At 65.0% G+C, this 57,671-nt stretch carries 51 protein-coding genes and 1 pseudogene (2 of these 52 running past the window's edge); 28 read left to right on the forward strand and 24 right to left on the reverse strand.

What is annotated here, in order from left to right:
* Positions 1-714: the 3' end of an AMP-binding protein gene (locus F4Y45_05340; GenBank protein ID MXY23930.1), read on the forward strand. The gene continues 2,118 nt to the left of window position 1, outside the view; 714 of the gene's 2,832 nt are visible here — the last part of the coding sequence; its start codon lies beyond the left edge, outside the window; it ends in the stop codon at positions 712-714.
* A 108-nt stretch (positions 715-822) separates the two neighbouring features.
* Here F4Y45_05340 and F4Y45_05345 read toward each other — a convergent pair whose 3' ends face one another.
* Entirely contained in the window at positions 823-1,239 is a 417-nt protein-coding gene (locus tag F4Y45_05345) for a hypothetical protein (GenBank protein MXY23931.1), read from the reverse strand.
* 96 nt (positions 1,240-1,335) lie between these two features.
* Between F4Y45_05345 and F4Y45_05350 the strand changes: the two genes are divergently transcribed.
* From F4Y45_05350 to F4Y45_05360, 3 genes are all read left to right on the forward strand, one after another.
* A complete protein-coding gene (locus F4Y45_05350) occupies positions 1,336-1,905 on the forward strand; it encodes a porin family protein (protein MXY23932.1) in 570 nt (189 codons plus the stop codon).
* A 28-nt stretch (positions 1,906-1,933) separates the two neighbouring features.
* Positions 1,934-2,464: a hypothetical protein gene (locus F4Y45_05355; protein ID MXY23933.1), complete on the forward strand. Its 531-nt coding sequence runs from the start codon at positions 1,934-1,936 to the stop codon at positions 2,462-2,464.
* Between the two features lie 115 nt (positions 2,465-2,579).
* Entirely contained in the window at positions 2,580-5,825 is a 3,246-nt protein-coding gene (locus F4Y45_05360) for an autotransporter domain-containing protein (GenBank protein MXY23934.1), read from the forward strand.
* 7 nt (positions 5,826-5,832) lie between these two features.
* Here F4Y45_05360 and F4Y45_05365 read toward each other — a convergent pair whose 3' ends face one another.
* Complete coding sequence (locus tag F4Y45_05365) at positions 5,833-6,345, reverse strand: DUF1579 domain-containing protein (protein ID MXY23935.1); 513 nt, start codon at positions 6,343-6,345, stop codon at positions 5,833-5,835.
* Between the two features lie 98 nt (positions 6,346-6,443).
* On the opposite strand from F4Y45_05365, the gene F4Y45_05370 reads away from it, so the two are divergent.
* From F4Y45_05370 to F4Y45_05380, 3 genes are all read left to right on the forward strand, one after another.
* Entirely contained in the window at positions 6,444-6,896 is a 453-nt protein-coding gene (locus F4Y45_05370; protein MXY23936.1) for a type II toxin-antitoxin system HicB family antitoxin, read from the forward strand.
* 46 nt (positions 6,897-6,942) lie between these two features.
* Positions 6,943-7,899 carry a porin family protein gene (locus tag F4Y45_05375; protein MXY23937.1) on the forward strand — a complete coding sequence of 319 codons (957 nt, stop codon included), beginning with the start codon at positions 6,943-6,945 and terminating at the stop codon, positions 7,897-7,899.
* A 138-nt stretch (positions 7,900-8,037) separates the two neighbouring features.
* Positions 8,038-8,319, forward strand: a complete 282-nt coding sequence (locus tag F4Y45_05380) for a HigA family addiction module antidote protein (protein MXY23938.1) — start codon at positions 8,038-8,040, stop codon at positions 8,317-8,319.
* Between the two features lie 64 nt (positions 8,320-8,383).
* Here F4Y45_05380 and F4Y45_05385 read toward each other — a convergent pair whose 3' ends face one another.
* The 3 genes and pseudogenes from F4Y45_05385 to F4Y45_05395 all read right to left on the reverse strand — a co-directional run bounded on the left by F4Y45_05385 (position 8,384) and on the right by F4Y45_05395 (position 13,525).
* On the reverse strand, positions 8,384-10,339 hold the full coding sequence (locus F4Y45_05385) for a type IIA DNA topoisomerase subunit B (GenBank protein MXY23939.1): 1,956 nt from the start codon (positions 10,337-10,339) through the stop codon (positions 8,384-8,386).
* Positions 10,340-10,347: 8 nt separating this feature from the next.
* Positions 10,348-12,772 (reverse strand): annotated as a pseudogene (locus F4Y45_05390) (DNA topoisomerase 4 subunit A).
* 96 nt (positions 12,773-12,868) lie between these two features.
* On the reverse strand, positions 12,869-13,525 hold the full coding sequence (locus F4Y45_05395; GenBank protein ID MXY23940.1) for a CoA pyrophosphatase: 657 nt from the start codon (positions 13,523-13,525) through the stop codon (positions 12,869-12,871).
* Positions 13,526-13,572: 47 nt separating this feature from the next.
* Here F4Y45_05395 and F4Y45_05400 point away from each other — a divergent pair, with 47 nt between their 5' ends.
* The 5 genes from F4Y45_05400 (at position 13,573) to F4Y45_05420 (ending at position 21,087) form a co-directional block, all read left to right on the forward strand.
* Positions 13,573-14,994 carry an MATE family efflux transporter gene (locus tag F4Y45_05400; protein ID MXY23941.1) on the forward strand — a complete coding sequence of 474 codons (1,422 nt, stop codon included), beginning with the start codon at positions 13,573-13,575 and terminating at the stop codon, positions 14,992-14,994.
* Between the two features lie 77 nt (positions 14,995-15,071).
* Positions 15,072-16,229 (forward strand): cystathionine gamma-synthase, encoded by a 1,158-nt coding sequence (locus F4Y45_05405; GenBank protein ID MXY23942.1) that lies wholly within the window; start codon positions 15,072-15,074, stop codon positions 16,227-16,229.
* Between the two features lie 14 nt (positions 16,230-16,243).
* On the forward strand, positions 16,244-16,744 hold the full coding sequence (locus tag F4Y45_05410; protein ID MXY23943.1) for a GNAT family N-acetyltransferase: 501 nt from the start codon (positions 16,244-16,246) through the stop codon (positions 16,742-16,744).
* Between the two features lie 240 nt (positions 16,745-16,984).
* Entirely contained in the window at positions 16,985-17,785 is an 801-nt protein-coding gene (locus F4Y45_05415; protein ID MXY23944.1) for a hypothetical protein, read from the forward strand.
* Positions 17,782-21,087: a DEAD/DEAH box helicase gene (locus F4Y45_05420; GenBank protein MXY23945.1), complete on the forward strand. Its 3,306-nt coding sequence runs from the start codon at positions 17,782-17,784 to the stop codon at positions 21,085-21,087. The genes F4Y45_05415 and F4Y45_05420 overlap by 4 nt, the downstream gene beginning before the upstream one ends.
* A gap of 435 nt (positions 21,088-21,522) precedes the next feature.
* Here F4Y45_05420 and F4Y45_05425 read toward each other — a convergent pair whose 3' ends face one another.
* Genes F4Y45_05425 through F4Y45_05440 form a run of 4 tightly spaced genes read right to left on the reverse strand, consistent with a single transcriptional unit; the run spans position 21,523 to position 23,938 of the window.
* Positions 21,523-22,020: a hypothetical protein gene (locus tag F4Y45_05425; protein MXY23946.1), complete on the reverse strand. Its 498-nt coding sequence runs from the start codon at positions 22,018-22,020 to the stop codon at positions 21,523-21,525.
* Positions 22,021-22,077: 57 nt separating this feature from the next.
* Positions 22,078-23,226 carry an AAA family ATPase gene (locus F4Y45_05430; protein MXY23947.1) on the reverse strand — a complete coding sequence of 383 codons (1,149 nt, stop codon included), beginning with the start codon at positions 23,224-23,226 and terminating at the stop codon, positions 22,078-22,080.
* Between the two features lie 20 nt (positions 23,227-23,246).
* The gene (locus F4Y45_05435; GenBank protein ID MXY23948.1) at positions 23,247-23,660 is read right to left on the reverse strand and encodes a type II toxin-antitoxin system VapC family toxin; all 414 of its coding nucleotides are present in this window, start codon (positions 23,658-23,660) and stop codon (positions 23,247-23,249) included.
* Positions 23,657-23,938, reverse strand: coding sequence for a hypothetical protein (locus F4Y45_05440; protein MXY23949.1), 282 nt, complete (start codon positions 23,936-23,938; stop codon positions 23,657-23,659). The genes F4Y45_05435 and F4Y45_05440 overlap by 4 nt, the downstream gene beginning before the upstream one ends.
* 201 nt (positions 23,939-24,139) lie before the next feature.
* Here F4Y45_05440 and F4Y45_05445 point away from each other — a divergent pair, with 201 nt between their 5' ends.
* Positions 24,140-24,448 carry a toxin-antitoxin system HicB family antitoxin gene (locus tag F4Y45_05445; protein MXY23950.1) on the forward strand — a complete coding sequence of 103 codons (309 nt, stop codon included), beginning with the start codon at positions 24,140-24,142 and terminating at the stop codon, positions 24,446-24,448.
* Positions 24,445-24,936, forward strand: coding sequence for a GNAT family N-acetyltransferase (locus tag F4Y45_05450; GenBank protein ID MXY23951.1), 492 nt, complete (start codon positions 24,445-24,447; stop codon positions 24,934-24,936). The genes F4Y45_05445 and F4Y45_05450 overlap by 4 nt, the downstream gene beginning before the upstream one ends.
* A gap of 106 nt (positions 24,937-25,042) precedes the next feature.
* Here the strand turns inward: F4Y45_05450 and F4Y45_05455 are convergent, their stop codons facing one another.
* The 3 genes from F4Y45_05455 to F4Y45_05465 all read right to left on the reverse strand — a co-directional run bounded on the left by F4Y45_05455 (position 25,043) and on the right by F4Y45_05465 (position 25,950).
* Positions 25,043-25,282, reverse strand: coding sequence for a DUF433 domain-containing protein (locus tag F4Y45_05455; protein MXY23952.1), 240 nt, complete (start codon positions 25,280-25,282; stop codon positions 25,043-25,045).
* Positions 25,283-25,405: 123 nt separating this feature from the next.
* On the reverse strand, positions 25,406-25,696 hold the full coding sequence (locus F4Y45_05460; protein ID MXY23953.1) for a hypothetical protein: 291 nt from the start codon (positions 25,694-25,696) through the stop codon (positions 25,406-25,408).
* Positions 25,693-25,950 carry a hypothetical protein gene (locus tag F4Y45_05465; GenBank protein ID MXY23954.1) on the reverse strand — a complete coding sequence of 86 codons (258 nt, stop codon included), beginning with the start codon at positions 25,948-25,950 and terminating at the stop codon, positions 25,693-25,695. Before F4Y45_05465 ends, F4Y45_05460 begins: the two co-directional genes overlap by 4 nt.
* Before the next feature lie 95 nt (positions 25,951-26,045).
* Here F4Y45_05465 and F4Y45_05470 point away from each other — a divergent pair, with 95 nt between their 5' ends.
* The gene (locus F4Y45_05470; GenBank protein MXY23955.1) at positions 26,046-26,207 is read left to right on the forward strand and encodes a hypothetical protein; all 162 of its coding nucleotides are present in this window, start codon (positions 26,046-26,048) and stop codon (positions 26,205-26,207) included.
* 14 nt (positions 26,208-26,221) lie between these two features.
* Complete coding sequence (locus tag F4Y45_05475) at positions 26,222-26,950, forward strand: alpha-ketoglutarate-dependent dioxygenase AlkB (GenBank protein MXY23956.1); 729 nt, start codon at positions 26,222-26,224, stop codon at positions 26,948-26,950.
* A gap of 148 nt (positions 26,951-27,098) precedes the next feature.
* Here the strand turns inward: F4Y45_05475 and F4Y45_05480 are convergent, their stop codons facing one another.
* Positions 27,099-27,320 (reverse strand): hypothetical protein, encoded by a 222-nt coding sequence (locus F4Y45_05480; GenBank protein MXY23957.1) that lies wholly within the window; start codon positions 27,318-27,320, stop codon positions 27,099-27,101.
* A gap of 196 nt (positions 27,321-27,516) precedes the next feature.
* Here F4Y45_05480 and F4Y45_05485 point away from each other — a divergent pair, with 196 nt between their 5' ends.
* A complete protein-coding gene (locus F4Y45_05485; GenBank protein MXY23958.1) occupies positions 27,517-27,795 on the forward strand; it encodes a DUF433 domain-containing protein in 279 nt (92 codons plus the stop codon).
* Positions 27,796-27,801: 6 nt separating this feature from the next.
* Positions 27,802-28,038 carry a DUF433 domain-containing protein gene (locus F4Y45_05490; GenBank protein MXY23959.1) on the forward strand — a complete coding sequence of 79 codons (237 nt, stop codon included), beginning with the start codon at positions 27,802-27,804 and terminating at the stop codon, positions 28,036-28,038.
* A 373-nt stretch (positions 28,039-28,411) separates the two neighbouring features.
* Here the strand turns inward: F4Y45_05490 and dgt are convergent, their stop codons facing one another.
* The 9 genes from dgt to F4Y45_05535 form a co-directional block, all read right to left on the reverse strand.
* Positions 28,412-29,779 (reverse strand): dNTP triphosphohydrolase, encoded by a 1,368-nt coding sequence (gene dgt, locus F4Y45_05495; GenBank protein MXY23960.1) that lies wholly within the window; start codon positions 29,777-29,779, stop codon positions 28,412-28,414.
* A gap of 517 nt (positions 29,780-30,296) precedes the next feature.
* Entirely contained in the window at positions 30,297-33,545 is a 3,249-nt protein-coding gene (locus tag F4Y45_05500) for an ATP-binding protein (protein MXY23961.1), read from the reverse strand.
* An 873-nt stretch (positions 33,546-34,418) separates the two neighbouring features.
* Positions 34,419-34,649 (reverse strand): hypothetical protein, encoded by a 231-nt coding sequence (locus F4Y45_05505; GenBank protein MXY23962.1) that lies wholly within the window; start codon positions 34,647-34,649, stop codon positions 34,419-34,421.
* A gap of 158 nt (positions 34,650-34,807) precedes the next feature.
* On the reverse strand, positions 34,808-37,846 hold the full coding sequence (locus F4Y45_05510; protein ID MXY23963.1) for a type I restriction endonuclease subunit R: 3,039 nt from the start codon (positions 37,844-37,846) through the stop codon (positions 34,808-34,810).
* Positions 37,847-38,378: 532 nt separating this feature from the next.
* The gene (locus tag F4Y45_05515) at positions 38,379-40,148 is read right to left on the reverse strand and encodes an AAA family ATPase (protein ID MXY23964.1); all 1,770 of its coding nucleotides are present in this window, start codon (positions 40,146-40,148) and stop codon (positions 38,379-38,381) included.
* A 445-nt stretch (positions 40,149-40,593) separates the two neighbouring features.
* Complete coding sequence (locus F4Y45_05520) at positions 40,594-42,207, reverse strand: hypothetical protein (protein ID MXY23965.1); 1,614 nt, start codon at positions 42,205-42,207, stop codon at positions 40,594-40,596.
* The gene (locus F4Y45_05525) at positions 42,149-42,397 is read right to left on the reverse strand and encodes a type II toxin-antitoxin system HicA family toxin (GenBank protein MXY23966.1); all 249 of its coding nucleotides are present in this window, start codon (positions 42,395-42,397) and stop codon (positions 42,149-42,151) included. Before F4Y45_05525 ends, F4Y45_05520 begins: the two co-directional genes overlap by 59 nt.
* The gene (locus F4Y45_05530; GenBank protein ID MXY23967.1) at positions 42,394-42,636 is read right to left on the reverse strand and encodes a 2-oxoisovalerate dehydrogenase; all 243 of its coding nucleotides are present in this window, start codon (positions 42,634-42,636) and stop codon (positions 42,394-42,396) included. Before F4Y45_05530 ends, F4Y45_05525 begins: the two co-directional genes overlap by 4 nt.
* A gap of 20 nt (positions 42,637-42,656) precedes the next feature.
* Positions 42,657-44,651, reverse strand: coding sequence for an SAM-dependent DNA methyltransferase (locus tag F4Y45_05535; GenBank protein ID MXY23968.1), 1,995 nt, complete (start codon positions 44,649-44,651; stop codon positions 42,657-42,659).
* Between the two features lie 907 nt (positions 44,652-45,558).
* On the opposite strand from F4Y45_05535, the gene F4Y45_05540 reads away from it, so the two are divergent.
* Together F4Y45_05540 and F4Y45_05545 are read left to right on the forward strand one after the other, a co-directional pair.
* A complete protein-coding gene (locus F4Y45_05540; GenBank protein ID MXY23969.1) occupies positions 45,559-46,380 on the forward strand; it encodes a hypothetical protein in 822 nt (273 codons plus the stop codon).
* Positions 46,377-47,774, forward strand: a complete 1,398-nt coding sequence (locus F4Y45_05545; GenBank protein ID MXY23970.1) for a ThiF family adenylyltransferase — start codon at positions 46,377-46,379, stop codon at positions 47,772-47,774. Before F4Y45_05540 ends, F4Y45_05545 begins: the two co-directional genes overlap by 4 nt.
* Before the next feature lie 519 nt (positions 47,775-48,293).
* On the opposite strand, the gene F4Y45_05550 is transcribed toward F4Y45_05545, so the two are convergent.
* The gene (locus F4Y45_05550; protein MXY23971.1) at positions 48,294-48,512 is read right to left on the reverse strand and encodes a hypothetical protein; all 219 of its coding nucleotides are present in this window, start codon (positions 48,510-48,512) and stop codon (positions 48,294-48,296) included.
* 483 nt (positions 48,513-48,995) lie between these two features.
* On the opposite strand from F4Y45_05550, the gene F4Y45_05555 reads away from it, so the two are divergent.
* On the forward strand, positions 48,996-49,541 hold the full coding sequence (locus F4Y45_05555) for a hypothetical protein (protein MXY23972.1): 546 nt from the start codon (positions 48,996-48,998) through the stop codon (positions 49,539-49,541).
* Between the two features lie 498 nt (positions 49,542-50,039).
* Here F4Y45_05555 and F4Y45_05560 read toward each other — a convergent pair whose 3' ends face one another.
* Complete coding sequence (locus F4Y45_05560; GenBank protein ID MXY23973.1) at positions 50,040-50,711, reverse strand: lipoate--protein ligase family protein; 672 nt, start codon at positions 50,709-50,711, stop codon at positions 50,040-50,042.
* A 32-nt stretch (positions 50,712-50,743) separates the two neighbouring features.
* Between F4Y45_05560 and F4Y45_05565 the strand changes: the two genes are divergently transcribed.
* From F4Y45_05565 to F4Y45_05595, 7 genes are all read left to right on the forward strand, one after another.
* Positions 50,744-51,982 (forward strand): aminotransferase class V-fold PLP-dependent enzyme, encoded by a 1,239-nt coding sequence (locus tag F4Y45_05565; protein MXY23974.1) that lies wholly within the window; start codon positions 50,744-50,746, stop codon positions 51,980-51,982.
* The gene (locus F4Y45_05570; GenBank protein MXY23975.1) at positions 51,979-52,464 is read left to right on the forward strand and encodes a glycine cleavage system protein H; all 486 of its coding nucleotides are present in this window, start codon (positions 51,979-51,981) and stop codon (positions 52,462-52,464) included. Before F4Y45_05565 ends, F4Y45_05570 begins: the two co-directional genes overlap by 4 nt.
* 34 nt (positions 52,465-52,498) lie before the next feature.
* Complete coding sequence (locus tag F4Y45_05575) at positions 52,499-53,590, forward strand: cobalamin biosynthesis protein P47K (GenBank protein ID MXY23976.1); 1,092 nt, start codon at positions 52,499-52,501, stop codon at positions 53,588-53,590.
* An 89-nt stretch (positions 53,591-53,679) separates the two neighbouring features.
* Complete coding sequence (locus tag F4Y45_05580; protein ID MXY23977.1) at positions 53,680-54,021, forward strand: hypothetical protein; 342 nt, start codon at positions 53,680-53,682, stop codon at positions 54,019-54,021.
* Positions 54,018-54,926 (forward strand): ferredoxin family protein, encoded by a 909-nt coding sequence (locus tag F4Y45_05585; protein ID MXY23978.1) that lies wholly within the window; start codon positions 54,018-54,020, stop codon positions 54,924-54,926. Before F4Y45_05580 ends, F4Y45_05585 begins: the two co-directional genes overlap by 4 nt.
* Positions 54,927-54,931: 5 nt before the next feature.
* Positions 54,932-56,125, forward strand: coding sequence for a radical SAM protein (locus tag F4Y45_05590; protein MXY23979.1), 1,194 nt, complete (start codon positions 54,932-54,934; stop codon positions 56,123-56,125).
* 20 nt (positions 56,126-56,145) lie between these two features.
* On the forward strand, positions 56,146-57,671 hold the 5' portion of the coding sequence (locus F4Y45_05595; GenBank protein MXY23980.1) for a DUF116 domain-containing protein. Its footprint extends 238 nt past the window's final position; only the first 1,526 of its 1,764 coding nucleotides appear in the window; its start codon is at positions 56,146-56,148; the stop codon falls past the right edge of the window.

The following is a 57,671-nucleotide window of genomic DNA, read 5'->3' on the forward strand; positions in this document are numbered from 1 at the left end:
CAGACCGCCCGGGCCGCGCGCCTGCTCTTCAGCGTCTACGCCTACACCGTCGTCTTCGGCACCGCCATCCCCGCCTCCGTTCTCCTGCGGTTCTGGCCGCAGGGCGGGCAATCAGACGCGCTCGTCGGCCGCTGGACGCGCCTGGTCATGGCGCTCGGACGGTGCCCCATCGAGGTCGTGATGCCGGAGCGCGGGTCCATCGAGCCGCCCGTCGTCTTCGTCGCCAATCACGCCAGCTTCCTCGATCCGCCGGTGATGATGGCGACTCTGCCGTTCGGCGCCCGCTTCGCGGCCAAGGCGAAGCTGGCGCGCTATCCGCTCGTCGGCCTCGCGATTCGCAAGGGCAGCCACATCCGCCTGCACAAGACGGATCAGGCCCAGCGCATCGAGGAGGCGTCCAGCATGGGCGCGCCGCTCGACGCCGGCGAGGCGCTCTTCATCTTCCCCGAGGGAACCTTCGACCGGGCCCCACGTCTACTCCCGTTCCGGCTCGGCGCCTTCCGCGCCGCCGTCGACGCCGGCTGCCCCATCGTCCCCGTCGCCATCCGCGGCACCCGGCACATCTGGCCCGCCGACACGCTGCTGCTCCGTCCCGGCCCGATCACCGTCACCTTCGGCGAACCCATCCACCCGAAGGGAACCGACTGGTCGGAAATCGTGCGCCTGCGCGACGAGGCGCGAGCCTTCATCTCCACGCACTGCGGCGAGCCCTAGCCGGTGCGCCGGCGTCCACGCCGGCACTAGCCGAGCTACCAGGAGTCCGCGGGCACGCTCCGGCCCCGGAACGCCTCCGCCAACGTGATCCGCCGCCGACGCCTGCGATCAAGGAACCCACTCATGCCGTTCTCCACCCCGGCTGTCCAGATCCCTTGGGTCTGGCAGTGCCCCGTGCCGAAGGAACGCGCCCGGCGCGAATACCAACGCATTCATCCGAATCGGACGGATAGGTGACAGGACCCAGGTCCTGTCGAGGAATCGTTCTGGCTCGTCCACCCACGCCGGCGGTTCGTGCCCGTGAAGTCGTGCCACGTGCTCCACCACCGCAGCCAGGAGCGCGTCCCACTTCGTGTGCGTCAATGGCACGCGCTCCGCCAGCGCTTCCCGTTGCTCCGCCTCGCTGCAGGCATGGAATCCCCGCGGCAAGCCGTGCACGACCATCCGATAGATGTCCGTTTCCGGCCAGCCCTCCGCGACTCCCTTGATGTAGTTCGACAACGAGAAACGCAGTGTTCCGCTCATCGTTAACAGAGTACCCCGAGCACCCTTGAGGAGCGCGGCGGCGTGAGCCGAATTCTCCCCCGATTGCGCACCACCAGACAGAGGGAGGAAACACCGATGCGGAGCTCACCGATCGCCCTGTCTGCCGTCGCCGCCACCCTGGCGCTTGCCGTCCTCGCCCCGTGGCCGGCCAACGGTCAAGCCCGGACCGCCGACGTCCGGGTCGCGTGGGGCTACAACTACGGCCTGGACGACACGCCACCTCACGGCCTGGTCGGCGGTCTCTCGGCCACCGTCCCGGTCACGGATCACCTTCGTGTCGGCGGCGAAGTCCAGAAGGTAAACCAGTTCGGCCCCTACAACGACTACCAGAGCCGCGCGCTGCTCGCGCGTGCCCTCGTCGAGTACGAACTGCTCCCGGGCCGGCGGTTCAACCCCTACTGGATGGTCGGCGCCGGCCCCACGCAATACCGCACGCGCTATCCGGTCGGTTACGTCTACGACGAGGCCCTCGGCGACTACATCCCGACGGACGCCTTCGAATGGGACGTGCAACACCGCTTCCATTTCACCGGGGGCATCGGCCTCCGCGCCTACGTCAGCGACCACGTCTTCGTGAATCCCGAGCTCCGTTTCGGTGTCCTTCCGCTCGTTCAGGGAACCGTCGCCCTTGGCGTCTCGTTCTGAGAGCGCCGCCCGACAGGAGAGCAGAACCATGAGACCTGCACGCATTCCGATACGCATTGCCGTCCTGCTGGCACTGATCACGACGCTGACCGGCTGCGCGACGCTGCGGCCGGCGACACTGCCGCAACCCGCTCCCGACAACGCCCCCGACCTGACCCGCTGGGAACGCGTGCTGGTGCTGACTCCGGGTTCCCGCATCCGCGTCGAACTGGACACGGGCGGGTGGATGCGGGCCCGCTACCGCGATGCGGACGCCGAGACGCTGACCGTGATCGACGGGACGCGGTCGACCGTGCTGCAGCGGGCGGGCGTGAAGCGCGTGCGGCTGGTCGCCACCCGCGCCGGCGAGTTCAGCATGTGGGGTCTGGGCGTGGGCAGCGCGGCCGGCGCCGTCCTGGGCATGCTTGTCGACGAGCGCGGCGCTGACACGGTGGCGTTCACCACTCCGTGGTTCGGAGGCGTCGGCGCCGCGGCAGGCGCGCTTCTGGGACTGACGCCATTGGAGACGACCGTCTACGAGGCGCGAGCCTTCATCTCGACGCACTGCGGCGGGCCCTAGTTGCCAGCCCGCTACCGGTTTTTCCTTCTACTACCACCGTGACGGCATTGTCGATGCGGTGCGATACTTCCCGCGCGATTCTCTCGCATTGTTCGGTCTCGGTTGATTCTCCCACTTGCAGAGGCGTACTGATGCTCCTGTATCGGGGCATGAACACGAACGGTTGCCGGCGGCGCGACCCTGTCGCCGGCAGCGGGACGCACCGGCGGGTTCTCTGGCGTCCGCCGGAGTCCTCTGCGCCGCGCTGTGCGTCGCGGTGCTCGGCAGCGGAGGCGCCGCGTTTGCGCAAACCACCACCGACATCTGGACGGCGACTCTGACCGTCGGATCCTCGACTACGGACCCGGCCCTTCTCGGTTGGTCCTACTATGCGGATGAGTTCGATAACGACAACCTCACCGACCGGGATTTCCGGTATGCCGGTGATGACTGGCGGTTGTCGGACTTGACGCTATCGTCGACAGATTCGAAGCTCCTGTTGGACTTCATTCGACCCGGCACCAGTCCTGGCGTTCTGACCTCGCTGGTCTTGCACATCGGCAGAGACACCTTCGACCTGGGCCGGGTGGACAAGGACAATTATCCGGACGCCAGATTTCATTGGTTCAACACGGGCTTGAGCTGGTCCGCCGGCGACACCTACGTGGTGAAGTTGACCGAGACAACGGACTCCCACCCTGAACCGCCGACGCTGTCGATCGACGATGCCGCACCCGTGACCGAAGGCCAGCCGGCGGAGTTCACCGTACGACTGAGCGCACCGAGCGGGACGGCGGTGACGGTGTCGTACGCGACGGTGGACGGCACCGCCGCGGCCGGCTCGGACTACGCCGCTACGTCGGGGACGCTGCGCTTCGAACCGGGAGAGACGTCGCAGACGATCACGGTGACGACGCTCGACGATAGCGACTCAGAGGTGGATGAGACGTTCACGTTGACGCTGAGCGCCGCCTCGGGCGCGACAATTGCGGACGGGACCGGCGTGGGGACGATCGCCGACAACGAGCCGCCCACGCTGTCGATCGACGATGCCGCGCCGGTGACCGAAGGCGAGCCGGCGGAGTTCACCGTACGGCTGAGCAGAACGAACGGGGCGGCGGTCTCGTTGACGTACACGACAGTGGACGGCACGGCCGCGGCCGGCTGGGACTACACCGCTACGTCGGGGACGCTGCGCTTCGAACCGGGAGAGACGTCGCAGACCATCACGGTGACGACGCTCGACGATGGCGATCCGGAGGCGGATGAGACGTTCACGTTGACGCTCAGCGCCGCCTCGGGCGCGACGATTGCGGGCGGGACCGGCATGGGGACGATCACCGACAACGAGCCACCGACGCTGTCGATCGACGATGCCGCGCCGGTGACCGAAGGTGAGCCGGCGGAGTTCGCCGTACGGCTGAACAGAACGAACGGGGCCGCGGTCTCGGTGTCGTACGCGACGATGGACGACACGGCTGCGGCCGGCGCGGACTACACCGCCGCGTCGGGGATGCTCCGCTTCGAACCGGGGGAAACGTCGCAGACGATCACGGTCACGACGCTCGACGACGACGAGTCGGAGGTGGATGAGACGTTCACGTTGGCCCTGAGCGCGGCCTCGGGCGCGACGATTGCGGGCGGGACCGGCGTGGGGACGATCATCGACAACGAGCCGCCTACCCTGTCGATCGACGATGCCGCGCCGGTGACCGAGGGCGAGCCGGCGGAGTTCACGGTACGACTGAGCAAGACGAGTGAGGCTGCGGTCTCGGTGTCGTACGCGACGGTGGACGGCACGGCCGCGGCGGGCGCGGACTACACCGCCGCGTCGGGGATGCTCCGCTTCGAGCCGGGGGAAACGACCCGCGCGGTCGTCGTGACGACAGTGGTCGACGATCTGCTGGAGAGCGCCGAAGAGTTCACGGTGGAGCTGAATTCGCCGTCGGGTGCGACGATCGCGGACGCCTCGGGGACGGGCGCCATCAGCGACGACCCGGCGCGGCGCACCGAACTGGTCAGCCAGGTCATCCTGCCGGAGATGGGGCGGGCGTTGGCCTTCTCCGCGGTCAGGTGTCGCATCGATGAGGAGGTTGGGCGACGTCCCCCTCCCCGGCGCGGATCGGTGGCGCCGTGGCCCGACCTGTCGTTCCTTGCCGAGCAGCGTCCGGGCCGGCGCGACGCGACGGGGACGCGCCAACCGACACTGGAGCAGGCGTTCGACGGCTCGCTGTTCCTGACGCAATCGCAGGAAGAGGACAGTGGCGGACGTTTCGCGGCGTGGGGGTGCGCCGACTACCAGAACCTGAGCGGTGGCAGCGGCCCCGGGAGCGTCAACTGGAACGGCGACGTGTCGAGCTGGCAGGCGGGGGCCGACGCGCGGATCAGCCCCGACCTTCTGGCCGGCGTCTCCGTGTCCCGGTCGCGGGGCTCGTTCGACTACCACGGCGCTGGCCGGAGCCGGGAGGGCGCCGCCAGCTACGAGATGAAGCTGACCGGTCTCCATCCCTACCTGGCCTGGTCCGTCTCACCGGATCTGGACGTGTGGGGAACGGCCGGCCACGCCTGGGGGCGGCTCCTGATCGTGGACGAGCAGGCGGGAGAGGTCCATGCGAGCCCAACCACGCTGGACTCGGGGATGATGGGCGTGAACGGCCGCATACTGTCGCGCGGGGCGACGACGTTGAGGTTGAAGAGCGAATGGGCATTGGCGCAGATGGACGTCGCCCGCGACCCCGCGACGTTCGACCTGGCAACGATGAACATGCGGCGGCTGCGGCTGGGCACCGAAGTCAATCGCGAGCACGTGTACGCCTCCGGCGTGTCACTGACTCCCTGGGGGGAGCTGGGCCTGCGCCATGACGGGGGCGACGGGGAGACCGGCGCCGGGCTGGAACTGGGCGGCGGACTCCGCTACCTGAATCGCGAGGCTGGCCTGAGCGCGGAAAGCTACGGCCGCTGGCTCACCGCGCGCAGGGGCACGCTCCGGGAATGGGGCTTTGGCGCGCTGGTCCGTTTCGCACCCGGGAGCGGTGGCCTCGGCCCGTCGGTGAGCCTGATACCGTCCTGGGGTGAGACCGCAAGCGGCGTGCGGCGTCTGTGGGAACGCGGGGCTACCGACCCGCTGCTCTACGACACGCCGGGCGCGCGTCTGGAAGCGCAGTTCGAGTACGGCTTCACGCCGCCGTTCGAAAAGGAAGGCGTGCTCTCGCTCTACGGCGGCGTCAGCCTGGTCCACGAGGCGGCGCAGGACTACCGGCTGGGAGCCCGCCTTGCGGTGGGACGGGCCGTATCCGTGAACCTCGAGGCGGAACGCAGGGAACACGTCGCCGCCATGAAGGTCCACGCACTCACGCTGCGCGGCACCGTGCACCTCCCATAGCGCCCCTTCAAAGCGTGGGCCCTGGCGTGGGCAGCGCGGCCGGGCTGGAATGCTCCGGGGCTGCACGCGCGAAAGTCGCCTCTACGGCCAAGGCCTCCTGGCCATCGGGTGTCACGTTGTACATGACGAGGTGCAATCCCGGGCCGTCGGCCAGCCGCAGCACGATCCGCCATCCCCAGTCCGGACCGGGCGGCGCCGCGTAGCTGCCTCGCACCGCGACGGATCCGTCGTCTTCGACGGCCCCCTCGCACGCCATCACGCAGTCCGACATGTGCCAGGAGTCGATCCAGTGCGCCGTCGCCTTCCCCCGTTCGGAGTCGTATCCGATCAGTATCGAACCCTCCTGCGCGGCGCCCTGATAGCTCCAGGTGTAGTCCACGCGGATGAACTTGCCACCCAGCAGCGTGGCCAGCACCAGCGTTGACTCGGTGTCCTCGGGTCTGCCGGTGTGCGGATCGTGCAGGCGGTTCGGACCTTTCCAGCGCCCCGCGCACGCCGCCAACCGGTCCAGTGCATTCATCGCCGCTGCTCCACGCGTTTCCTCCCACCGCTTGACGTGATACGGATATGTACCATACGGTCGTGGCGCCTAGCAATGATGTCATTGCTTGACCTGACATGGACTTCGCTTACCCGGCCCGTCTTGAACGCGAACTCGACGGTCACTACACGGTGACCTTCCCGGACTTGCCGGATGCAATCACGCAGGGCGAGGATCGAGACGATGCCCTTGCGATGGCCGCCGATTGTCTTGCGGAAACCATCGGCGCACGCATCGTGGACCGCGCTGACATTCCCGCACCGAGTCCCCCGGAGCCAGAACAAGTACGTGTTGTGGTCCCAGTTCACGTCGCGGTCAAGGGGGCGCTTTATGTCGCGATGAAGGAAGAAGGCATGAGCATGAGCGACTTGGCTCGGGTGCTCAAGGGGCAGCATCTTCAGGTTCGACGCCTTCTCGACCCCGGCCGAGCATCCAGCATGAAACGCATCGACCAAGCCTTGTCAGCCCTCGGGCGCCACGTATGCGTCTCGCTTGACTCCCGAGACCGGCGCGGCGGAACGCGGCAATGAGTGCGACTCGGTATTCGTGACCCGCTTTCCGGCTAATCTCACGCGCATGCTCATTCGAGACATTTCCCGCTGCCCTTCGCGCAGCGTCGTGGTTGCCGCCATTCTTGCGTTGCCGTTTGCCGCACCGGATGGCGCGAGCGCGCAGAGCGATCGGCAGGGTTTCTACGCTGGCCTGCAGCTTGGCGTCGTGAACTCCACCGCCGTCAGCTCGTCACTTAGCGGCGTCAACCACCCGACCCGCTGCGATGTGCTCCTGTATCCGAGCTCGGTGACTCCACCCGTCGACGATGCGGCGTGCCTCGACCGCACGCCGGCGGTGATCTTCTCCAACGAGTTCGACCACTCCCGCGGTCTCGCGGGGGGCTTCATGGCGGGGTACAGGGCGGGCGGGGTGCGGATCGAGATGGAGTACTTCCACCGGTACCTGGGTGACGCCACCTCGCCAGTCGGCGGCGCCGACAATCCCGCACTCCAGGGAAAGGCGTCCGAATGGAGCAACGATGAGCCGCCGTACGAATGGATTGGAGACTACGCGGCGCACCAGTTCTTCGCCAACGCCTACTACGACTTTCGGAACGCATCGAACTGGACGCCGTACGTCGGCGCCGGCGTCGGCTGGGCCGCGACCGGGCTGAGCTACTACGCGCAGCTCGTTCGCAAGCCGGCAGCGGAGTACCTGCAGGTCGAATTCGAGCCGGACTGGCCGGAGGTCGCCAAACGCGCCGCCGCGGGCACTGCCAGCATCATGGACACGAGGGCCACCATGACCGTCTTCGGGTACCAGTTGCTGGCCGGCGTCGACTATGCGCTCAGCCAGCGAACGTCAGTCGGGGTGACAGTGCGCCAGACCAGGTTCGACGACGTGCACCACGACACGCCCTGGAACCTCGTTCGGAGCCACGCGCCGGTGCAGGCCGACGGGGTCACTCCGTTCGACGCCACCATGGAGTTCGGTGGCATTGGGTACCAGGCCGTGACCGTCAGCCTCAAGTACCACTTCTGACGCCCGCTACAGCGATGCGGACGCCGAGACGCTGAACGTGTTGAACGGCACCCGGTGGACCGTACTGCAGCGCGCGACTATCACTGACCGAAGAGGGGTGCTGACATGAACGACACAGCAAGCAATCGCGTCGGCCCGATGCTGAATCCGCCGCACCTGGGCAAACTGATCCGCGAGAGCATGGACGACGTGGGCTGGAACGTGACCGAGACGGCGATGCGGCTCGGCTGCGAGCGAGGAACGCTATCGCGCCTGCTGAACGGCAAGGCGGGCGTGTCGGCGAACATGGCGCTGGCGCTGGAAGACATCGGCTGGGGCACCGCCGATCACTGGATGCGAATGCAAGCGAGCTACGAGCTTGCGCAGGCGCGGCGCGACCGGACGGCTGCGGAACATCGCATGAGGGCGCTGCACGCTTGATCGAGGCCTGCTCGTCGGCGCACCAGTACGTTGCCGGCCTGGAGGCCGGCGGACCAGTACCTCGCTACACGTCGAGGTCGAGGGCCTCGTCGGCCCGGTCCATGATGAAGCGGAAGCGCGCCGAGGGGTCCTTGCCCATGAGGTTGGCGATCACCCGGTCGGTGCGGTGCTGGTCGTCGACGGCGACGCGCAGCAGGCGGCGGGTCTCGGGGTTGAGCGTGGTCTCCCACAGCACCTTCGGCATCATCTCGCCGAGCCCCTTGAAGCGCGTGATCTCGGGGTTTCCCCGGCCGTTGGTGCGGGCGTTGACGATAGCGTCGCGGTGGGCGTCGTCGAGCGCCCAGTGGGTCTCCTTGCCGATGTCGACGCGGTAGAGCGGCGGCTGGGCGAGGAAGATCTTGCCGTGCGCGATCAGTTGGGGCAGGAAGCGGTAGAAGAAGGTGAGCAGCAGCGTCGCGATGTGATTCCCGTCGGAGTCGGCGTCGGCCAGGATGATGATGCGGTCGTAGCGCAGCCGGTTGATGTCGAACGTCTTGCCGATGCCGCAGCCGAGGGCGGTGACGACGTCGGACAGCTCCTTGTTCTCGAACACCTTCGAAGCGCTGGCGCTCTCGACGTTCAGCACCTTGCCGCGCAGCGGAAGGATCGCCTGCCGCGTCCGGTCGCGGCCCTGCTTCGCGGAGCCGCCGGCTGAATCCCCCTCCACGATGAAGAGTTCGCTCCCGCCCCGCGCGCTGCCCGTGCAATCGCTCAACTTGCCCGGCAGGTTCAACCGGTTGGTGGTGGCGCTCTTGCGCGAGACCGCCTGCTGCGCGGCGCGGCTCGCCTGGCGCGCCCGCGCGGCCAGGATGATCCGCGCGACGATGGCCTCGGCCGAGCTGATGTTGTGGTTCAGCCAGTGCTCCAGCGCCGGACGGATGGCGCCGTCGACAATCTGGGCCAGCTCGGGGTTATTCAGCCGGTCCTTGGTCTGCCCCTGGAACTGCGGGTCCAGCAGGAAGACGCTGAGCACGCCGGCGAGCCCTTCGCGGATGTCGTCCGCGGTCAGCGTCACGCCCTTCGGCGTGAGGTTGTGCGTCTCGATGAAGTTCCGGACCGCCTTCCCGAGTCCCGCGCGCAGCCCGGTCTCGTGGGTGCCGCCGGAGCCGGTCGGGATGCCGTTGACGTAGCTGCGGAACCGCTCGTCGGTCGCCTCGGTCCAGCGTAGCGCCACCTCGATGCGCGTCCCGCTCTCGGTATGGTCGCGCTGGAGGACGAACGCGGCGTCGTGCACCGGCGCGGCGTCCATCTCCTTGACGATGCGGGCGAGATAGTCGGGCAGCCCGTTCTCGTGGCGGAACGTCTCCTCGGTCCCGCGCGCCTCGTTCTCGAAGATGAACTCGACGCCGCCATGGATGTAGCTCGCAATCTCGATGCGTTCCCGGAGCAGCGCCTCGTCGAACGCCGTCTTCGGAAAGATGCGCGGGTCGGGCCGGAACCGGACCGTCGTGCCGGATCCGCGCGCCGCCTTTACCCTGGCGAGCGGCCCGGTCGGCTTGCCGCGCCGGAAGGTCTGCCGCCAGAGCGCGCCATCACGCTTCGACTCCGCCACCAGCTCTTCCGACAGGGCATTGACGACGCTGGCCCCGACGCCGTGCAGGCCGCCGGCGGCCCGGTACGACCCGTTGCCGAACTTCCCGCCGGCGTGCAGCGTCGTGAAGATCACCTCGAGCGCGCTTTTGCGGCTGCCCTTGTGCTGATCGACCGGGATGCCGCGACCATCGTCCGACACCGTGATCGCCGAGCCCTTGGCATGCAGCGTCAGCCGGACCCGGGTGGCGTGGCCGTTCATGGCCTCGTCCACCGCGTTGTCGAAGATCTCCCAGGCCAGGTGGTGCAGGCCAGCGGCTCCGACGCCGCCGATGTACATGCCGGGCCGCTTGCGAACCGGCGCGAGGCCTTCGAGAACGGTGATGTCCTTCGCCGTATATGACTGCGCCACGGTCCTGTCCGTCCGAAGGGGGGATCCGAAGCTTACCATGCGTACCGTCAGCTTCCGTTCAAGGCCGGCACCGTGACCGGCCGCGGCACGATCCGTCTGAAGCCCCGCTGTTTCAGCTCGCGTCCCTTGCCGCCCCGGCTCACAACCTCGTACTTCGCCGTGCTGATGTTTTGCGTGCCGCCCTGGTTCGTTTCGACCCTCAGGAAGTCACGGGCGCCGGACGACGCGACGAATCCGATCACCTGATCCTCGTTCCCCAGCTTGATCAACCGCACCCCCTTGCCGGGGCCCGACAGGAAGTTGACCTCGCGCGCCTGGCAGAGGATGGCGCGTCCCTGGCGGGTGGCGGCAATCAGCACTTCGTCGCCGTTCATCGAGACGACCCCCAGGATTTCGCTCTTCCCCGCCGGCCGCGCGAACTTCCGTCCCGCCCGCGTGCTCGGCTCGGCCAACGGCGCGAGGCTGAACCGGAGGCTATAGCCGTCGGTGGTGACAGCCACCGCATGCGTCCGCGGCTCGGGCGTCTCCGGCGTGTCCGGCCCGTCCGGCGCGTCCGCAATCCCAGGGGTGAGGCGCGGATCCAGGCTGAGCACCGAGACCACCCGTTCGCCGTCCTTCAGCTTGAAGAGGCGCTGAATCGGCTCGCCGTAACCGGTCGTCGCCGGCACGTCGATCAGGCGGCAAGAGTAGGCAGTCCCGAAGTTGGTGAAGCAGACCATCACGGCGCGCGTGCTGCCGGCGACGGCAGCCAGCAGCTCGTCTCCCTCGCGCAGCCGCGTCGTCGAGGGGTCCTTGACCTCGCGCTGCCGCTTCACCCAGCCGTCGCGCGAGATCAGGACCACCGCGTTCTCGTCGACGATCAGGTCGTCCGCGCTGTATGTCGCCTCGTCCGCGTCCGGCCGCTCGATCCGGGTCAGGCGCGGATTCCGCTTCGGGCCACCATAGGTCTCCTGGACCTCGACGAGTTCTTCGCGGACGATCGCCCAGCGGCTGTCCTCGTCGCGGAGCTGCTGGGTGATCGTGTGGGCGCGCTCGCGCTTCTCCTTCAGTTCCTGCCGGATCACCAGGATCTCGAGGCGGGCCAGCCGGTAGATCTTCAATTCGAGGATCGCGTCGGTCTGCTCGGCATCCAGCGGGAACTGGTCCATGATGCGTTTCGCCGCGTCCGCCTTCCCCTCCGAACGCCGGATCAGCGCGATGATCTCGTCCAGCGCGTCGAAGACCAGCGTGAAGCCCTCCAGCAGGTGAATCCGCTTCGTGAGGGCAGCCAGTTCGTGCTCCAGGCGCCGCGTCACCACTTCCAGGCGGAAGCTGAGGAAGTGCATGAGCACGGCCTTCAGGTCGAGCCGCTCCGGGCGCCCGACGCCCGCATGCTCCGTCGGCACGAGACAGGTGAGGTTGACCGGGAAGGTGGACTGCAGCGGCGTGTGGCGGAAGAGGTACGCCATCACCTTCCGCTCGTCGGCCTCCCGCTTCAGCTCCAGCTCGATCCGGACGTCGTCGGCCGAGACGTCCTTCACGTCGAGCAGGTGCGGCAGCTTTCGGCCGATCACGACCTCGGCGATGCGCTCCACCAGTTGCGCCTTGTTGACGCCGTACGGCACCGACGTGATGTGGACGGTCTTCGAGCCGCGGTGCGCCTTGCCCGGCTTCCATGTCGACCGGATCCGCAGGGTGCCGCCGCCCGTCGCGTAGATCTGCCGCAGCTCGTCCGCCGTGTTCACCAGCGTGCCGCCGGTCGGGAAGTCGGGCCCCTTGACCCAGCGGGCCAGCTCGGCGCTGGTCAGATCGAGGTTGTCAACGAGGTTTACCAGCGCCGTCGAGACTTCGCCCAGGTTGTGGGGCGGGATGTTGGTCGCCATACCGACCGCGATCCCGGTGGCGCCGTTCACCAGCAGGTTCGGCATCCGCGCCGGCAGCACGACGGGTTCCTGCTTCGTGCCGTCGTAGTTCGGCTGGAACGGGACCGTTTCCTGGTCGATTTCCGCCAGCAGCTCGGCGCTGATCGGGGCGAGCCGGCATTCCGTATAGCGCATCGCCGCGGCGCCGTCGCCGTCCAGCGAGCCGAAGTTGCCGGATCCGTCGATGAGCGGCGCGCGCAGCGTGAACGGCTGCGCCATCCGGACCAGCGTGTCGTAGATCGCGGTATCGCCGTGGGGGTGGTACGACCCCATCACGTCGCCCACCACCTTCGCGCACTTGCGGGGCTTCGCATCGGCGCGGAGCCGCTGCTGCCACATCGTGTAGAGGATGCGGCGCTGGACCGGCTTCAGCCCGTCCCGCACGTCGGGGAGGGCCCGCGAGGTGATGACCGACAGCGCGTAGTTGAGGTAGCGCGACTCCGCCGCGGCGTCGAGGGTGACAACGTCGTCGCCGCCTCGCTGGCCGGCGAGAAGGTCAATTTGAGTCATCGGATGCAGCCCTCTTCCTTCGGTTTCTCTTATCGGACGATGTGTGCAGTTTCGTGCCGATCTGCGCGGACCAGGAGACCGTGGCGCGACCCTGCGCCGCACCGAGAGCGGCGAGGCGGCCGGCTGACAAGGCGCAACGCCGGCCGCCGCCCCGCGCTTACCACGGGTCGCGCGGCCCGAGGCCGAGCAGGGCCAGCACCTCGCCCAGCACCATCGCCGTCGCCCCCCAGACGCGCTCGTTGCGCAGGGCGAAGTACGGCACGTCGAACCAGCGGTCGCCCCGCCAGCGGACGCCGAGCCGGAGATTGGCGGGATCGGCAATCTCGTCGAACGCCACCGGCAGCAGCCGCGCCACTTCCGCCGCGGCGCGGGACATGGCGGGCGCGCGATCGGCCACGCCCACGACCGGGTGGAGCACGTAGCCGCTCACGTTGATGTAGATGGGGGTCAGCTCGCCCACGAGCTCGATGCCCGCGCTCGCGATGCCCGTCTCCTCGAACGTCTCGCGCAGCGCCGCGTCGCGCACCGTCTCGTCGGGGTCCACCAGGCCGCCCGGGAACGACACCTGCCCCGCGTGCCGCGAGAGCCCTCCGTCGCGGACGGTCAACAGAACGTGCGGCGCGTCGTCCTGAAGATACAGAAGCATGAGCGCGGCGGCGGCCCTGGCGTCGCTCGGGATCTCGCCCGGCCGCCAGCCGTGCCGTATGGGCTTCGGCGCCAGCAGGGCGTGCGCGTCCAGCCCCGTCAGCGGGGCCCGGCCCGTGTCCTGAAGGCGCGAGGCGATCTGATACAGTGGCGGAGTTTCGACCGGCACGGTAGGACCTTCATCTTACTGCGGCCCGCAGGACCTCCCTCCTGGCGATGAGCGACAGCGACACGGGCCGACCTAAGCGAACCTTCGATCGCGCGATCGTCGAGGGGCCCATTCGGCGGGCCGTCTGGCGCATCGCGTGGCCCACCATGCTGCAGAACATCATCGGTGGGATGCAGGGGATCATCGATCAGGCGATGGTCGGGAACGTCGTCGGCCATATCGGCAACGCGGCGATAGGCGTCAGCACGCAGATATTCATCCTCGTCATCGTCTTCGTGGCGTCCGTCTTCAGCGGAATGGGCGTGCTGGTCGCCCGCTTCGCCGGCGCCAACGATCACGACAAGGTGAACCGCGTCGTCTATCAGGCGTTCCTGACGGCGGTCGCGATGTCGCTGCTGATCCTCGCGCCCATCGGCTACGTCGCGGCCCCGGCCCTGCTCGCCCTGGTGAACGCCGCGCCCGAGGTGCAGTCCGAAGCGCTGACCTACCTCCGCATCATGTTCGTGTTCAGCATCGGCATGCTCATCTTCTTCATGATGAGCGGCGCCCTCCGCTCCGCCGGCGACGCCCGGACGCCGCTCCGCCTCGGCGCGGTGATGACCGCGCTGAACATCGTCCTGAACGTCATTCTGATTGGCGGGCTGGGGCCGATTCCGGCGTTCGGCACCACCGGGGCGGCGATGGGCACCGCGATTGCGACCGGCGCGACCGCCCTCGTCTTCCTCTGGCTGCTCTTCTCCGACCGGCTGGTCATCCACTTCTCCTGGCGGATGTCGTTCGCGCCGGACTGGCAGATCATCCGCGAGCTGTTCCGCTTCGGCCTGCCGACCGGCTTCCAGGGAATCGTGATGAACATCGCCGGCCTGCTCCTGCTCCGGTTCGTCGGGTCGCTCGCCCAGAGCGCCGAGGCGCAGGCGGCGTACGCGGTCGGCTACACGCAGCTCTTTGCCCTGATAACCTGGACGTCGGTCGGCCTGATGGCCGCCACGGCGGCGGTGGCGGGACAGAACCTCGGCGCCGGACGGCCGGAGCGCAGCACGCGCGCCGCGGTGGTCGCCGCCGCTTACGGCGTGGGGGGCGCAGCCGCGATCGGCGCGGCGTTCCTGGCGTTTCCCGGTCCATTGCTCGCCGTCTTCGGCATGACCAGCGGGCCGGCGTTCGACCTGGGGCGCCAACTGCTCGCGTACCTCTCCATCTCCGCCATCTTCGTCACCGTCGCGCTCATCTACACCGGCGGACTGCAGGGGACCGGGGATACGCGCAGCCCGCTCTACATTTCGATCGTCTCGCAGGTGATCATTCCCATTGGCCTCTGCACCTACCTCCAGGCGACCACCGGCCTGGACGCATCCGACATCTGGCTGGCGATCGTGCTCGGTCACGTCGCCCGCGCCACGCTGAGCGTAGCCCGCTTCCACCAGGGCAAGTGGCGCGACATCGCCGTCGACATCGGCCCCGCGCGCGCGTAGTTTCGCCGAGCTGGTTCGCCGGCCTCCAGGCCGGCATCGGATCGGCCCCGTTCCCCCCGGTATACACTCCCGCTCCTATGTCTGAACTTCCTCCGAATCAGCAATCCTCCACCGTTGCCGCCCAGGCGGGCGGATGGGTCGATCCGCCCACCGGCGGACTGGTGCCGCCGATCCATACGGCGGTGCAGTATCAGCGGACGCCGGAAGGCAAGGCGACCGCCGGACGCATCTACACGCGCGATCAGAACCCGACCTACGAACCGCCGGAGCGGCTGCTCGCCACCCTGGAGGGCGGGCGCGCCGCGATGCTGTTCAGCTCCGGCGTGTCGGCCGCCATCAGCGCGTTCGAGACCCTGGAGATCGGCGCGCACGTCGTCGCGCCGGTCGAGATGTACTGGATGCTGCGCCGCTGGCTCGAGATGCAGCATGAACGGAAGCGGTTCGAGCTGGAGCTGGTGCCGAACGGCGACCTGGACGCGCTGCGCGCGGCGCTCCGTCCCGGCGAGACCCGCATCGTCTGGGGCGAGACTCCCGCCAACCCCGGCGGCGTCATCACCGACCTGCGGGCCGCCGCGGAGATCGCGCACGAAGCCGGCGCCCGGTTCGCCGTGGACAACACGGTGCCGACGCCGGTCCTGACGCGGCCCATCGAGCATGGCGCGGACCTCGTGATGCACTCCGCGACCAAACAGCTCAACGGCCACTCCGACGTCCTGACGGGAGCGCTCGTCACCGCCGAGGAAGACGACTTCTGGAGGGCGTGCCGCCGCGAGCGGGCGTTTCGCGGCGCCGTCATCGGCCCCTTCGAGAGCTGGCTGCTGCTGCGCGGCATGCGGACCGTCGTCCTGCGCGTCACGCAGTCGGCGCGGAGTGCACAGCAGATCGCCGAGCACTTCGTCGGCCATCCGGCCGTCGCGGACGTGCGCTATCCCGGCCTGCCCGACTTCCCGGGGCATGCGATCGCGGCGCGCCAGATGGACGGGGGCTTCGGATCGGTGGTCTCGATGCGGATGGCGGGCGGCGCGCCCGCCGCGGCGCGGGTCGTCCGGTTGTTCCGCCTGTTCCACAACGCGACGTCGCTCGGCGGCGTCGAGAGCCTCGCCGAGCAGCGCCGGATGTCGGAAGGGCCCGGCTCCCCCGTTCCCGACGACCTCGTGCGCTTCTCGGTCGGCATCGAAGCGGCCGAAGACCTCATCGCCGACATCGAGCAGGCGTTCGACCGCCTCTCCGCCTGAGGGAGCCCGGCCCCATGGCGCAGCCTGACCCAACGTTCCGGATCGACCCGGCCACGCCCGCCGACGTCCCCCTCATCCTCGCCCTCATCCGGGAGCTGGCCGAGTACGAGAAGCTCCTGGACGACGTCGTGGCAACCGAGGAAATGGTCCACGAGGCGCTCTTCGGCGACTCGCCGCACGCCGAGGCGGTAGTCGCCCGCGTCGGCGACGAGCCCGTCGGCTTCGCCCTCTACTTCCACACCTTCTCGACCTTCCTCGCTCGCCCCGGCCTCTACCTGGAGGACCTCTACGTCCGCCCGGCGCACCGCGGAAACGGCTACGGCCGCCGGCTACTCGTGCACCTCGCCCGCATCGCCGTCGACCGCAACTGCGGCCGGTTCGAGTGGTCCGTCCTCGACTGGAACGAACTGGCGCAGGCCACCTACCGCCGCGCCGGCGCCGTCCCGATGGACGAGTGGACTGTCTGGCGGCTTACCGGGGAGTCGTTGCGAAAGCTGGCCAACGAGGCGGATTGAACTCAGAGGTGCCTGTGAACAGCTTGGTCGACTGCAACCCGTCAACCTCCGAGAAGTGGACTCTCAAGCCGCAGATCTTCGCGCCGTGGCTGTTGGAGCCAATCCCCCGGGGCCCGGAGAGCCACAAACTCACGCAAACGCGTTTTCTGAGCACCAGGTCCCTCTTTCCCTACGTCCCTGACGAGCCTTGGGACCCTTGGCAGTGAACATGGAGCTTGGCAGCGCCGCTGGGGAGCGCCGATGAAGGTCGGTGCGGGCAGGGTCGTCTACGGAATCGGCAGCGCCCCCTGTTCGGGGACCGGCCTGCAATGGTCAGACGACGAGTTGAACGACGCAATGGACGGGCGGGTTGCGACCGTCCTCTTTGATGATGACGGCAAGGCGAACATCGAGGAAATCCTCGCGGGATTGGCCGAGACAGCATTTGCCCAGGACGGGCTGCGTCGCGTGTTGCAAGATCCGGACGAAATTGAGGACTGGCGCGTGGGCGAAGCGATCGCGGAAACCTACCTCACCGACCATCGGTCATGCAGCTTCCCCTGGCCGCATGGACGCGACGAGAGAAAGAGCGGGTCGAGCCTGCCGGGTGCAGACCTAGTCGGATTCGCGACAGACGACGACGGCGACTGTTTCGCGTTCGGCGAGGTGAAGACATCGAGAGAACGCGAGTATCCTCCGGGAACGATGTACGGTCGGACGGGATTGAAGCGGCAACTGGAAGATCTGCGTGACCGCAAAGCCATACGCGACGATCTCGTGAAGTACCTCGGTCACCGAGCTCGGTCGGCGCACTGGCGAGGGCGGTTCGAACGTGCCGGAACCAGGTATCTGCGGAACGCGTCCGAAGTTCAACTCTACGGCTTTCTTGTTCGCGACGTAAGACCCCATCAGGATGACTTGCGGGTGCGCATCGGCGAGCTTAGCGCCGGATGTCCCGACGGGACACGTATCGAACTGCTGGCACTCTACCTGCCGCCGGAGAAACTGGACGGCATCGGGATGGCAATGATTTCACGACGGGCAGGAGGAGTGGAACGGTGAGCCTGTCGCACACGACACTGGAGGCGCTCAATGAACATTGGGCGGTTGCTGCCATTGGGGCCGACGAGCTTGCGCGCGCCGAGGAACTCGTCCATCAGCGGTTGGCACGGAGAGCGGTCGGCAGGCAGATCAGCTTCTCGTTCGCGGAAAGCGCCGAGGATGAACCGTTCCTGGAAAGGGTGGCGCTCGCCTTTGAACTTGCGGCCATCGAGGGCCTCGATGAGCTGAGCCGTCCGGCGGGAAAGAACCGGCATCTCCGTAACCAGGCTGTGGCTGCTTCGTTCCGAGCCTTCGACATTCGTCGCCTTCTGCCCGTGCCTACGGAAAGCCTGGATCGCCTGTTCTTCGTGCTTCAGCTCTCCGCGATCGCCTATTGCGGTGATCGCTGGTCGGACCTGCGGCGCTGGTATCGAGAACAGGAGGAGGCGTTGAGGGCACCGAGTGTCGCGGACGCAGAATGGGACCGCAGACTCCTGTACAGGCTCTTCGATTGCTGGGTCCGGCTCTTCCGCAAGGAGGGTTGGGACGATCTTGATCGGATCCGCGAAATCATCGCCGGCTTGCGCGACGACCAGCAGACTCACGAAGAAAGTCGTCTGCACAACGGTTCAGAGGTGGCGAACCGAGCGATCGCCCTCCGCCTAGCGGCACTCTACAACTGGGCGAAGGGCACTGAGACGCTCGCGAGATACATGCTACAAGGCCAACCGGGCGATCCGTTCGGCACGCTGGACAAGCACTTCGAGGCGGGGATCAAGGCCGCGGCCGCGTCGAGGGATGCGCAGCACGAGGTCGTCCTGCGATGGCTGCACGCGACGGCACGGATCATGGTGACGAATTCGCTGTGGTGGGCGACCCGAACGGTCAATTCACGGACTTCGGACTTCGTGCGGTCTCTCACGCACCGAGAACACCAAGCCATGTTCGAGTTGCTGCCGCCACAACGCGCTGCGTTGCTTGAGCAGGGGCTCCTCGACCAAGCGAAAACCGCGATCGTGGTCGACATGCCGACCTCGGGCGGAAAGACGCTGCTCGCGCAGTTTCGCATCCTTCAGGCGTTAAACCAGTTCCGGGGCGACGAAGGATGGGTCGTCTACGTTGCGCCAACGCGGGCACTGTCAGCGCAGATCACCAGGCGTCTGCGCACGGACTTCGAGCCAATCGGCCTACTGGTCGAGCAGTTGACCGCAGCGGTCGAGGTGGACGCGTTCGAGGAAGAGCTGCTGACCGACAAGGGCCAGCCCTTCGACATCCTAGTCGCGACACCAGAGAAGCTATCGCTGGTGATCCGGAACAGGAAGGTGGATCGTCCTCTTGCGCTGGTGGTGATGGACGAAGCGCACAACCTGGAATCGGAAGGCCGGGGCCTGCGGATCGAACTATTGCTGGCGACGGTCAAGCGCGACTGCCCGCAGGCGAACTTCCTTCTGCTCATGCCGTACGTTGAAGGATCGGAGTCGGTGGCGCGCTGGTTGGCGCAGGATATCGACGCGGGAAACGCCATCAGTCTTGGTACGGTTCCATGGAAGCCAAACGAGCGGATTATCGGCCTGTACCGGGCCGTGGCCGATGACGAAGTACGCGGCGGCTGGCACCTCGACTTTGAGACGCTGACCGCGACGGAAAAGGCCATGCCTCTTCACGGAACCCACCGCGTGGGGAGTGTGAAACCAATCGACGTACCGAAGAGCCAAGTGCTTGCCAAGGGGGTGCAAAAGGGGCTGGGGCTCCAGACGGCGGCAATTAGCGCCGTGATGTCGTCACGAGGCACGAGCGTTGCGGTAGCCAACAGCATTCCCACGGTCTGGAAGATGGCGGCGGAAGCGGCGCGAAGCCTTCCTGAGTTGGATGAAGTGCCATCTGATATCCGGTTGGTTCAGGACTTTCTGCGCACCGAGATCAGCGCCAACTTCACGCTTGTCGGCCTGCTCGACAAGGGTGTGGGTGTGCATCATGCGGGGCTGTCTGATGATGTGCGAGGGCTGATGGAATGGCTCGCGGAAACAGGCAGCCTTCGGATGCTGTGCGCGACGTCGACGATCGCCCAGGGCATCAATTTTCCGGTTTCCTCGGTCTTCCTGTCCTCGCGCTATGTGCCGCAGGGGAACAGGTCGGTGAAGATCGCCCCGCGGGAGTTCTGGAACCTAGCCGGGCGCGCAGGGCGAATCGGTCACGACAGCGTTGGGGTCGTTGGTCTATCCGAGGGGACAGATCGCGATGCGTTGATCGAGTTTGTGAGCCGGAACACCGGCGCACTCGTCTCCCGTCTCGTGGTGTTGCTGGACGAGCTTGCGGCCCAAGGGAAGTTGGCGCAACTGTCGGACGTGCTGTGGAAGGATCAATGGGAGGACTTTCGCTGCTACATTGCCCATTTGTGGGCAGAGAAAAAGAACCTGGACGCGGTGCTCGCGGACTCCGAGCAGCTCTTGAGGCAGACCTTCGGATATACCTCAATGCGAAACGACCCGGAGCAGAGACGGAAGGCCGACGCGCTTCTGGATGCGACGCAGAAGTACGCGCGCGAACTCGCGGCCATGCCAAAGGGTACCGCCGAACTTGCCGACTCGACTGGCTTTTCACCTGAAGGGGTCCGGGCAGCAATGGGCGAGATGGGCAACCTGGAAAGCGGGTTGACTGCTTCGGACTGGGCGCCGGAGAGCCTGTTTGGCACCGGTGGCAGGATGGCTGACCTGTTCGGCGTCATGTTGCGGGTGCCGCAACTCAGGCAGGACCTCGTAGAACTCGGTGGTCGGGGATTCGACCGGAGCCGAATCTCCGAGATCACAAACGACTGGGTGAACGGAAGGGGACTTGAAGCGATTGCGCAGGACTATTTCCGCCGCGAGAAGGACGACGAAGCGGGCACGGCTGCGTTGACAGATGCGTGCCGGGCGATCTATCGCACCATCGTCAACAGCGGAACCTGGGGCGTTTCCGCGCTGAGTCGAGTGTCCGGGATCGACTTCGACGCGCTTTCCGAAGCCGACAAACGGCGGATCAACGCCCTCCCGGCGATGATCTATCACGGTGTGAGCAGCGAGGAAGCGGTTCTCATGCGGATGAACTCGGCACCTCGAAGCGCTGCGGAGGCGTTGGGCGGCCTGTACCGGGAAATGACCGGCTCGGACGAGAGCCGGTACTCAGTCGGTGACGCGCGGCGCTTCCTGCAGGGACTGGGTACCGAAGGCTGGGACGGGGTACGACCAGAAGGTGCGGCCTTGACCGGCACAGGATACAAACGTGTCTGGGAGATTCTCTCGGGCGAAGCAAGTCAGTCCGCTTCCCTCAGAGGCGGACCATAGAGTTGTTTGGCATGGGACTTCGTTCCAAGACGGGCGCTACGCCCTGCGCCGCTTCTCGGCATCGTCGGCGGACGGACTCGCCGCTTAGATCAGGACGTTGATGTCAACGAACCGAATGCCGGTCGTGCAAGGCGTCGCGACTGAGATTGTCGGCCGCCCTGAATCCGCTGCGGGTCGCGCAGATGTCTTCGAAGATCTCGTCCAACAACCGCCCTCGGCGTTCGCCCTCCGTCTCCGCTGGACGCGCCCGCGTGCTCCGCATCATGTAACGTGTCCTCTTAACCTTCTAGCTTGGCTACGTCTGGCAGGCGCCCCAGGAGCCATCAGTCCTGATGGATCACACTTGTCCGTGGTACAGTGGGTCCAATCCACACTCGTGGAGGGGGATGGCCCGCGCGGGCCAGCGTGGGGAAAGTCGGCCTTGGCCGGCTTTTTCTATTTCAGGTAAACAAGACGCTCCCATATAACCACGGAGATTCTGCCGTCGTAGCGCTGGCGGTTGTACTTCGCTGTCGCAACCGCGATGAGCCGCTCGGGGAATGTGCCGTCAGCGTCTTCTGCGCCTGACTGCTCGACACGTAGAACGTCCCATTCTTCCAGATGGACCGGAATTCTCCCGTGGGTGGCCTTGTCAATGACGACGCCGAAGACGATGATGGGAGTAGCCTCAACCAGTTCGATCAGAGTGTCGTCGAACGCTGTGCGGACATCGTCATCGCGAAGGACGTGCAACGGCCCGCGCCTGTGGAGGAGCCGGTCGGCCTGTCGCCGGATCTGATGCGATGTGCGGTAGTTGATCCGCAGCGTATGGGATCGTCCGCGTACGTCGACACCGGGACGTCCATCTCCGCATACCGCAGTTTCTGGTAGCCGGTGACGAACGATTCCACGCGCTTGGAAGGCGTCTCTCCCGCGAATCGAAATGCGGTGCAAGCACGTCGTTGACGAGCGTCTCCTCGGTCTCGCCCTCAACGTGCGACAGCAACCGGCTCACGGCACAGGCCCGTTCTCGCGATCTTCACGCATTGGCCGTCCGCCGAACTGGTTCTTTTCCCACAGTTGACCGAGGCTGTAGTCCTCCAGCCACGTCTTCAGCGCAGCGCCGTCAAGCCGCGTGAACAGTGTCTGCCCTGCCACACGTTCAGCCACCAGGACATCCTCCGGTCGGAAATGGTCCAAGAGTAGCGGCGACTGGGTCGCCAGAACGACCTGCGTCTCGACCGACACCTGCTTGATGAGCGCTGCGAGGATCGTAATCGCGGCGGGGTGCAAGCCGAGTTCGGGCTCGTCCAAGAGGATTACGGACGGCCGCAGGAATACGGGCTGAAGCAGTACCGTCGCCAAAGCGATGAACCGAAGCGAACCGTCGGAAAGGGACGATGCAGCGAAGTAGGCGTCCGACGCCTGGTGCTTCCATTCGAGACGAATCGTCTCTTCGTTGAGCGCCAACGGTTCCAGACGGAAATCGTCGAAGAAGGGCGCAACGCGCTGGACGGTTCGCCGGATCAGATCGTAGGAATCGGCGTGCTTGCGGGACAGGTAGTACAGGAAGGCCGCCAAGTTGGCGCCATCACGACGCAGAAAGCGATTGTCGTTTACTTCCGCCGTCTTCTTGAGCGGCGACGCTACGCCCGTGTCATGAAAGTGGTAGACGCGCCAGTCGTCTAGATACCTTCGAACACGATCGACGAATTCATGGTCTGGACGGTGCCTATAGCGCTGGCTGATCCACGCTTCAGAACCGTATCCCCCCGCCGACCCTACGGTCAGGGGATGGCCGTCCCGGTACTCGACGCAGTCTTCGTGCACCGGACGCAATCCGTCCGCATCCGTCGCCGTGAGCGTGATCTCGTAGCGGTTGCCTTCGCCTCCGAACGATACGTGAATCCGCAGCTTCGGTGTGACCTTGGCGCCAAAGTGCAGAATCCTGCCCGCTCCTCCGGACCGGACGACGTATTCCTTGAGTCGCCCGGCACGGATCTCACCGAGAAAAGAGAGTGCGTCGATGAAGTCCGACTTTCCGGCTCCATTCGGCCCGATCAGGATGTTGATTGGCCTCAGAGGCAAGCGCTCGATGCACTTTATGCTCCTGAATCCTTCTACCGTGATGCAGTCGAGCACCGGCTTTGATGTTCTGATCGCCTGCGCGGTCTTGCGCGTCACGCGTCGAAGGGATTCAGCACGGGGACGCCGAGACCCTCGACGTCCGGCGCGTTGCGTGTGACCAAGGTCATGTCGTGCACGCGGGCGGTCGCGGCCAGGAGCCCGTCGATGACGGGAATCGGGCGAACAGCGCCCAAGCGGCCCCAGACGTCGGCGACACGGCCGTCGATCGGCAGGATGCGGTCGGCGTACGACGTGACGACATCCTCCAGCCAGCGTTCGAGAATCTTCGCCTGGTGGGAGTCGCGCCGGCGAAGGCGCTCGATACCCTGCCGGACCTCACCGGTCACGACGACGCTGATGAACAGATCGGCATCGTTCACGTTTGCGAACCAACTGGCGACATTGGCGTTGCACCGGTCTGCCCTGCGCACCTCCGAGATGACGTTGGTGTCGAGGAGGAACATCAGAGCTCGATATCACGGCCCGGATCGCGGGACCGATCGAGGTCGAGGTCGACCGGACACGAGGCGAGGAGCTCCTTGAAGCCGCGCGGGCCACGGACTCCCAGTCGGTCGCGCAGCAGCGCGCGCGTGGTGGCGTGGCGATCCGGGTCGCGCAGCGCCGTGGCTACAGTACGAATGAGCTCAACGTCGTCGTGGCGCACCTTGACCTCGCACCGCACCCATCCGCCGCGCTTCAACCGGTCCCGATAGCCGCGTACGGCCAGCGTCTGCCTGCTCGCCACACTTCCCTCCTTTCCGGTAATGATACCGGAAATCGGGCGAGCCCATCCCGCCCGGCTCAACTGCAACCGTCGTGCGCTACGGTAGTACGGGTCGCGACCGGCAGATTCCCGGTGCTCTGTTGGTTGGCAGGAATCAGCCTCGCTGAGCCGTGTTCGACGCACGGCGGCTCGCGCGACTGGACGCCGAGAGGTGACTGGGATATGGACGTAACTCTCAACTTGACTCCGGAACTCGGAGACCGCCTGCAACGCGCAGCTCGAAAGCACGGCGTGTCCACCAACGAGTACACGCGACGGCTCCTTGATCGGCACGTACCGGGCGACGGTCAGGCTGCGGCTCTTGTGTCCCTGCTTCAATCCTGGATTGACGACGAGGGCGACGCCGGTGAACAACGAGAGACTGGCGAGTACCTCGTGCACGCGTTGGACGAAGACCGTCTGTCCGGCCGGCAGTTGTTCCCGACGAAGCACAAGGGTGCCACGATTGTCGAACCGCAAGGGCCTGAGTGACGATCCGCCACGCGCGTAACGCTGACCGGGAGGCGCTCGCTGCGATCGTGCTGGCGGCGATCCGCACGGGCTTCCCGACGTTTCTCCCCGCCGACGTCGTGGAACGCTGGCTTGCGGACGATGCCGTCGGGAAGTACGTGGCATCGCGCTGGGAGTCGTGCCACGTGGCCGAAGAGGCCGGCGATGTGGTTGCCTGCTGCTTCACCGAGGGCGACCTGCTCGACCTGCTGATGGTGCATCCCGCCCGGCAGGGCCGCGGCATCGGGGGCGCGCTGCTGGCGGACGCCGAGGAGCGCCTCTTCGAGGCGCACACGGTCATCCGGCTGGAGAGCTTCGTAGCGAACACCGCCGCTAACCGGTTCTACCAGGCGCGCGGCTGGCGAGTTGCGGCTCGGAAGACGGACCCTGACACCGGCGCCGAGACGGCCCTGTTCACCAAGTCTGTCGCGGCCGCCTCACCGCAGGCCGTGACCCCGCGCTCGGGCTGACCTCGGGCTTTGGCCCCGCCGCCACGGCGCGCCGCTCACCGGCGCCGCCGGACAACCACGCCGGATCGAACAAGAATGATCACGAAGCAGCCTCGGCGTTCCCTGGTCAAACAGGATTCGCATGCTCAACTCTGGAGTCCAGATGCTTGACTACGTGCTCCAGGACCGCCTTGACCTGCCATGCCTCCACCCCGGGAAACCAGTCCAGAAAATCCTCTACGGTTGCGCCTTCCGCCAAGTTGGCGAACAGGCTTGATACGGGCACCCGGGTGTTCTTGAATACGCAGGCGCCGCTCAGCCTTCCCGGTACGCTCTCCACCGCAGGACACGTTGCCCAATCCGCCATGTCGCTACCTCTCTGCTTCAAGCCTGCAGCGTACCGCCGCCTTCCCGCAGCAGGCTCTACACCCTGCGCCGCTGCTCGGCATCCTCGGCGGACGGACTCGCCACGTAGATCAGGACATTGGTGTCAACGAACCGCATGCCGGTCGTGCAAAGCTTCGCGACTGAGATTGTCGGCCGCCCTGAATCCGCTACGGGTCGCCCGGATGTCTTCGCAGACCTCGTCCAACAACCGCCCTCGGCGTTCGTCCTCGGTCTCCGCATCCGACCCGCGCGCACCGCTTCCGTCGGAACCGTCGCGAACGAGACGTTCGAGGAAACTCCGCACGAGTGCTGACACGGAGGTGTCCAGTTCGGCAGCGCGAATGCGGGACTGTCGATACGTGTCGTCGTCCACCGACACCGTGATGTTCTTCATCGCACCAGCGCCGGTCCCCGCAGCAGACGCAGTGCGGCAAGCCGCCGGTCGCCCCGCAGCTCGTCGAGCTCAGCCGACTGATAGAGCCGCGCGATGATCCATTCGTCGGACGTAACCGTTGCCTCGCCGACCAGCCGCGGGTTTCCCCGGTCCAGCCGCAGCCGTTCGACCGGAACCCTCGCGGTCGTCTCAAGTTCCATGGTCACCCCGCTGCGCACCGTCGCGTGACGGTGGCTCCCATCCCGCATCGCCATGTCACAAAGATAGCCGATGCCGGCCGCCGCTCAGACTCGGAACACCTTCATCACCTCGTCGCCGAGGTGCTTGGTGACCCTGACGGCGACGAACCTTGCGGCGCGCGGGTAGACCCAGCGGATCGCCGAGCAGCGCCGCACGTCGGAGGGATCCGGCTCCCGTTCCCGACGACCTGGTGCGCTTCTCGGTCGGCATCGATGCGGCGGAGGACCTGATAGTCGACTTCGAGCAGGCGTTCGACCGCCTGTCCGCGTGAGGAGCTTCGCCCCCATGGCGCAGCCTTGCGCAAGCGTTCGTTTGCTCGCCTCACAAGGGAGTAGAACAATGGTCTCCAACGGTCAACTGAGCATGTTCGAATCCGACACCTCCGCGGCGTTGCTGCCGTTGCCGGAGCACCTCAACTACGGCATTCACGATCGCGGGATGCACAGGATTCCGGGGATACACGGTCTGCACTACTACCCCGGGTTCCTCGACGAGCACGATCAACACATGTTGATCGACCGCATCGATGCGAGACCGTGGCGAACAGACCTGGAACGTCGCGTCCAGCACTACGGTTGGCGCTACAACTATCGAACGCGAACCGTAACACCGGATATGGACCTCGGGCCGTTGCCCGATTGGGTTAAAGAGATTGCGGCACGGCTGTACACCGAAACAAGACTGTTTGACCGCATTCCAGATCAGGCAATCGTCAACGAATACCAGCCCGGGCAGGGAATCGCCTTGCACGCGGACCGGCAGTGTTTCGGTGACACCGTTGCCACGCTATCGCTGGGCGATGACTGGGAAATGCGCCTGCGGCCTGTAGGAGGATCAGCAGCGGAAGACAGACGTATTCTGCTCGCCCAAGGATCTGTGCTTATCTTGACCGCTGACTCTCGGTCACGATGGATGCACGGCATAGACAAGCGCAGAACGGAAAAGAGCGCTGTCGGTCAACGTGATCGCCGGCGACGTTTGTCGTTGACATTCAGGACCATGCTGGCTCGCTGAGAGCCCGGCCCAACGAAAAGACGTTCTCATCGTCCGAGTTCCTCCGGGGGGTTCCTGAAGGCGGCGTCCACTGGGCCGGTGCGCCGCCTGCTGGCCGGCGCCGCGGAGCAGGGAGCAGGCCGGCCGGTCTGCTTCGTGAGATTGTTCTTCAGTTCGAAGGTGAACGCCCTGCCATCACAACGAGGCGTCGCCCCGTCTCCGCTTTCGCCCGATCACGGTCGTACAGTTCGTCCCGCGACAGATTGTCGATAGAACGCAGCCCCACACCCTGCGCTTCGAAATCCGCCACAACCTCCCGCAGCAGCCGCCGACGCCGCTCCAGCAGCGTCTCCGAACCTACCTCCTCGACCGATACCGTGATGTTCCTCATCGTCACAGTCTTACAGTTTCAGCGTATCGCAACTCCAGGCTCCGCCTGCGTTCCCGCGCTCCCCGTGCCGCCGCACCGTCTCCGCCGATGGATTGGCAGTCATTAGGGAGAACGTGAAGTCGAACTCGCGGGACGGGAAGGCACCGTTGGCGAGGAAGGACGGTGACCGCGACCACTTGACACATATACTGCAGGCATGACGCGACTGGATCGAATCACTCGTGATCCCGACGTCATGGGTGGACGCCCATGCATTCGACGGCTTCGCGTTACGGTCGGGACCATCGTGGGACTGCTGGCCACCGACCATCACGCAGACGACGTGTTGGCCGCCTACCCGTATCTTGAGCGCGACGACATCCGCCAAGCGCTGGCCTACGCTGCATGGCGCAGTGAGGAGCAGGAAGTCGCGGTCGGTTCAGCCGACGAGCCCGCGAGCCTCGACGGCGGGGTTGCGAGCCGGTCGGGATGGTGAATTAGCATGGAGAGGATGCAGTCTGAATCGTGCTCCGTCGCCCACAGCGACCCCAAGATCTCCGGGGGCACGCCCGTCTTTCGCGGCACACGGGTGCCGGTTCAGTCGCTCTTCGACTACCTTGAAGGCGGAGAGACTCTCGACCAGTTCCTCTATCAGTTCCCGTCGGTGACGAAGGAGCAGGCGCTCGCTGCGCTGGATCTGGCGCGCGATTTCATCCTGGCCCGTGCGCGTTCTGCTTGACGAGAATCTGCCACGCGCTCTCGCCTCGGAACTCACGGGGCACGACGTCAGCACCGTGCAAGCCGCGGGTTGGTCGGGAACTCAGAACGGTGAGTTGCTTCGGCAGGCTCGCGAGAGATTCGATGCCCTGTTGACCATGGATCGGGGCCTCCCGCACCAACATAATCTGAGCCTCCTCGGCCTCCGCGTGCTGATCATCCGCGCGCCATCGAACCGCATGGTCCACCTGAGATTTACTCACCCTTCGTCGATGACCTTGCGCGTGACCGTACTGCGCCGTGACGAACCTGTGGTCCCGTCGTTCGCTCGTTTGCCGCGGAACACCGCCCAAGAGGCGGAGGTCCGGATGTTGAGATGGTACCAGAAGGATGCGTCACCGCTCAGGTGTGTCCTGGCTCGACAACCTATCGAAGACGGAGCCCATTCTCGGGCTAAACAGACGATCATAGGTCTTGATTAGAAATCTGTCGGTCATGCCAGCGACGTAGTCGCAAATCACGCGGTCCTTCTTCCGCGGTGTGTTCGCGGCCTCATACTGACTATAGGGGTCCGCTGGCAGAAACGACTTCGGGTCCGACTTGAGGGCTTCAAAGACTGACACCACCATTTTCTGGCCCTTGAATTCGAGATGTTGAACGTTCGGACTCTCTATGACCTGTCGCGCTACGATGTCCTTCAGACTTCTGAGGAATTTGTGCTGCTCGGTGTCGAGGCGGGCGTTATAGCGAATCAATGGCTCTTCGAACTGCTCTCGCTCAACTATTGTGGTGTTCGTTACGAAGTAGTTGACCAATTCACCGACTATTCGCTTGCTCCTTGTGCCGCCTGCGAACAACTCCCTAACAAAGCGGTCGTAGATGTCGTCATGCTCGTCGACAGGGCGACGGTTCTTCATTGCATCTAAGAATAAACCGCACTTCTTTTTGGTAACGTATTTCCTAAAAACATCAATGGAAATTAGGTCCAACGCAACAGCGTCTTCCAGATCGTGCACACCATACGCTATATCGTCGGCGACATCGACTATGCTCGAGTCCAGCGAACGATAGCGCGGCTTGTAGTGCTTCTCGGCACAAGCGCTAATGCTCTGGAAGATGCGTCGGTCATCATCGGTCAAAGGACTCAGTATCCAGTCGACAACATCTTGCTCGCTATCCAGAAAACACTTTGGGGGAGTCGACTTCTTTCGGTCAATGATACGAATAGACGTAGCGTGTTCGTCCATGCATGGCTGCATTGCATCGTTGTTGACCTTGCTGTAAGGCGCCGGGTACTTCAAGACGCCAAGCAGGGTGCGGCGCGTCAAATTGGAACCGTCCTTCGACGAGTAGTGTTCTAGTCGAGAGAGAATACGTAGCGTGTGCGCATTGCCCTCGAACCCGCCTGCGTTGCGCATACAATAATTCAATGCGACTTCCCCGCCGTGGCCAAATGGAGGATGGCCCAAATCGTGAGTGAACCCTATAGCCTGAAGAGACGTGATGGAAGGTAGACAGTCCAGACGAGGCGAAGACGTTCGCGCCAGGTGAAGCCCTATTCCGCCGGCGATTTGGGCGACCTCCAGAGAGTGCGTGAGACGAGTTCTGTAGAAGTCGCTGTCTCCTAGATTAAGAATCTGAGTTTTTCCTTGGAGCCTGCGAAACGAAGCGGAGTGGATGATTCGCGCATAATCGACATCGAAGGGTCCCCTTGAATCCAGAGGTGAAGGCGTCCATTCACCACGGCGCTCGTGCCAGATCACCGCATCAACTCCGGGGCCGGACAGTGAAATACGTCGAGAACTCTGAACCCGAGGGAGCGCGGACTTGCTGTGGCGGGAAAGAACTGCATCATCGGCGAATCCTCTCTACTCGATGAGCGGCACGTGGCAAATGGTACTACCCCCTAGATCCAGTTTCGTGGGCCGCGGGGTCGCCTTTGGCATGTACCCCTGTGCGGGAACACTGAGAGTTGTGGACGAGGCCAAACGGAAGAGTAGTGCCAACTTCGCCGAGCCGCCGGCACGGCGCAGCGGTGCCACCCAGTTCGCGGAGCGCCCGAAGGCACAGTGCCCCCCCGGAGGCACACGATGTTGGTGGCAACCGTAGAATCTCCCGTTCGTTCGCGTGCACCTCTCCGGGTGGACAGCGTCAGGCCACGGTCTTGACGGGACGGGCCGTCTTGGGCCTTCCTCCGCACTCCATTCCCCCTCCAGACGAACATCTTGACATGTTGGGTAGCTGACGTGGGCGCGCGCCTGCGACCGAGCCGCGATGAGTTCAGCCGCGGCTTCCGAACCGACCGACCGCCTGGCCGAACGGCAGTCCGTCCTCCCAGACCGCGCGGGCGATCCGGAAGCGCGCCTCGCCTTCTACGATCTCAAGTTCGACTGCGCCGCGTGGCTCGCGAGCCGCGTCCGCGGCTTCCCGCAGGAACTCATAGTCCGACAGTGCCGACTCGAGGCGCGCCCCAATCCCAAACACGACACGGAGTCTCCTACGGATCGTCTCGCCGGTGGGCGCGTCGTCGCCGAGGGGGACCACACACAGCGCGAAGCCGTCGCCGAGTTGGCAGGCGCGAGCCGCCTGGACGGGCGTCATCTTAAGTCGGTCGATCCTTGTGCTCTTCACCTCGATCAGCGTCCTGCCGCGGCTGCCGGAGAGTTCGAGACCGACCTCCTGCTCGTCCTCGACGAAGTCGCTCTCGACCTCGAAGTCGGACCCGATCCCGGTGCGCCGTACGATTAGTCCGCGGCCCTCTAGCTCCTGCCGCAAAAGCTGCTCGACCAAGCTCCCGATCTCTTGGTTCAGCCTGATCTTGTTCCGGCGGATCCTCCGCTCTTCGATGGAGTCGATGATTTCCGGGTGCTCTCGAATCTCGGTCGCCAGTTCGCGAACGCGGTCAACGTCGCCCGCCGCAGCGGCGAGGTCCTGCATGGACGCGATCAGCGCCAGCCGCTCGTCCTCATCGCCGGCGACAACTCGGAGAGCGAGGTCCGCACGGCTGATCGCCAAGGCGTCCAGAAGCTTCTCACTCCGGACCCCGGACAGGATCTTCGAGGTTTCCGGCGAGTCCGCCAAGAGCCCCGCCAACGACTCCGCCGATGCCGTTGTGGCGCGTCGACCGCTGGCGTCGAGCGGTACCCACCGCCGACGGCGGAGCGGCGCGAGCCATGCGGCCCGGTAGGTCCTGTGGCTGACCCCACATTCGCACTCGACCTCACATTCCTCGAAGGCGCGCTCGTCCGCATCGACCGCGAACTCGACCAAGAACCGGACGAGTTCCGTGGCGCGCTTCCTGCTCTTGCGCGCCGTGTCGATTAGTCCGATGTCGGGCTCGACGAGGCAGGCGACGTCGGATATCTCCACCTCCTGAGTCGACTTGTGCGACCCGCCGTCAAGCTCCGGTAGCGGCTCGTCCGGCAGGAACGCCTCCACCACGCGCTGCGTCTCGATCAGCGGGGACGCGTTCACGTAGCCGCTCGCGGCTAGCCGGCGCCACACCTCGGGATCGCCAGCGGCACAGGTTTCCGCCAGGACCCTGCGTCTCGGGAACAAGGAAGCGAACCGCTGCGCGTTCTCGGGCCAGGTCGCGAGCGGCGCCAGTGGCCGCGCGGGCGCTTCGCGTCCGCGTTCGAGAAGCAGTACGGCGACTCCTTCGTCCGACCGTTCGGACGTCGGCACCGGATAGCCCTCCAGGCGCTCGAAGTAGTCCGGATGGTCAGCCATCCAGCGGAACAGCCTGACCGCCCACAGTGCGAGCGGTGCCCTGATCACTTCCTCCCGGCATTCCTCCTTGACGCGCGCCAAGACCCTGTCGAGCAGTTCCGGCTCCCGCTGCGACGCGAGAAGCTCCGCCAGTCCTTCTAGCTCTACGTCCTTGTCGAGCAGTTCGTCGCGGATCTCCAGCCCGAACGCCCCCGCGATGTCCTTGAGTTCTTCGGAGATTCCCTCGTCGCGGTGAAGGTCAGGGCGGCGGCGCAGCCCGCCGCTCTGGGTCGGTAGCAGGTTGTGCTCGTCGAGCAGCCCGGTTTCGCCAGCGTCCCGCGCAAGTTCGAGCAGAGACACGAGCCAGGACAGACCGGTGCCACTCGCCAGTCGCTCCTGCAGTTCGTCCACGCTGCCCGCGTCGCCGACGAGCCGAGCGACTTTCGTGATTGTGAGCGCCTCGCCCATGTCTTCGTGCGATCTGTCCAGGAGTCTCCGCCAGCCGGAGAGGTTCCGCGACCAAGAGGCTAAGTCGTCGAGGCAGGGCAATCTTGCCTCTGCCCCTTTCCACGACGACATGAGCTTCCACAGCCGCTCGCGGTGCGACGGCTCGTCGGTCGCCGGCAGCCACGCTGCCTGCGGCTCGATCCATTCCCCGCCTGCGGTCCGCATAAGCGGAGTCTCGCGTGCCTTGCGCACCAATCTGGTCAGCAGCGGGCTGAACCACGGGGCGCTGTCTGCCCAGTCAGGTAGATACGTAGTGTCGAAGGCCAGCATTCGCTCCGCGCCCGCCCACTTCTTCTGGGCGCACCACTCGAAGAGCTGCTCCTGGTGCCGCATGGATTCCTCCAGAAGCCGCCTGTTCTCCTGCGCGCCTAGCGAGTCCCCGGCCACGATGCCGTCGCGGTCCTCGCGGGGCTTGAATCGTCGGCTGTTGACCGTGGCCGGGAGCCCCAGCCGCTCGCTACCGATGAGAGGGAACAGCACGAAGAGCTTCGCCGCCGTCTCCTGCGCTTGGTCGACCTCCAGCCCGGATTCGCCGCGGCGCAGCTGCAGCGCCGCGCAGCACTCGGCATCCGCGCCCGCGACTGCGACGAAACGCGACAGTTCCCCGCGTTCCGCCACGTGCCGAATCGTCAGGACGCTGCCCTCTTCTTCGCTGCCCCGTGAGAGCTTCCACTCTGAGCCGGAGGCGTCCACCGCGATCTCTTTGATTTCCGGGCAGAACGCTAGGACGAGCGGTCCGCTCCGGCGAAGCTCCTCCAGCCCGGTCTCCGCCAGTTCGCGCGCCCCCGGTTCAGCGATAGCGTACGCGAACGAGGTGATAGCATCCGGTGCGGCTCGGGCATCCTCCACTGACTGCTCGAACGCAGCCCACGACCGTTCCATCGCTTCGCGCAGCTCTTCGGCGGTCCCGCCCGCGCGGTCCAGCGGGAAGTCGAATCCGCGCGAGTCCTCGAGCCGTCCGGTGACGCGGATGATCTCGGAGAGGAGGTGCGTGGCGAGGAATCCCGAGCCGAACTGGCCGATGTCCTCGAAATCCTCGATCTTCGTCGAGCCATGGTAGATCAGATGTGCTATCTCCTCGGACGCAAACGGCCTGCCGTCGTGCTCGAATCGGAACTCGGTGGCTGAGACGTGGGCTCGGATCCGGACACCCTGTCGGTCTGCCGCGTCGCGGGCATTTTGAAGCAGTTCCCAGATCCAGCGCGCACCCAGTGCGCGACGGTTGTCCTTGATGCGGTCAAGGTGCTTGAAGACCGCCTGCGCCGTGTTGTCTACGAGTACTTTGTTCCTGGCGTTCTTGAGTCCTTTGGTCATCTGCGGATTTCCACGGGGCAGGTCGTCGCCACGGGTTTCTCGCTCGGCTTCGGGCTACGCTCCCGCCGGACGCGACGGCCACCGGGCATTGTAGAGTCGCGGCGTGATCGTGTGCTTGGCTTGGGGATCGCTCATCTGGAATCCGGGAGAACTGCCCGCTGTCGGCAGATGGCGGCCGGACGGCCCCCGGTGTCCGCGTCGAGTTCGTGCGCAAATCTCGTGGCGACCGCCTCATTCCGGTTCTCGACAAGGCCGCCGACGCCGTGCCCAGCCTCTGAGCACCGCTGGCCGTCACCGATCACGAAGAGGCGGTGAGGAAGTTGGCAAAGCGAGAAGGCGGCCAGCATCCTCTTCCGACCAACAGAATCGGGCTGTGGCCAGGCAATGTCCCCGAGACCATCATCGACCTGGACTCGTGGGCGGCGGCACAAGGCGTCCAATACGTGATTTGGACAGACCTACCGCCGCGCTTCACCGACCCGACGACAGGCCAAGATCGGAACGGTCGGCGCCCCGACGAAGACCAGGCCGTTGAGCATCTGCGACGCCTAATCGCTGACGACCGGGCTGCGAACGCCGAGAAGTACATCCGTTTGCACCGGAGCAGATCGATACCGCCTACCGTCGCCGTTTCGTTCGCGAATTCGGATGGACGTCCTAGACTCCCTGTGCATAGAGACGCCTCCACGACCTCCCTACAGGCGGCGCAACGCGTTTCCTGACTACCCGGGCCTTTAACACGTCCCTCTACATCCTGCGTCGCGCGCGAGGTGCCGTCTGCGTCCCGGTGTTGAGATCAAGTCGTACACCGGGCACACCATTGCCAGCGCCGAACAGGGGTACCGCGGTGCCGAGTCTCACTGCTGACGGCGTCTAGTTCCTAGCTGGGCGGGTTGGGTAGGTCTTGATCCAGTAGTGGTCAGGCGGTGAGTAGCCGAGAGCTCTAAGGTGCTCCACGGCTTCTCTGAACAGGTGGTCGCAGATGTCTACGTCGCCGTACTTGCCGGTGTAGTAAATGAGGCGTCCATCCGGTGCCGTCGCTCTCACCTTGTAGCGCGTCGTTTCACTGTCTGGATCGAGTTCGATGTCAACGCGAACTCTCACCACTCCACCCCCACGGTCATCTCGTAGATCCTCGCTCGTCCCCCCAAAACGGATAGCCGATAGCACTGTGTTTCATTCTGGTCGGGGAGGACCTCTCAGCTCTATACCGCCCGGCGGCTGTTAACCCCCATTGGCGCAGTGCCGGTTGCCTCAGCGGGCTACCCACGAGACGCCGCCGACACCTCTGATGCACTCTCCGTTCTCTCGCAGGCCAGATCGAACACCGCGTCGGTCATCCAGCGCTTGAATCCCTCGTTGTCCATGAACTGCTTGAACAACTGGGTGTCGTCCTTCATGACACTCGTCACCACCCGCAGCAACGCCTTGCCATGCTCGATCCGCGCGTTCTCGTCGTCCGAGTTCCTCCGGGCGTTCTTGAAGGCGGCGTCCGCGGCGACGCGTGAAGGGATCGTCTCGGTGATGAGCTGCCGCACGCGGTCGGCGTCCTGCCACACGATGTCGCCGAAGTGGTCGTTGAACTGCTTCACGATGTCCGACAGCCGCTTCAGTTCCGGATCGGCAACGTGGCCGCCGCCGCCGGGGGCCGTCGGGTCGATGTCGGAGTCCTCGTCGGGCAGCATGAGGCTCTGCACGGTTTGCTTCTCGACCCGGTAGCTGTCCATGTCGATGGCGTCGAGGATGCCCCTCGTCGGGTCTTCCTCCGGTGGCGACGGTAGCTTCGGGATCAGGAAGTTCAGGAAGATCGACCGCTTCTCCCAGTCCGGATTGTCGTACGGAAGCACGCACGCGAGGAATCCGTAGGCCCTCATGAAGCCCTTGGCCTTGCCCTTGAATGCCACCTGCCCGTCCTCGTCAAGATCCTGCATGTACGCCGCCACGCACACGTCGAGGATCGGATCCAGCTGGTCGCGCTCCGCACCGCCCAGATAGCGGTCCACGAGTTCGTCGACCTGCTCGGGCCTGTAGACCTGGGCCGCGTCCAGATCCGCCTGGAGGTTGTGGAGCCGGTTCGGATCGGTCTCGTCCGCCAGGATCGTCGCGCGATGGTAGTCGGCGAAGGCGTCGCGGATCGTGTCCGCGTCGTTCAGGAAATCGAGCACGAAGACGTCGTGCTTCTTCGGGTGTGCCCGGTTGAGCCGCGAGAGTGTCTGCACCGCCTTGATGCCCGACAGCGTCTTGTCCACGTACATCGTGTGCAGCAGCGGTTCGTCGTAGCCGGTCTGGAACTTGTCGGCGCAGACCAAGAAGCGGTAAGGGTCTTCCTGAATCTTCTCGGCGATCTGGCTGGCCGGGAAGCCGTTCAGCGACGCCTCGCTCACCCTCTCGCCGCCGAACTCCGGCTCTCCGGAGAATGCGGCGATGGCCCGGTACGGGCTCTTGCGTTCACGCAGGTAGTCGCGGATGGCGTGAAAGTACTGGATCGCGCGCGCGACGCCGTTGGTGACCACCATCGCCCGCGCCTGGCCGCCGACCTTGTTGTGCCCGAGCACCTGAGCGTGAAAGTGGTCGACCATGATCTCGGCCTTGAGCCCGATCGCGTGCTCGTGGCCCTCGACGAATCGCCGCAGCTTCTTGTGGGCCTTCTTGACGTCGAACTCCGGATCGTCCTCCACCGTCTTGGTGAGCTTGTAGTAGCTGTCCACCGGCGTGTAGTGCGCCAGCACGTCCAGAATGAACTTCTCCTGGATCGCCTGCTTCATCGTGTAGCTGTGGAAGGCATGGTGACGGACGGCGCCATCCGGCTGCGGGTCCGGTTCGCCGAAGATCTCGAGGGTCTTGTTCTTCGGGGTGGCGGTGAATGCGAAGTAGCTGGCGTTCGGGAGTAGTCGGCGCGACTCGATCAGCCGATTGATGCGATCCTCGGTGGTCTCTTCCTCGACCTCCTCGCCGGCCTTCCCCAGCGCTGCGGATATCGACGCCGAAGTGCGCCCGCCCTGGCTGGAGTGCGCCTCGTCGATGATGATGGCGAACCGCCGATCCCGCTGCTCGTCCCCGATTTCGTCCAGGATGAACGGGAACTTCTGGACGGTGGAGATGATGATCTTCTTGCCGGCCTCGATGAACCGCCGGAGGTCGCCGGAACGCGCGGCACGCCCCACAGTTGCGCCGACCTGGGCGTACTGCCGGATCGTGTCGCCGATCTGCCGGTCGAGGATGCGCCGGTCCGTGACTACGATGATCGAATCGAAGACCTGCCGACCGTCCTTCGCGAGTCCGATCAATTGATGGGCCAGCCACGCGATGGAGTTGCTCTTCCCGCTGCCCGCCGAGTGCTGGATCAGGTAGCGCCGGCCTGTACCCTGCGCCGAGGCGCTGGCCAGGAGGCGGCGCACCACATCGAGCTGATGGTAGCGCGGCCAGACCTGCGTCCGCCTCTTTCGGCCCGTCTTCTCGTCCTTGCCGACCACCACCTGGGCGTAGTTTTCGAGGATGTTCGACAGGCTCTCGCGAGTGAGCACCTCGCGCCACAGGTAGTCCGTCTTGATGCCGCTCGGGTTCGGCGGATTCCCGGCCCCATCGTTCCAACCCCGGTTGAACGGCAGGAACCACGACGCCTTCCCCTTCAGATGCGTGCAGAAGCGCACCTCGCTCTCGTCCACGGCGAAGTGGGCGACGCACCGACCCAGTTCGAACAGCTTCTCCCGCGGATTTCGGTCCCTCCGGTACTGCTCAACCGCATCGTGGACGGTCTGCTTCGTGAGGTTGTTCTTCAGTTCGAAGGTGAACACCGGCAAGCCGTTGATGAACAACCCGATGTCGAGCGCCCGCTGCGTATCGTCGCGGCTGTACCGGACCTGCCGGGCGACGGTGAAGCGGTTCTGCCCGAAGCGCTCCCGCGCCTGCTCGTTCGCAGCCGATGGCGTGCCGTAGAACATGTCGAGATCGTGCGCGCCGTGCTTGATCCCGTGGCGCAGCACGTCGATCGTGCCGCGCTTGCTGATCTCTCCCTGTAGTCGCGCAAGGAACTTGCGCCGCGTCGGGCCCTCCTCGTCCAGCCCCAGCGCGTCGGCGGCTTCTGGTTGCGTGGCGTTCAGGAAGGCGACCAACTGCACCCGATCTATGCAGAACTCGCGGTCGTAGTCGTGGGGGTTGCCGCCGGTCCACCCGACGCCGCCGTAGGCGGGTCGTGCCTCTGAAACCTTGCCTTCCTTCGGAGGGTCGCAGGGCTGGCCGGTCAGGGCCGTGCAGATGAGCCGTTCGAGACCCCGCTCCGAGGTGTCGGTGACCTCAGTCATCGTCCTCGTCCCCGCATTCTGTAGTCCGTATCCGCACGCCCTTGCTCGTCACCACGACTATCGCGCCTCTCCGGAACTCGTGGCCGTGCCGATCGATTAAGCCGCGCATGCGTCCAAAAGGAACTTCACGACGCCTCTCGAACCCCAAGTCGGTCATACACCTGCTCGCCCGCCCCGGAACGATGCGCGAATTGCAGCCAAGCCTACATGTCCTCTGGTTCCACTTCCGGGTACTCTCCCCAGGTTCGTCTCTGCCGTGTCTCCCGCCGCGCGCATTCCCAGCACATCCCGCACCACCATTCGCGCGCCCGAATGTTCCGCCTTCCGCTGAAGATATCCGCCCGCAGCGTCACGGGATCGAGCAGTCCAATTCGTTGTTCATGGCCTTTTCCCCAAAGTTGCTACCCGCATCTCGTCCCTCACAACTGTCATCCAGCGCGAACGCGTGTGCCCTGACCGACCAGCAGCCTCTCACGGACCCTGACCCCTAAGAACCCGCCGTATTCCCTGATGGGCCAATAACGCACTGTTCCTAGTCGACAGCCACGCTCCGAAACACCTCCAGTCGGCGAATCAGCGCCGCCAGATCCTCCGGAACCTCCGCCGCCTTGTAGCAATCTAGTATTCTCACATCCGTCAATGTAATACCATGACTATCCTGTAGCCGGTCGCGTACCGCCCGCAGCACCTCTTTACCCGCTACAATTTCAAGTCTTGATTGCATGACATCCCATTTCTCTTCAAATATTCTAAGTGCTTCAGTCGTAAGCGTCGCCGGGTCTCTTCCCGTCGATTTAAAATAAGCACAGTACTTACTTATATACTGACCGCTGCATTTCTCCTTGAGCGAATCCGTAATAGACTCCAATATATTAACAATATCGACACCATCCTCAGGCGACCCGCCGCTTCGTCGAGCCCGGTCCTCTACTGCCTTTGTTGATGCTCGATGCAGAATCTCCGGAGACAGCAGATAATTCTCAAGCTCCTTGCGACCGTGAAAATGGGCAAATTCTATTTCTTCCTCTAGTTGGCCCTTGAGCCGAGTCAACTCTTCCTCACAGCGATAATCTCTATCGAAGATCGCGACGATGCTCAACTCTGCCCCTAGGGTACTCTTGAATCCCCACGCGAAGGCCTTGATTTTAGTCCACGAATCGAAACCCCCTAGTGCAATTGCCGTCAGCCCACTACCGGCCGCCAATTCATCAAAACCAAGAATCTTTGCAAATCTCCTTATTGTCTTGTAGTCATGCAAACTCTCCACAAACAGAATGCGCCGATTTCTTGCCAACTCCGTGAGTGTCAGATTCTGAATCGAACCGATATTGTCGAGCGCTTGCTGAACCCCTTCAATATCCCGCAAGCGACGTGCTGATTGTAGAGCCTTGTCTACCAGCAATATCTCGCTGGGATCCGCCTCGCTCAGGATTTCCACTGAATGAGTCGCAAGCACGATATCGGGACGAACCTCTCTGAGAATTCCCAACAGTTGCCTTTGCACTTCAGGGTGCAAATAGACTTCTGGCTCGTCAACGACTAGCAGATCCGATCCGGCACATCGCGAAATGTGCGTAAGCAGTTGGCACCAGATTTGAAACCCCAAGCCGGACCAATAGAGTTCTCGGTCAATTCGGTTCTCCGAAACGAACATAGTCAACTGATCTCGTAACGGGTCGAGTCGTTCAGGCTGCTGAATGGACATGCCGGGCCATGTGTTTTCCACAAGGCGCCGAAAGTCGTCGAAGCCATCTGGGTTTTTCCTCCAGTAGTTCCTAAAATGACGGCTGGCGGCCGGTGTACCAGCGGCGCGTCTCACAGTCTCGTCGGTGACGACGGACTCATGCTGTTCAATGGGACCGAGCACTGGAATAGTCTGGACCACTTCGGGAAATGCCTTCCGAAAGGCAGCCGGCGTGGTCGGTGGTCGTTGCGCTGTTTCCCATGACATCTTCACGCCTCCTTCCACTGGAAAGAGCAGGTGAATTTTGTTTCCGCGGGAGTAGCGTACTTCAATACGACTATCCGACTTCGTGTAGCCCGAGTGTACGTTCTCAAGGGAGATCGGCACCATGTTCTCGGGTATGTTGTGACCCCAGGAAACCGTGCCTGTAGGCGTCTTTACCAGTGAGGCTTTGCGAGAACGTGCTCGTCGTAACGACTGTTCAAGAACCCGAAATGCGCTCAGAACTGTGGACTTTCCGCTGTTGTTGGGTCCGACGAGCACGTTCATGCGCTGCAGGGATACGGAGTAGTTCCGCAGTGCCTTGAAGTTCTTGAACTTAACGGACGTTATGGACATGGCACAATGTGCAGCGCGCTCGCGCTCTCGCAACAATCGCCGACGGCGTTCCAGTGGAATCTCCGCGGGCACTGTGCGGTCCCCTTTGGCCGACGAGCGCCCTCAGAAAACCCCGCCTCCTGCGCCTAGACCGCGTTACCCAACTCTTTCGCCCGAATGTCGGGCACGTCGGCATGTCTACAGGACAACCGGCCCTCCTTCACGGACGGCTCGGTCAACGATTCGACCTCGCCTCCAGCGTGCGAGCGACGTCTACTCAGGAACCAGAAACCCCGCCACGGCGCTGTTACGATCCGTTCCACATGATATTCGGGCCGTTCCCACCCAGGAACCGGCACGGTTTGATTCCGACCGTCGCTGCGACGGTCTCCCTCCCACACCCGGCGTGTTCTCGTGCCTGTCGCAACAGAATGGGCCGCAACATCGTCTGCACGCGACCGTCCACTCACGCCCGCCCGTCCGGCTCCTCAGGGTCGTCGCGCCTATCACGCGCGGGGGTCCCGCAATCCTCGCGATCGGACCCTATGATCTCACCCTCGGAATCCGACCCGTCGCCCGTGGCGTTCACACCGTCGAGCTTGTCGTCCATAGCGAGGGGATCGATCTCCGGCAGCCCGGCTGCAACATCGCGAACGTCGAGTTTGCCAGTAACAACATCAGCGAACAGACGTGTGCGGTAGTCCGTCACCAGTTGGATTCCACGACGCGCAACCTCCGCGGCCATAGCCAGAGCCGCCAATCGCTCCTTGATGTACTGCGAGATGTGCCTTTGTTCATCCAGGTGCGGCACCGGCAGCCAAAGCCCCCGAACGTCTTCGCCATTAACCTTGAACGTCCCAACCGCTGTGTGTGCTACTGCCTCGATCTGGCTCCGAACGACTCCAGAATTGAGTACAGCCACGACAAACCGCGGAAGCGCCGTGCGAGTGAGTCGGACCCGCATCAGCAGGTCGGGATAGACCCACTCTTCCATTGCTCGGTCGACCAAACCAGCCCGACCGACCAGCCGAAGGTTTCCGTTGCCTCTCACGAGCAAGATGTCGTCGGCGACCAGCCCATAGACGCCTCTCCGGATGCCCGGATCAAGCGCTACCATCTTGACGTCTGCCTCGTGCACATCAACGACACCATCCCGGATGGCAGAGATCGCAAAGGATCGAACAGTGCCGTCCTCGACTGCTCGCGGAGAGATCCCGTTCTTGGGCCCCTCTCCGATCAGTCGGGAGAACCTGATGGCTTCCCAATGCTCAGGCATCTCCGCTAGCCACTCTACGCCAGCGTTCTTGTACGACGAGTACGGTCGCTCGGTGCGAACGTCGATCCGACCGGTTACAGCCTCGTGGATACTGGCCTGCTTCTGTTCCTCCAGCAGCGCGATCAGTTTCTCCTTGGCGCGGATGTAGCGCCGGATACGACGGTCGATGTGGTCGAGGAAGCGGACGATGGCGGCTTGTTCAGCGGGCGGAGGAACCGAGAACCACGCGGACTTGATTCCGTTGTGCGTAAGGCCGTACCTAGTCACGCCATTGGCACGTACATGAAACTGATACGCAACCGCCGAGCTCTGTGCCGCTCGAAACAGGAAACCACCGCTGACACAGTCTGAAAGGGGCCGAAGCAACGCAAGGTGGTAGCCACAAATCGTGTCATCTGTGGCTCCCTCGACAAGGGCTGGCACGCCTATGTCGTTCCACGCCTCCGAGTCCTTCGTGATGAGGACGTCACCGGCGCGTAGCCGAAACTTCTCGATCTCTTCCGACGCTGCCGTCGCAACCATGAGCCGCATTCCCGTCCGGATCCGGCCAGCCTTGTAGACATCCACGTAGTTACAGAGCCGTACTGGCCGTTCACCTTCCCTTGAGTGCTTGTCGACGCTGCTGACTCGCATCTCGGCGATCGTGCGAAGCCGCCGCACCTCCCAATGCGCCGGTACTGCTCCGAGCCACTCCACGCCGGAGTCCTTGTACCTCGAATACGGCTTGAGCTTGGCGGCGGTCACATCAACCGAAGAGGGTGTCGCGTACGGCCTGCTTGGGCAGGCCGAGGAATGCCGCCACATCGGCAGTGATTGCGTCTAGCGTACCGATCCGCACGTCCCGGTGCCGCGGTACGGTCACCTGATGCCGATCGCCTCCCGTCGTCAGGGTCATTGTCATGTGGCTGCCCCGAGTCCGGGTTACGCGGTAACCGTAGTGGCGGGCGAGCCGCCGGGCGACCTCGGTGCCCGAGAGGTCGCGGGGCAGCTTCATACCGCGATGGCCTCCTCCCGAACGAGATGCAATCGGATTACGCGCGGCACCTCGTCCTCATCGAAGTGACAGCGCACGGCGTCTCGCGCCATCTCCTTCAGATCGTCCCAGTTCTCGCCCTGCGTGTAGATGCTGTAGCCGAGCGCCCTGGCATCGTACCCGCCTTCGACAGCTTCCGTGACCTCGAAGATGATCTCCGCTGGCCGCGCCCGCGACTCCGCCGATGGATTGTCAGTCATTGGCCACTCCGTTGCGCTCGTCATCGCTCCGAGACCGGTTCGCGGTAGCCCAGGATCTCTGCCAACAGCCCCTCGTTCTGTTGCTCCAGGGCCATGATATCCGCGCGGATCTCGGTCAGCGTCCGCATTGGCTTCGGCTTGTAGAAATACCGCGTGAAGCTGATCTCGTAGCCGACCTTCACGTTGTCGGGTCGATACCAGGCGTCGGCGGCGTACGGCAGAACCTCACGCCGCAGGAACGCCTCGATGCCGCCTTCCTCCTGTAGCGGGATCTGCTCCGTGTCGCGCAGGTCGGTGTCCGGTTCGTACTCCACGACCGCGGACCGACCGTCGATGGTAGCCGGGCATAGGCCGCGGAGCGGGTCGGCCTGTGTGCCGCGCTTGTGGATCTTCCTGATGATCGCCGGGGCGTCCTCGCTCCGCTTGCGGTGCTCCTTCAGTTCCCTGATCTCGGCCGCCGTGTAGGCCCGGTTCGGATCGGCGCCGTTGATGCGCAGGGGCCTCTCCACCGTCACCTTCCAGTAGCCGAAGGCAGCGTTGTCGAAGATCTTGCTCTCCTCGGTCTCTTCGAAGGCGAGGTGCGTGTCACAGATGCGGGCGATGTCGTCGTCGCCCAGTTCGCAGTTCTTCTTGCCGAGGTTCTTGCGGAGCGGCCGGTGCCACTTCGTGGCGTCGATCAACTGCACCTTGCCCCGGCGGTGCGCGGCCTTGCGGTTGGTGAGCACCCAGACGTAGGTGGCGATACCGGTGTTGTAGAACATGTTGAGCGGGAGAGCGACGATTGCCTCTAGCCAGTCGTTCTCGATGATCCAGCGGCGGATGTTGCTCTCGCCCTGGCCGGCGTCACCGGTGAACAGCGAGCTGCCGTTGTGGACCTCGGCGATGCGGCTGCCGAGCGGCGTGTCCTGCTTCATCTTCGAGAGCTTGTTGGCGAGGAAGAGCATCTGGCCGTCGCTGGAGCGGGTGACCAGGGAGTACTCGGGATCGCCCGCGTGCTCGATGACGAAGCGCGGGTCGCGCATGTCCTTCTTGCCGCCCATGCGCTCTAGGTCAGTCTTCCAGCTCTTGCCGTAGGGCGGGTTCGAGAGCATGAAGTCGAACTCGCGCGACGGGAAGGCATCGTTCGCGAGCGTGGAATGCTCCGGTCCGCCGACGATGTTGTCGGCCGCCTCGCCCTCGCCCTTCAGCAGCAGGTCGGCCTTGCAGATGGCATAGGTTTCGGCGTTGATCTCCTGGCCGTACAGGTGCGTGGCAACGTCCTTGCCGTGCTCGGCCCCGATCTGCCGCAACGTCTCCTCGGCCACGGTAAGCATGCCGCCGGTGCCACAGGCGCCGTCGTAGAGCAGGTAGGTGGCGGACTTGATCTCCTCAGCGACGGGCAGGAAGACGAGCTTCGCCATCAGCCGCACGGCGTCGCGCGGTGTCCAGTGCTCGCCGGCTTCCTCGTTGTTCTCCTCGTTGAAGCGGCGGACCAACTCCTCGAAGATCGAGCCCACGGCGTGGTTGTCGAGGCCAGGATGCCGGACTGAGCCATCGGCGTTCATCACCGGTTTCGGACTGAGGTTGATCTCGGGTGAGGTAAGCCTCTCAATCAACGTGCCCAAGGCGTCGGCCTTCGAGAGCCGCGGAATCTGGTTACGGAACTCGAAGTTGTCGAGGATGTCCTGCACGTTGGGCGAGAACCCGTCGAGGTAGGCGCGGAAATCGGCCTCGAGCTGCTGGCGACTGGCACGGGCACGCAGGTCCCGTAGCGTGAACGGCGACGTGTTGTAGAACGCCTGCCCCGCCGCCTCACGCAGGGAAGACTTCTGCTCGATGATGCCGTGCTCATCGAGCACGGCCTTCATGTCGAGCACGGCCTGTTTGCCGTCTTCCAGAACAGCGTCCAACCGGCGCAGCACCGTCATCGGCAGGATGACGTCGCGGTACTTGCCGCGAACGTAGAGGTCGCGCAGCACGTCGTCGGCGATGCCCCAGATGAAGTTGGCAATCCAGTGCAGGTCGTGATTGCTCACCGGACGTTTCCTCTGCTCCGCTCCTCCCAGACGTACCGGCAACTCGGCATCGGCTGGCGGCGGCGCTCTTCACGCGTTCCGTACTTTCCGGCCTTCCGCCAGCCCGGAAGTGTAACGGAGCGTAGCGCACCAACATTCAGCGACCGGCACCCGGCGATGTACTGGTCAGGCTCTCGGCCACGTGGTCGATGTAGACGCGGCTGCCCCGCGGCACCGCCTTGGGCAGTCGCAACCCTCCCACTCGGGAGCTGCGGCGGCCAGCGAATTGAGGTTCAAGGCCCTCGGTCTGCTCCCTTCGTTGTAGAGTGCCGGACCTTGACGAACCGTGGGCTGCTACCGCCACTCGACGTACAGGATGGGTATTCCGTTCTCGATTCGTAAGAACACGAAGCTCAACCGGTTAGACCGTCGGACCTCCGGAGCCGTTCTGGATTCATTTGACATTCCAGAAGTCCTGGCATCCATGGCGAAATCGAGAATCCCATGGGTCCAAGACGGTCACAAGACTCTGCACTTCTGGGTTGCCACTGACAACACATCGCCCGACCGCGTGAGCGCCGCGGCAGGATGGCGTCACCGCCGCCACTTGGCATCCGCTGACCGTCTTAGCTCAGGCGCCGATTCCCCCAACCTTCCAGCCGCCACCCGGCGACGGCGCGCGTAGCTTCCCGAACGCAGACCTCCGAACACCGCCCCTCTGCAGCCAAAGGCCCCGTCCCCTCGGTGCCGCCGCTTCAGCCGTCGTTCGCCGCCGTACACGTCGACCGCGCCCGTGGTTATCGGCTATAATGTCAATCAAGGTCAACTCGCTGTAGGCTGGCCGCCTGCACGAATACTACGATCTCGATCCCTCGCCCGCACGGCCGTACGAGTCTGAGGGTCACAACCGCTCGGGAATCCGGGAGGCATGATGAGCTACAAAGTGATCATTGATGGCAAGCGCTACGAATTCCAGGATCCCGTGCCGACCGGCCGACAGCTCCTCGACTGTGCCGACAAGCATCCTGCCGAAGAGTACCGCGTACTCGTGATGGGGCCGCGCCGCCAACTTGAAGACATCGACTTGGAGGAAACCACCGATCTGCGCGAGCCTGGCCGCGAAGTCTTCTTCACATTCAAGAGCGACCGATCGTTCAACTTCATGCTCGACGGCCGTCGCCAGCCTTGGGGCAACGATACGATTACGGAGACTATCCTGCTCCAGATTGCTGGCCTTGGCGGCAATCATCGTGTCTGGCAAGAACATAAGAACGAGCCGGACAAGCTGCTCGATCGCGGCGAAACCGCAACCCTGAGCGGCGAAGGGGTAGAACGTTTCTTCACCGGCGAGCGTGAATCGACAGCTGGCTCCACCATTATTCCCGCGCCCGACCGTCGCTACCTTGAGGACCACGGCTTGCAACCAGACGCGATCATCGAAAACAACCAGAAGGGTCTGGTGTTCCCTTCGTACCCACTGCCCAATGGCAAATTCAATCGACCTCAAACCGATATTCTGATCCTCCTTCCCGCCGGATACCCCGACGCGCCACCAGACATGTTCTTTTGTAACCCACCAATCCTCTTGGCGGACGGTTCCGCGGCCGCCAGCACCGACGTCCAGTTCCCATTTCACGGCCGTCTCTGGCAGCGCTGGAGTCGGCACAATTCAGCTTGGCGCCCCGGCATCGACGGAATCCATACGATGCTTCAGCGCGTGAATGCCGCGCTTCAAAGTGCCACGCGATGAGCTTGTGCGCGGTCACTCTACTCGACGACCACGCCGCCCAACTCCGGCAGCTAGTACTACCGAAGCACGGCCGAGAAGGCGCCGCCTACGTGCTTTTTCGCCGCGTCCGCGCGACAGATGCCTGGGAGAGCGTGCCCCTCATCCGATATCTCTCCCGAGAAGTCGTGCCTCTCGATTCTCAAGGCATCCTATCATCTTCGCGGAACCACGTTACTACCGACAACGATGGGTACGTGCGGCTTCTTCAACGCGCCGCCCAAACTGATTGCGCTCCAGGCTTCGTGCACGGTCACCCTAGTGGCTTCGACCGCTTCTCCCAGCGCGACGACGCCAACGAGGCTGCGCTGACGCAACTCGCACAGAATCGCAATGGAGAAGATGTCCATCTTGTTAGCCTTGTCTTCGCTGGCGACACCGTGCCCTTCGGGCGGGTGTGGACGACTCCGGACTCTAACACCACTTTCGACGCGATAAGCACTGTCGGTCAGCAAATCCGCCTCCACGCTCGCTGCCCCGATATTTCCCGCGCTGCGTTCCACCGCCAAGAGCTCGCATTCGGCCCGGCCCTTACCCGAACGCTCGCCTCTCTAAGAGTTGGTGTTGTCGGCTGCGGAGCAACTGGTACGGCCACCGTAATGCTACTCGCGCGACTTGGCGTACGGCGGCTCCTGTTGATTGATAACGACACCGTAGAAACGACCAACCTCAATCGGCTGTTGGCGGCGTCAGCGTCGGATGTAGGCGAACCGAAGATAGACGTTACACGTGCGATGGTTGAGAGAATGGACCTGGGTGTCGCGGTGCAAACCTACAAGGGGTGGGTGGGTGACGCGGCCGTCCGCGACCGCTTGAAGTCGTGCGATGTCTTGTTCGGCTGCACCGACGACCATGACGGGAGGGCGCTACTAAATCGCTTTGCATACTTCTACCTCGTACCCGTCTTTGACATGGGAATCCGCATCAACGTCGCACCAGACCGCGCCGCAGTTACACACGCCGATGCTCGGGTCACAGTACTCATTCCTGGTGCACGGTGCCTATTGTGTCATGGAGTGGTCAACCCGGTACAAGCACGCGAAGACGACCTCCTCCGACGCGATCCAGAAGAATATGCGCGACGCCGAGCCGAAGGCGAAGCCTACATCCGGGGCGGCGGCGTCCCAAACCCTGCCGTCGTCACCTTCACGACCGGTGTTGCCTGCATGGCCGTGGATGAGTTTGTTCACCGCCTCACTAACTACCGCCACAGCGGTCCTATTGACCATAGAGTATCCAAGTATCATCTTTCCGACGAACGGCGTCCGGGAGCGGACTCAGGCCCTTGCCCCATTTGCCTCGACTCTGAGTATTGGGGCCTCGGCGACACGGAACCCTTCCTAGATCGAGTGGGCTAGCATGTTCAGGGGTCTGTTGCTGCGCGCCCTCGTTCGGCTCCGCCTCGTCGAAGAACCGGCGTTCCGCATAACGGTGCAGGATACCCATCCAAGGCCAGAACAACTTGCCGCAGATAGCATTGTGCTTGTACGGGGCACCAGCGGCGATAAGTGGACCTGTTTTCAATGTCCTGGCGGTTGCGGCCAGAAAATCATGCTCCCCGCTGACACCTGGCACACGGGCACCGACTGGCTCGGCCGACCGCGAATCGAGCCGTCGATCCGACAACTCAACGACTGCGGTTGCCACTTCTGGATACGGCGAGGCAAGGCGTACTGGTGCCGTGATTCTGGTACATTCCCGAGTCCTTAGCCCGGCCGCACTGTATTTCTCTTGGCCCTCACCTAACTTGCGTTCTTTAAGAACCCACTGGCTCTCGCCGTGCCGTCGATCTCAACTCCTCTGGCAAACCACTCCCTGTGGTTCCGCCGACGTCGACCAGTATCCCCATTCCCGACTGACTGCACTGAGTTCGCCCACTACAAACCTGAATGCAGGGCCGCCAGCAATGACGAAATAGAAGAACGCGTGAGCGCCACTCTCGCCACCACCTGCGGTCGTTCGACCTCTGCCAAGCGCTCGCCTTCGGTTGGTCGCTCACCCTCTCCCGCCGGAAGGCCTGGTGTGGTCAACCCGATGGTCAAATAGTACTGATCGTGCTCACCTTCCTGAAGCAGAAAACGATTGGCCGGTCGCACCGGTACGTCTTCTCCTCCTGACCAATCTCTCCCCAGCATTCTCTTCTCCTTTCGAAACCTAATTCGCTTCAGACCGTACACACGGGCGTTTGCCGTGTCAAGTGTGCCGTGCTATTCTCCCTCGCCGTGACGCAGCAGCAATTGCGGATTCGCCAGACCCAACTCCTTGAGCAAAGAACCGCCGAGGAGATCCAGCAGGCAATCAGAGACTTCGGGCTCCTTCCGTTTCGCCGTCTGGGCGCTGACATTGTCCGTGCACGCGTCTTCGAACTTCTTCACGTAACCGATTCGAACGGGGATGTTCAGAGCCCGAGCATCGTCCAGCCTGTTCCCATACGGTTTTACAATGCCAAATCCCGTTTTTATCGCGTTCGAACCGCCGACCAACTTTGTGCCCTCGACGACTGCTGGTGTCCGCCAAGCCCGTGTATGAAGCGAAATCGCCTTAATCGAACAGGGAAACAGATCCTCTATACCTCTCCGATGGACTATCGCGTAGCGGTCGAGGAAATCGGCGTCGACAAGAAGGCAATGGATATCTTCTCTCTGATTGTCTATGGCGTCAAGAGGAGCAAGCAAGTACGCCTCACGTATATTGGTGGGACTGACGACAATTCGACACCGTCGATTGAACTGGGTATGTACCTGGATTTCATACATAATTGGTTTGCACGAGACGTGGGCCAAGGAACTGAGTACCTGTACAATATCAGCAACGCGATAAAGGATGCGTACCCAAAAGGCGACACCGATGGCTGGTGCTATCCGAGTGTTGCTCATCGGAACGGTGCTCTTAACGCCGCGTTCATCCCGTCGAAAGCGGACAACAAGCTAGAGATCCTCGCGGTGATTGCCGCGCAAACTTGGAGGTGGACAGCCGACGGCACGGACCAGTACGAGGTGAAGTTTATGCGAGTTGGCTTTGTAGGGGCCAAGGGGAAACTGCTATATGAACCATATGATCACAGCAAACACGCTGAGTTGGTGCCGGGCTACGAGCCTCCAGATCTTGCGAGTATCGTAGGGTGAGCGCCATCGCGTCACGGTAGCAGCATGTCCGACAGTTAGGAGCCGTCCATTTCGAATAGCGAACCGAGACATTGATGGTCAGGAACTAGACGTGCCTGCCCCGCATGGGCAACGCCTCGACAGAAGACAAACGACAGCAGGTCCTTGACGAGGCGTCCCGGACCAGGGTCGAGAGCATCGTGACGGGCGCTGAGGGACGGTACGAAATCGCGCGACATGCACGCAGACGATGCCTCGGTGTGCACAACGCCTACGACTTTCTGTCGGTGGCCCCTTTTGGCACCGCGTGCGGATCTCGGCGAGCATCCGGCCCCAGCCGGCACCATTCGCGGCACTTGGATCGCCGTCCCTGTCGCTGCAAGCCGAGCGTCCGACCACGCTTCGGAGAACCAGTCGATGAACGGTAGTTGACATCGGGGGCCCGCTGTCCCCCTTGTCGACACCTGCGCACTGACCGGTGAAGATCGGGCACGCCGTCGCGGTGTTCCGCGCCGCGACTTAAGTGCCGTGCGCCCGCGACAGCCGTTGAAAGCGGGCCATGAGGTCCGCGCGATGGAGGGGGACGTTCGTGATGAACTCGCGGTGCTGGCGCGAGCCTCTCCAGGCCGGGTGCTGCGGCGGTTCGGGCAGAACCGCGTCGATCAGGTCGAGGTCGAAGCCATAGAGGATGGTGCCGTGGTGAAGCAGGGTGTTACGGAGACGTCGCTGGGCGTGGCCGGCGAACTTCAAGTTGCCGAGCGCGAGGTCGGTCGACTGGATGGTGACGGCAGGAATGGCGAGCGCATTGACCACGGCACCGAGTAGCGTTTCGTAGCTACCGGCGACGTCGGCGAGCGCGGGGCGTGCGTCGAGGGAGAGAATTAGCGCGAAGTTGAGGCAGCCGGGGCCGAGCACGACCGCTCCCCCACCGGATTCGCGGCGGAGGATCGGCACGCCGCGGGCCGCGCAGGCGTCGACGTACGCCCAAGCGTCCGCGGAACCGTTGCGGGGCAGGACGACGGTCGGATGAGCAGCCTCCCAGATGAGCAGGTGCTCCCCTCCCCCAGCACCGCTTGGCGTGTCGCCGGCATGCACGCCCGCGCACTGGACGCGCTCGACGCTCGCCAAGATCTCCCGTTCCTCGCGCAGCCCCGTGGCGGCTGGCACGACCCCGAGGTCGGTCAGCTCCATGGGGGCTGGCGGTACAATCCGGGCAATCAAGGGTGACTGATTCTGCCGCGACGGAACGGACGGGGGCAGTCTATCTGGACTGCGCCGCCACCTGCCCGCTGGATCCGCGGGTAGCCGCGGAGCTGCGGCGATTCTCCGAGGCGGAGTTCGGAAACGCGGGCAGCCGGACGCACGACTTCGGGCGGCTCGCCAGGCAGGCGGTCGAACGGGCGCGGGCGCATGTCGCGCGGGTCGTGGACGCGGGCCGGAACGAGGTGGTGTTCACGAGCGGCGCGACGGAGGCGAACAACCTCGCGATCCTGGGCCTTGAAGCGTTCGGACGGACGCACGGTCGGAAGCACTTGGTCAGCACGCGGATCGAGCACCACGCGGTGCTGGAGCCGTTGCGGGCCCTCGCCGAGCGCGGATTCGAACTGACGCTGGTCCAGCCGGAGCCGGGAGGCTGGGTCGATGTCGGCCGCGTCGCGGATGCGGTTCGTCCGGACACGCTGCTCGTGTCGGTGATGCAGGTGAACAACGAGACCGGCGTCGTGCAACCGGTTGACGCAATCGCGGATCGGCTGGAGGACGCCGGGTCGGAGGCGTTCCTGCACGTTGACGCGGCGCAGGGGTTCGGCAAAGCGATCGAGCCGCTACGGTCGAAACGGATCGATCTCATCAGCATCAGCGCGCACAAGATCTGCGGGCCGAAGGGCATTGGCGCGCTGATCGCCCGGCGGCGGGGAACCGACAAGCCGCCGCTCACGCCGCTGCTGCACGGGGGCGGGCAGGAGATGGGGCTGCGGCCCGGCACGTTGCCGGTCGCGCTCATCGCCGCGTTCGGCCGCGCCGCCGAGATCGCGCTCGAAGAGCAGGCGGCGCGTCGTGACGCTGCGGCGGCGTTCGAACGGCGCCTGCTCGACGGACTCGCGCCGCTTGCGCCGCGCGTGAACGGCGATCCGGAACGCCGGATCCCGTACATCCTGAACCTGTGGATCCCGGACTGGGACAAGGAAGGCCTGATCGAGGCGTGGGCGCCGTTCGCGGCGATTTCGGACGGCGCCGCCTGCACGTCGCAGTCGTACACGTGCAGCCATGTGCTGGCCGCGATGGGGGTCGAGGGGCAAGCGGAGACGGGCGCGGTCCGGCTGTCGTGGTGTCATCTGACGGAGGAGCCGGACGTGGCGGCGATGGTGAGGGCTTGCCGGCCTGGAGGCCGGCGCACCGGCCGGCGCACCAGTGGGACCACGGGCGGGCTCTCCGAGCGCGTTGCGGCGGGCAGGCCATCATGACGCCGCGCCGTCCCGCCGGCGAGGTGCTCCGCTACAAGCGCTCCCGCTTCGCGACCCGCCTCCCGAAGCACTACCGCTACACGCGAGCCCATTATTGGCTGCACCGCGAGTCGGACGACGGCCCGTGGCGGATCGGCCTGACTACGTTCGCCACGCGGATGCTGGGCGACCTAGTAGAATGCAACTTTGCGCTGGCGGCGGGCGACCCGGTCAGGGTCGGCCAGCCCATCGGCACCATCGAGGGATTCAAGGCAATCTCGGACCTGTACGCCGTGGCGGAGGGACGCTTCGCCGGGGCGAACGGGGCGCTCGACATGGACATCACGCTGGTCGAATCGGCGCCTTACGCGGACGGCTGGCTGTATGCCGTCGACGGCGCCGCCGACCCCGACAGTCTGGACGTGGAAGGCTATGTCTCCGTCCTCGACGCCACGATCGACCGGATGCTGGCGGCCCGGGGCGAGGGGGATCCCGATGCCTGAGGCCCGCGCCGGCGACGGCGCGGCCCGCTACATCATGGTGGGGGGCTTTCTCGGCGCCGGCAAGACGACCGCCATCCTGCGCCTCGCCCACCACCTGACCGACGCTGGCCAGCGCGTGGGACTGATCACGAACGATCAGAGCGTCGGGCTGGTCGACACGACCCTGGCCCGGGCCGAGGGCTTCCCGGTCGAGGAGATCACCGGCGGCTGCTTCTGCTGCCGCTTCAACACGCTGATGGACGCGGCGGACAAGCTGACCGCGGACGCTCGCCCGGATGTCTTCATCGCCGAGCCGGTCGGCAGTTGCACCGACCTGCGCGCCGCCGTGAGCTACCCGTTGCGCCGGATGTACGGCGACGCCTTCGAGATCGCTCCGCTCAGCGTCCTGGTCGATCCCATTCGCGCCCTCCGCATCCTGGAGCTGGAGCCGGGCCGCTCGTTCTCAGAAAAGGTGCGCTACGTCTACGACCGGCAGTTGGCCGAGGCGGACGTAATCGTCGTCAACAAGACGGACATCGTGGACGGCGGACGTCTGGCCAGTCTCCGGCAGGGGCTCGCGGAGCGGTATCCGCAGGCGGAAGTAATCGCCATGTCCGCCCGCGAAGGCGACGGCGTGGCCGGCTGGTTCGACCGGGTGACGGGCGGCGCGCTCGGTTTGGACGCCTCGCCCGACGTCGACTACGAGACCTACGCGGAGGGCGAAGCGCTGCTCGGCTGGCTGAACGCGACGGTGCGCGTGACCGCGGGTGCGCCGTTCGATGGCAACGCGCTGCTGCGGGAGCTGGCCGGCCGGATCGCGGTCACGGTCGGCGCTGGCGAGATCGCCCACCTGAAGATGACGCTGACGGCGGAGGAGCTGCCCTCCGACATCGCCGTCCTGAACCTGGTGGCGGGCGACCGCGGGGCGGAGATGGCGCATACGCTGAAGGCGCCGATCGACGCGGGCGAACTGATCCTGAACCTCCGGGCCGAGGCGGATCCGGAACTGCTCCACGACGCCGCGCTTGCCGCCCTCCGCGGGTGGGAAGCCGAGGCCGCGGGCCGTCGCGCGGCAGTCGATCACATCGAGCACTTCCGTCCCGCGAAGCCGGAGCCGACGTACCGGATGGCGACCGCCACCGCCTGATCGCCCGAGGGCATGAGACTGCAATGAGCGACCGCGAGCGGACCGAGCCGAAAGCCCCGGAGGGCGGCGGCGCCAGCGCCGGACCGGCCCTGGTTTACTGCCGCTGCGCCTACGCGCGCGTCGTGCCGCTGAAGGTGAAGGACGGCGTCCTGGAAGCGCTGGCCGCCTCCGGCGTCGACTTCGACGCCGCGCCCGACCTGTGCGAGATGTCGGCGCGGCGCGATCCGCGCCTCAAGGAGATCGCGGGCGCCGGGCCCGTGAAGATCGCCGCGTGCTATCCTCGCGCGGTCCGCTGGCTGTTCAACGACGCCGGCTCTCCCCTCGACGAGGAACAGGTCACGATCCTGAACATGCGCGAGCAGACGGTGGAAGAGGTAGCGGCCGCCATGCTGAACGGCGACTCCCAACCTGCGACGGAGGAGAACGAATGAGCGGCGCCGGCGCGCTCTCGCTGCCCGTCCTGCAGGTGGCGCTCTACGAGGGGCGCGGGGCCGAGCCGATTGACGCCGGGCGACGCTTCGCGCTCATGGGCGCCCTGCTCGATCGCGGCTACCGCGTGACTCGCGTCACGGAAGGGGCCGCCGCGCGCGCCGACGACGGCAACGCGCTCGCCGTCCTCGGCCGGTTCAGCGACGAGAAGCCGGCCGACGCGCTCGGCACGGACGGCGGCGGCCGCGTCTGGTTCCGGGACATCGGGGACCACACGCCGGACGCCGTGATCGCGCAGGTCGAGGCGATCCGCGCCGAGTGCGACGCCCGCGAGCCGGGGGGCTGGAAGCCGTGGTTCCCGGTCATCGACTTCGACCGCTGCACCAACTGCATGCAGTGCCTCAGCTTCTGCCTCTTCGACGTGTACGGCGTTTCGAAGCAGGGGCAGATCCAGGTCCAGAACCACGACAACTGCAAGACCGACTGCCCCGCCTGCTCGCGCGTCTGCCCGGAGGTGGCGATCCTCTTCCCGAAGTATCGCCACGGCCCGATCCACGGCGGCGAGGTGAACACCGACGACGTGCGGCGCGAGGCGATGAAGGTGGACATCTCCGCCCTCCTCGGCGGCGACATCTACGCCGCGCTGCGCGACCGGAGCGCGAAGGCGAAGTCGCGCTTCTCGAAGGAACGGGACGAGGAGCGCGCGCTGAAGGAGCGGCAGAAGTGCCTCGTCAAGCTGCAGGCGAACCTCGACATCCCGACCGAGGTACTGGCGAGCCTGCCGACCCTCGACGAGATCCAGGCCAAGGCGGAAGCCGCGAAGCGCCGCGCGGAAGAGGCGGTGGAGGCCAATCTGGCCGCCGGCCGGGCCGGGGGCGAAACGGCCGGGGCCCGCCAGGAGTCCTGATCCCCATGGTGGTCGCCCTCGCCCGCCGGATGCTGACCGAGCCCGATCCGCGGGCGTTGCGCAAGCTCGTCTGGAACATGGGCGTCAAGGGCGTCCGCTCCGTCCAGCGCTACAAGCAGCGGCTGAAGCGCGGCGAGCACTTCCCGCCGTTCCTTTTCATCTCCGTCATCTCCGGCTGCCAGTTGCGGTGCCAGGGCTGCTGGGTCGACGTCGAGGCGCCGAGCCGCAAGATCGAGCTGGACGAGCTGAACCGGATCGTCGGTGACGCGAAGGCGCACGGCAACAGCTACTTCGGCATCCTCGGGGGCGAGCCGCTGATGCACCCCGAGCTGTTCGATCTCTTCGCCGCGCATCCGGACTGCTACTTCCAGCTCTTCACCAACGGCCACCTGATCGACGACGCGCGGGCGGCGGAGCTGCGCCGCCTCGGCAACGTGACGCCGCTCGTCAGCATCGAGGGAACGTCCGTCGTGAGCGACGAGCGGCGCGGACGCGCCGGCGTCCTCGACAAGTCGATCGCCGGCCTCGAGGCGTGCACGCGGAACCGCCTGGTCACCGGCGTGGCGACCAGCGTCTGCAAGACGAACATCGACGACCTCGTGCAGGAGAAATGGCTGCGCCGCCTGATCGGGATGGGCGTCCATTACGCCTGGTTCCACACCTACCGGGTGACGGGACCCAAGCCGTCGGTGGAACTGGCCCTCGATCCGGAGGAGGTGCTGCGCGTCCGGCGGTTCATCGTGGAGATGCGGGCCCGGCTCCCGATCGCCATCGTCGACGCCTACTGGGACGACGAGGGGCAGGCGCTCTGCCCGATGGCGACCGGCGTCAGCCACCACATCAGCCCCTACGGCGACATCGAGCCGTGCCCGATCATCCAGTTCGCGACCGAATCGGTCTATGATCGCCCGAGCCTTTTCGAGACGATGACGCAATCCGCCTTCCTGAAGGACTTTCGCGAGACGGCGGCCGCTACGACGCGCGGCTGCATCGTGCTGGAGCGGCCCGACCTGGTGCGCGAGCTGGTCGACCGCCACGGGGCGCGCGACACGACGCAGCGGCAGACGGCGGCGGCCGAATTGTCCGCCCTGACCGGCCGCGGCAGCCAGCATGTCCCCGGGCAGGAGATTCCGGAGGAGCACTGGGCTTACAGCTTCGCGAAGAAGCACTGGTTCTTCGGATTCGGAGCCTATAGCTGAGCGCGCCTCCCGCAGACCCGATGGAAACCGCCACACCGACCGTTCCGCTGCCGCTCGTCTCGCTGCCGCGCGCGGTGCCGGAGATGCCCAACCGTCCGCCGCAGGAGAACATCCCGCAGACGCGCGGCGAGCGCGAGCTGATCCTCCGGCAGGTGAAGGCCTACGTCGCGGAAGCCGAGAACGAGTTGACGCCGCCGCTCGTGCTCGACGAGTTGCGCCAGCGGGCCGAAGCGCTCGTCGCGCGGCACGGGATCGACTCGAAGTACGTCGATTACGTCGGCATCGTCCTCAGCAACGAGGTGTGGCGCGAGCAGCTTTCGGCGGTTCCCTACGACCGGCGGCTGCTGCTGATGCCCAAGTGCCTGCGGGTCGAGGACCGGTGCCCGGCCCCGTTCGACGAGTTCGGCCTGCTCTGCAAGCAGTGCGGCCTCTGCTCCATCCAGGATCTCCAGGAAGAAGCCGAGCGCCTCGGCTATGCCGTGCTGGTAGCGGAGGGATCGGCCCTCGTCATGGCGTTGATCCAGACCGGCAAGATCGAGGCGATCGTCGGCGTAAGCTGCATCTCGGTCCTGGAGCGGGCGTTCCCCTACATGGAGTCGGCGGCGATTCCGGGCGTCGCGATCCCGTTGCTGCAGGACGACTGCAAGGACACGGCGGTCGACGTCGAGTGGGTCTGGGACTTCATCCATACGACCAGCGACGACCGGACGCGGCGCCTCGATCTCGACGCGCTGCGCAAGGACGTGGAGAGCTGGTTCGAGCCGGCGACGCTCGATACGCTGTTCGGCGGTCCGGCCGCCAGCGAGACCGAGACCCTCGCCCGCGCCGAACTGACCCGCGCCGGCAAGCGGTGGCGGCCGTTCCTGACGGTTTGCGTCCACCAGGCGCTACAGGACGATCCGCACGCGCCGGTGCCGGACGCGCTCCGCCAGGTCGCGGTGGCGGTCGAGTGCTTCCACAAGGCGTCGCTGATCCACGACGACATCGAGGACGGCGACACGCTCCGTTACGGCGAACCGACGCTGCATGCGACGCACGGCGTGCCGGCCGCCATCAACGTGGGCGACCTCCTCATCGGCGAGGGCTACCGACTGCTCGCGGAATGCGGCTTCCCGCCGGACGTGCGCGCCGCCATGACGGCGATCGCGGCCCGCGGCCACCGCACCCTCTGCCTCGGCCAGGGCGAGGAGCTGTTGTGGGCGCGCAGCCCGAAGCCGCTCGGCTCGCGGAAGGTGCTGGAGATCTTCCGGCAGAAGACCGCCCCGGCCTTCGGGGTTGCGCTCGAGCTGGGGGCGGCGGCGGCGCGGGCCGAGCCGGAGGTGTTCGAGACCCTGCGCAAGTACAGCGACGCGCTCGGCATCGCCTACCAGATCCGCGACGATCTGGACGACTTCGCGCCTTCCGCCGACGCGCCGGACGACATCGCGGCGCTCCGTCCGTCGCTGCCGCTCGCGGTGGGTTACGAGCAGGCGAAGACGGAGCCGGAGCTGCGGCCGATCCTCGCGCGGGCCTGGCGCCGCGAGCGGGTGAACGGCAGCGCCTCGCC

The sequence above is a fragment of the Acidobacteriota bacterium genome, from assembly GCA_009838525.1.
In the GTDB taxonomy this organism is placed as follows: domain Bacteria; phylum Acidobacteriota; class Vicinamibacteria; order Vicinamibacterales; family UBA8438; genus VXRJ01.

Coding starts and splice junctions, on each gene's coding strand:
- F4Y45_05375 (MXY23937.1), top strand. CDS start 6,943: ATGCTCATTCGAGACATTTCCCGCTGCCCTTCGCGCAGCGTCGTGGTT.
- F4Y45_05405 (MXY23942.1), top strand. CDS start 15,072: ATGTCTGAACTTCCTCCGAATCAGCAATCCTCCACCGTTGCCGCCCAG.
- F4Y45_05585 (MXY23978.1), top strand. CDS start 54,018: ATGAGCGGCGCCGGCGCGCTCTCGCTGCCCGTCCTGCAGGTGGCGCTC.
- F4Y45_05490 (MXY23959.1), top strand. CDS start 27,802: ATGGAGAGGATGCAGTCTGAATCGTGCTCCGTCGCCCACAGCGACCCC.
- F4Y45_05525 (MXY23966.1), bottom strand. CDS start 42,397: ATGAAGCTGCCCCGCGACCTCTCGGGCACCGAGGTCGCCCGGCGGCTC.
- F4Y45_05415 (MXY23944.1), top strand. CDS start 16,985: ATGAAGGTCGGTGCGGGCAGGGTCGTCTACGGAATCGGCAGCGCCCCC.
- F4Y45_05380 (MXY23938.1), top strand. CDS start 8,038: ATGCTGAATCCGCCGCACCTGGGCAAACTGATCCGCGAGAGCATGGAC.
- F4Y45_05480 (MXY23957.1), bottom strand. CDS start 27,320: ATGAGGAACATCACGGTATCGGTCGAGGAGGTAGGTTCGGAGACGCTG.
- F4Y45_05575 (MXY23976.1), top strand. CDS start 52,499: ATGGTGGGGGGCTTTCTCGGCGCCGGCAAGACGACCGCCATCCTGCGC.
- F4Y45_05515 (MXY23964.1), bottom strand. CDS start 40,148: ATGTCCATAACGTCCGTTAAGTTCAAGAACTTCAAGGCACTGCGGAAC.
- F4Y45_05570 (MXY23975.1), top strand. CDS start 51,979: ATGACGCCGCGCCGTCCCGCCGGCGAGGTGCTCCGCTACAAGCGCTCC.
- F4Y45_05445 (MXY23950.1), top strand. CDS start 24,140: ATGGACGTAACTCTCAACTTGACTCCGGAACTCGGAGACCGCCTGCAA.
- F4Y45_05370 (MXY23936.1), top strand. CDS start 6,444: ATGGACTTCGCTTACCCGGCCCGTCTTGAACGCGAACTCGACGGTCAC.
- F4Y45_05365 (MXY23935.1), bottom strand. CDS start 6,345: ATGAATGCACTGGACCGGTTGGCGGCGTGCGCGGGGCGCTGGAAAGGT.
- F4Y45_05355 (MXY23933.1), top strand. CDS start 1,934: ATGAGACCTGCACGCATTCCGATACGCATTGCCGTCCTGCTGGCACTG.
- F4Y45_05410 (MXY23943.1), top strand. CDS start 16,244: ATGGCGCAGCCTGACCCAACGTTCCGGATCGACCCGGCCACGCCCGCC.
- F4Y45_05530 (MXY23967.1), bottom strand. CDS start 42,636: ATGACTGACAATCCATCGGCGGAGTCGCGGGCGCGGCCAGCGGAGATC.
- F4Y45_05465 (MXY23954.1), bottom strand. CDS start 25,950: ATGGCGATGCGGGATGGGAGCCACCGTCACGCGACGGTGCGCAGCGGG.
- F4Y45_05520 (MXY23965.1), bottom strand. CDS start 42,207: ATGTGGCGGCATTCCTCGGCCTGCCCAAGCAGGCCGTACGCGACACCC.
- F4Y45_05485 (MXY23958.1), top strand. CDS start 27,517: ATGACGCGACTGGATCGAATCACTCGTGATCCCGACGTCATGGGTGGA.
- F4Y45_05460 (MXY23953.1), bottom strand. CDS start 25,696: ATGAAGAACATCACGGTGTCGGTGGACGACGACACGTATCGACAGTCC.
- F4Y45_05475 (MXY23956.1), top strand. CDS start 26,222: ATGGCGCAGCCTTGCGCAAGCGTTCGTTTGCTCGCCTCACAAGGGAGT.
- F4Y45_05590 (MXY23979.1), top strand. CDS start 54,932: ATGGTGGTCGCCCTCGCCCGCCGGATGCTGACCGAGCCCGATCCGCGG.
- F4Y45_05385 (MXY23939.1), bottom strand. CDS start 10,339: ATGGTAAGCTTCGGATCCCCCCTTCGGACGGACAGGACCGTGGCGCAG.
- F4Y45_05400 (MXY23941.1), top strand. CDS start 13,573: ATGAGCGACAGCGACACGGGCCGACCTAAGCGAACCTTCGATCGCGCG.
- F4Y45_05555 (MXY23972.1), top strand. CDS start 48,996: ATGGACTATCGCGTAGCGGTCGAGGAAATCGGCGTCGACAAGAAGGCA.
- F4Y45_05455 (MXY23952.1), bottom strand. CDS start 25,282: ATGGCGGATTGGGCAACGTGTCCTGCGGTGGAGAGCGTACCGGGAAGG.
- F4Y45_05345 (MXY23931.1), bottom strand. CDS start 1,239: ATGAGCGGAACACTGCGTTTCTCGTTGTCGAACTACATCAAGGGAGTC.
- F4Y45_05500 (MXY23961.1), bottom strand. CDS start 33,545: ATGACCAAAGGACTCAAGAACGCCAGGAACAAAGTACTCGTAGACAAC.
- F4Y45_05510 (MXY23963.1), bottom strand. CDS start 37,846: ATGACTGAGGTCACCGACACCTCGGAGCGGGGTCTCGAACGGCTCATC.
- F4Y45_05560 (MXY23973.1), bottom strand. CDS start 50,711: ATGGAGCTGACCGACCTCGGGGTCGTGCCAGCCGCCACGGGGCTGCGC.
- F4Y45_05545 (MXY23970.1), top strand. CDS start 46,377: ATGAGCTTGTGCGCGGTCACTCTACTCGACGACCACGCCGCCCAACTC.
- F4Y45_05350 (MXY23932.1), top strand. CDS start 1,336: ATGCGGAGCTCACCGATCGCCCTGTCTGCCGTCGCCGCCACCCTGGCG.
- F4Y45_05540 (MXY23969.1), top strand. CDS start 45,559: ATGATGAGCTACAAAGTGATCATTGATGGCAAGCGCTACGAATTCCAG.